This window comes from Photorhabdus aegyptia, assembly GCF_000612035.1.
In the GTDB taxonomy this organism is placed as follows: domain Bacteria; phylum Pseudomonadota; class Gammaproteobacteria; order Enterobacterales; family Enterobacteriaceae; genus Photorhabdus; species Photorhabdus akhurstii.
Map to the genome: position 1 here is coordinate 57,672 of NZ_JFGV01000009.1, position 52,747 is coordinate 110,418.

51 protein-coding genes and 7 pseudogenes (1 of these 58 running past the window's edge) are annotated in these 52,747 nt (G+C 40.8%); 38 read left to right on the forward strand and 20 right to left on the reverse strand.

What is annotated here, in order from left to right; translation table 11 throughout:
• The 12 genes and pseudogenes from BA1DRAFT_RS04100 to BA1DRAFT_RS04135 all read right to left on the reverse strand — a co-directional run.
• Positions 1-273, reverse strand: partial view of a hypothetical protein gene (locus BA1DRAFT_RS04100; protein ID WP_152544272.1) — the 5' end (the start) only. 339 nt of this gene lie to the left of the window's left edge; the window shows 273 of its 612 coding nt (coding positions 1-273); its start codon is at positions 271-273; the stop codon falls past the left edge of the window.
• A 240-nt stretch (positions 274-513) separates the two neighbouring features.
• Positions 514-804, reverse strand: a complete 291-nt coding sequence (locus tag BA1DRAFT_RS04105) for a hypothetical protein (protein WP_036776292.1) — start codon at positions 802-804, stop codon at positions 514-516.
• An 844-nt stretch (positions 805-1,648) separates the two neighbouring features.
• Positions 1,649-1,792 carry a helicase C-terminal domain-containing protein gene (locus BA1DRAFT_RS23895; protein ID WP_082303629.1) on the reverse strand — a complete coding sequence of 48 codons (144 nt, stop codon included), beginning with the start codon at positions 1,790-1,792 and terminating at the stop codon, positions 1,649-1,651.
• Positions 1,793-1,920: 128 nt separating this feature from the next.
• Complete coding sequence (locus BA1DRAFT_RS24340) at positions 1,921-2,052, reverse strand: hypothetical protein (protein ID WP_268747223.1); 132 nt, start codon at positions 2,050-2,052, stop codon at positions 1,921-1,923.
• 285 nt (positions 2,053-2,337) lie between these two features.
• Positions 2,338-2,481: a hypothetical protein gene (locus BA1DRAFT_RS23900; RefSeq protein ID WP_235200965.1), complete on the reverse strand. Its 144-nt coding sequence runs from the start codon at positions 2,479-2,481 to the stop codon at positions 2,338-2,340.
• 416 nt (positions 2,482-2,897) lie between these two features.
• Positions 2,898-3,214, reverse strand: a pseudogene (locus tag BA1DRAFT_RS24580) (transposase); the annotation flags it as partial.
• A gap of 15 nt (positions 3,215-3,229) precedes the next feature.
• Positions 3,230-3,538 (reverse strand): hypothetical protein, encoded by a 309-nt coding sequence (locus tag BA1DRAFT_RS22950; protein ID WP_036776295.1) that lies wholly within the window; start codon positions 3,536-3,538, stop codon positions 3,230-3,232.
• A gap of 624 nt (positions 3,539-4,162) precedes the next feature.
• Positions 4,163-4,765: a hypothetical protein gene (locus BA1DRAFT_RS04120; RefSeq protein WP_036776301.1), complete on the reverse strand. Its 603-nt coding sequence runs from the start codon at positions 4,763-4,765 to the stop codon at positions 4,163-4,165.
• 16 nt (positions 4,766-4,781) lie between these two features.
• Positions 4,782-4,919, reverse strand: coding sequence for a hypothetical protein (locus BA1DRAFT_RS23455; protein ID WP_160169986.1), 138 nt, complete (start codon positions 4,917-4,919; stop codon positions 4,782-4,784).
• 1,374 nt (positions 4,920-6,293) lie between these two features.
• The gene (locus BA1DRAFT_RS04130) at positions 6,294-6,629 is read right to left on the reverse strand and encodes a hypothetical protein (RefSeq protein ID WP_036776307.1); all 336 of its coding nucleotides are present in this window, start codon (positions 6,627-6,629) and stop codon (positions 6,294-6,296) included.
• 36 nt (positions 6,630-6,665) lie between these two features.
• Positions 6,666-6,926 (reverse strand): hypothetical protein, encoded by a 261-nt coding sequence (locus BA1DRAFT_RS22955; protein WP_152544273.1) that lies wholly within the window; start codon positions 6,924-6,926, stop codon positions 6,666-6,668.
• 7 nt (positions 6,927-6,933) lie between these two features.
• On the reverse strand, positions 6,934-7,224 hold the full coding sequence (locus BA1DRAFT_RS04135) for a hypothetical protein (RefSeq protein ID WP_036776313.1): 291 nt from the start codon (positions 7,222-7,224) through the stop codon (positions 6,934-6,936).
• Positions 7,225-8,000: 776 nt separating this feature from the next.
• Here BA1DRAFT_RS04135 and BA1DRAFT_RS23460 point away from each other — a divergent pair.
• The 21 genes from BA1DRAFT_RS23460 (at position 8,001) to BA1DRAFT_RS24345 (ending at position 30,396) form a co-directional block, all read left to right on the forward strand.
• Positions 8,001-8,141: a hypothetical protein gene (locus BA1DRAFT_RS23460; protein WP_160169987.1), complete on the forward strand. Its 141-nt coding sequence runs from the start codon at positions 8,001-8,003 to the stop codon at positions 8,139-8,141.
• Between the two features lie 163 nt (positions 8,142-8,304).
• The gene (locus BA1DRAFT_RS04150; protein WP_036776317.1) at positions 8,305-8,613 is read left to right on the forward strand and encodes a hypothetical protein; all 309 of its coding nucleotides are present in this window, start codon (positions 8,305-8,307) and stop codon (positions 8,611-8,613) included.
• A 161-nt stretch (positions 8,614-8,774) separates the two neighbouring features.
• Complete coding sequence (locus BA1DRAFT_RS04155) at positions 8,775-9,002, forward strand: hypothetical protein (protein ID WP_036776318.1); 228 nt, start codon at positions 8,775-8,777, stop codon at positions 9,000-9,002.
• Positions 9,003-9,297: 295 nt separating this feature from the next.
• Complete coding sequence (gene dinG / locus BA1DRAFT_RS04160) at positions 9,298-11,361, forward strand: ATP-dependent DNA helicase DinG (protein WP_072164756.1); 2,064 nt, start codon at positions 9,298-9,300, stop codon at positions 11,359-11,361.
• Between the two features lie 841 nt (positions 11,362-12,202).
• Entirely contained in the window at positions 12,203-12,520 is a 318-nt protein-coding gene (locus BA1DRAFT_RS04165; protein ID WP_036776319.1) for a hypothetical protein, read from the forward strand.
• A gap of 83 nt (positions 12,521-12,603) precedes the next feature.
• A complete protein-coding gene (locus tag BA1DRAFT_RS04170; RefSeq protein ID WP_036776322.1) occupies positions 12,604-12,846 on the forward strand; it encodes a hypothetical protein in 243 nt (80 codons plus the stop codon).
• 2,101 nt (positions 12,847-14,947) lie between these two features.
• On the forward strand, positions 14,948-16,108 hold the full coding sequence (locus BA1DRAFT_RS04190; protein ID WP_036776333.1) for a hypothetical protein: 1,161 nt from the start codon (positions 14,948-14,950) through the stop codon (positions 16,106-16,108).
• A gap of 158 nt (positions 16,109-16,266) precedes the next feature.
• Positions 16,267-16,776, forward strand: a complete 510-nt coding sequence (locus tag BA1DRAFT_RS04195; protein ID WP_235200966.1) for a hypothetical protein — start codon at positions 16,267-16,269, stop codon at positions 16,774-16,776.
• Entirely contained in the window at positions 16,773-17,009 is a 237-nt protein-coding gene (locus BA1DRAFT_RS04200; RefSeq protein WP_036776339.1) for a hypothetical protein, read from the forward strand. Before BA1DRAFT_RS04195 ends, BA1DRAFT_RS04200 begins: the two co-directional genes overlap by 4 nt.
• A 13-nt stretch (positions 17,010-17,022) precedes the next feature.
• Positions 17,023-18,435, forward strand: a complete 1,413-nt coding sequence (gene dnaB / locus BA1DRAFT_RS04205) for a replicative DNA helicase (RefSeq protein ID WP_051560653.1) — start codon at positions 17,023-17,025, stop codon at positions 18,433-18,435.
• A 175-nt stretch (positions 18,436-18,610) separates the two neighbouring features.
• Positions 18,611-18,799: a hypothetical protein gene (locus tag BA1DRAFT_RS04210; protein ID WP_152544274.1), complete on the forward strand. Its 189-nt coding sequence runs from the start codon at positions 18,611-18,613 to the stop codon at positions 18,797-18,799.
• Between the two features lie 545 nt (positions 18,800-19,344).
• Complete coding sequence (locus BA1DRAFT_RS04215; protein WP_036776342.1) at positions 19,345-21,783, forward strand: phosphoadenosine phosphosulfate reductase domain-containing protein; 2,439 nt, start codon at positions 19,345-19,347, stop codon at positions 21,781-21,783.
• A gap of 245 nt (positions 21,784-22,028) precedes the next feature.
• Complete coding sequence (locus BA1DRAFT_RS04220) at positions 22,029-22,376, forward strand: hypothetical protein (RefSeq protein WP_036776345.1); 348 nt, start codon at positions 22,029-22,031, stop codon at positions 22,374-22,376.
• A gap of 221 nt (positions 22,377-22,597) precedes the next feature.
• Positions 22,598-23,125, forward strand: a complete 528-nt coding sequence (locus tag BA1DRAFT_RS23710) for a hypothetical protein (protein ID WP_036776347.1) — start codon at positions 22,598-22,600, stop codon at positions 23,123-23,125.
• Positions 23,126-24,956: 1,831 nt separating this feature from the next.
• Positions 24,957-25,202 carry a hypothetical protein gene (locus tag BA1DRAFT_RS04235; RefSeq protein WP_036776352.1) on the forward strand — a complete coding sequence of 82 codons (246 nt, stop codon included), beginning with the start codon at positions 24,957-24,959 and terminating at the stop codon, positions 25,200-25,202.
• A gap of 138 nt (positions 25,203-25,340) precedes the next feature.
• Positions 25,341-26,177, forward strand: a complete 837-nt coding sequence (locus tag BA1DRAFT_RS04240) for a DUF4942 domain-containing protein (protein ID WP_051560654.1) — start codon at positions 25,341-25,343, stop codon at positions 26,175-26,177.
• Positions 26,178-26,284: 107 nt separating this feature from the next.
• Complete coding sequence (locus BA1DRAFT_RS04245) at positions 26,285-26,665, forward strand: hypothetical protein (RefSeq protein ID WP_036776354.1); 381 nt, start codon at positions 26,285-26,287, stop codon at positions 26,663-26,665.
• A gap of 148 nt (positions 26,666-26,813) precedes the next feature.
• Positions 26,814-27,299, forward strand: coding sequence for a RadC family protein (gene radC, locus BA1DRAFT_RS04250; RefSeq protein WP_036776356.1), 486 nt, complete (start codon positions 26,814-26,816; stop codon positions 27,297-27,299).
• Positions 27,300-27,384: 85 nt separating this feature from the next.
• Positions 27,385-27,585 (forward strand): hypothetical protein, encoded by a 201-nt coding sequence (locus tag BA1DRAFT_RS22960; RefSeq protein WP_152544275.1) that lies wholly within the window; start codon positions 27,385-27,387, stop codon positions 27,583-27,585.
• Between the two features lie 60 nt (positions 27,586-27,645).
• Positions 27,646-29,634: a ParB/RepB/Spo0J family partition protein gene (locus BA1DRAFT_RS04255; RefSeq protein WP_036776357.1), complete on the forward strand. Its 1,989-nt coding sequence runs from the start codon at positions 27,646-27,648 to the stop codon at positions 29,632-29,634.
• Positions 29,635-30,273: 639 nt separating this feature from the next.
• Complete coding sequence (locus BA1DRAFT_RS24345; RefSeq protein ID WP_268747224.1) at positions 30,274-30,396, forward strand: hypothetical protein; 123 nt, start codon at positions 30,274-30,276, stop codon at positions 30,394-30,396.
• A gap of 386 nt (positions 30,397-30,782) precedes the next feature.
• On the opposite strand, the gene BA1DRAFT_RS24350 is transcribed toward BA1DRAFT_RS24345, so the two are convergent.
• The 3 genes from BA1DRAFT_RS24350 to BA1DRAFT_RS04265 form a co-directional block, all read right to left on the reverse strand.
• Positions 30,783-30,905: a hypothetical protein gene (locus tag BA1DRAFT_RS24350; protein ID WP_268747225.1), complete on the reverse strand. Its 123-nt coding sequence runs from the start codon at positions 30,903-30,905 to the stop codon at positions 30,783-30,785.
• A gap of 514 nt (positions 30,906-31,419) precedes the next feature.
• Positions 31,420-32,907 (reverse strand): FGGY-family carbohydrate kinase, encoded by a 1,488-nt coding sequence (locus BA1DRAFT_RS04260; RefSeq protein WP_036776358.1) that lies wholly within the window; start codon positions 32,905-32,907, stop codon positions 31,420-31,422.
• A gap of 4 nt (positions 32,908-32,911) precedes the next feature.
• Entirely contained in the window at positions 32,912-33,964 is a 1,053-nt protein-coding gene (locus tag BA1DRAFT_RS04265; protein ID WP_036776361.1) for a LacI family DNA-binding transcriptional regulator, read from the reverse strand.
• Positions 33,965-34,319: 355 nt separating this feature from the next.
• Between BA1DRAFT_RS04265 and BA1DRAFT_RS23715 the strand changes: the two genes are divergently transcribed.
• The gene (locus tag BA1DRAFT_RS23715; RefSeq protein ID WP_036776362.1) at positions 34,320-34,517 is read left to right on the forward strand and encodes a hypothetical protein; all 198 of its coding nucleotides are present in this window, start codon (positions 34,320-34,322) and stop codon (positions 34,515-34,517) included.
• Positions 34,518-34,569: 52 nt separating this feature from the next.
• Here the strand turns inward: BA1DRAFT_RS23715 and BA1DRAFT_RS04275 are convergent.
• Positions 34,570-35,598 (reverse strand): annotated as a pseudogene (locus BA1DRAFT_RS04275) (IS110 family RNA-guided transposase).
• Positions 35,599-36,178: 580 nt separating this feature from the next.
• On the opposite strand from BA1DRAFT_RS04275, the gene BA1DRAFT_RS21190 reads away from it, so the two are divergent.
• From BA1DRAFT_RS21190 to BA1DRAFT_RS04310, 6 genes are all read left to right on the forward strand, one after another.
• A complete protein-coding gene (locus tag BA1DRAFT_RS21190) occupies positions 36,179-36,985 on the forward strand; it encodes a sugar phosphate isomerase/epimerase family protein (protein WP_082303630.1) in 807 nt (268 codons plus the stop codon).
• An 8-nt stretch (positions 36,986-36,993) separates the two neighbouring features.
• A complete protein-coding gene (locus BA1DRAFT_RS04290) occupies positions 36,994-37,707 on the forward strand; it encodes a triose-phosphate isomerase (protein ID WP_036776365.1) in 714 nt (237 codons plus the stop codon).
• Positions 37,708-37,709: 2 nt separating this feature from the next.
• Positions 37,710-38,207 carry a secondary thiamine-phosphate synthase enzyme YjbQ gene (locus BA1DRAFT_RS04295; protein WP_036776367.1) on the forward strand — a complete coding sequence of 166 codons (498 nt, stop codon included), beginning with the start codon at positions 37,710-37,712 and terminating at the stop codon, positions 38,205-38,207.
• 31 nt (positions 38,208-38,238) lie between these two features.
• Positions 38,239-39,015 carry an SDR family oxidoreductase gene (locus tag BA1DRAFT_RS04300; protein ID WP_036776370.1) on the forward strand — a complete coding sequence of 259 codons (777 nt, stop codon included), beginning with the start codon at positions 38,239-38,241 and terminating at the stop codon, positions 39,013-39,015.
• A 244-nt stretch (positions 39,016-39,259) separates the two neighbouring features.
• Positions 39,260-40,546 carry an MFS transporter gene (locus BA1DRAFT_RS04305; RefSeq protein WP_036776372.1) on the forward strand — a complete coding sequence of 429 codons (1,287 nt, stop codon included), beginning with the start codon at positions 39,260-39,262 and terminating at the stop codon, positions 40,544-40,546.
• A 200-nt stretch (positions 40,547-40,746) separates the two neighbouring features.
• Positions 40,747-41,007 (forward strand): helix-turn-helix domain-containing protein, encoded by a 261-nt coding sequence (locus BA1DRAFT_RS04310; RefSeq protein ID WP_036776373.1) that lies wholly within the window; start codon positions 40,747-40,749, stop codon positions 41,005-41,007.
• A 508-nt stretch (positions 41,008-41,515) separates the two neighbouring features.
• Here BA1DRAFT_RS04310 and BA1DRAFT_RS23905 read toward each other — a convergent pair.
• A pseudogene (locus tag BA1DRAFT_RS23905) lies at positions 41,516-41,844 on the reverse strand (transposase); the annotation flags it as partial.
• 231 nt (positions 41,845-42,075) lie between these two features.
• On the opposite strand from BA1DRAFT_RS23905, the gene BA1DRAFT_RS04315 reads away from it, so the two are divergent.
• Complete coding sequence (locus tag BA1DRAFT_RS04315) at positions 42,076-42,255, forward strand: hypothetical protein (protein WP_036776376.1); 180 nt, start codon at positions 42,076-42,078, stop codon at positions 42,253-42,255.
• Positions 42,256-43,021: 766 nt separating this feature from the next.
• Here BA1DRAFT_RS04315 and BA1DRAFT_RS24780 read toward each other — a convergent pair.
• Positions 43,022-43,126, reverse strand: a pseudogene (locus BA1DRAFT_RS24780) (transposase); the annotation flags it as partial.
• A gap of 1,390 nt (positions 43,127-44,516) precedes the next feature.
• Here BA1DRAFT_RS24780 and BA1DRAFT_RS04330 point away from each other — a divergent pair.
• The 9 genes and pseudogenes from BA1DRAFT_RS04330 to BA1DRAFT_RS24790 all read left to right on the forward strand — a co-directional run bounded on the left by BA1DRAFT_RS04330 (position 44,517) and on the right by BA1DRAFT_RS24790 (position 51,953).
• Complete coding sequence (locus tag BA1DRAFT_RS04330) at positions 44,517-45,440, forward strand: RepB family plasmid replication initiator protein (RefSeq protein ID WP_235200967.1); 924 nt, start codon at positions 44,517-44,519, stop codon at positions 45,438-45,440.
• 825 nt (positions 45,441-46,265) lie between these two features.
• Positions 46,266-46,424: a hypothetical protein gene (locus BA1DRAFT_RS23910; RefSeq protein ID WP_235200968.1), complete on the forward strand. Its 159-nt coding sequence runs from the start codon at positions 46,266-46,268 to the stop codon at positions 46,422-46,424.
• A 1,444-nt stretch (positions 46,425-47,868) separates the two neighbouring features.
• Positions 47,869-48,240 (forward strand): LPD25 domain-containing protein, encoded by a 372-nt coding sequence (locus BA1DRAFT_RS04340; RefSeq protein WP_051560656.1) that lies wholly within the window; start codon positions 47,869-47,871, stop codon positions 48,238-48,240.
• A 653-nt stretch (positions 48,241-48,893) separates the two neighbouring features.
• Positions 48,894-49,784 carry a tyrosine-type recombinase/integrase gene (locus BA1DRAFT_RS04345; RefSeq protein ID WP_051560657.1) on the forward strand — a complete coding sequence of 297 codons (891 nt, stop codon included), beginning with the start codon at positions 48,894-48,896 and terminating at the stop codon, positions 49,782-49,784.
• Positions 49,785-50,317: 533 nt separating this feature from the next.
• Positions 50,318-50,482, forward strand: a pseudogene (locus tag BA1DRAFT_RS24585) (ParB N-terminal domain-containing protein); the annotation flags it as partial.
• A gap of 87 nt (positions 50,483-50,569) precedes the next feature.
• On the forward strand, positions 50,570-50,791 hold the full coding sequence (locus tag BA1DRAFT_RS04350) for a hypothetical protein (protein ID WP_036776386.1): 222 nt from the start codon (positions 50,570-50,572) through the stop codon (positions 50,789-50,791).
• 146 nt (positions 50,792-50,937) lie between these two features.
• Positions 50,938-51,456, forward strand: coding sequence for a hypothetical protein (locus BA1DRAFT_RS04355; protein WP_036776387.1), 519 nt, complete (start codon positions 50,938-50,940; stop codon positions 51,454-51,456).
• 129 nt (positions 51,457-51,585) lie between these two features.
• A complete protein-coding gene (locus BA1DRAFT_RS24785) occupies positions 51,586-51,720 on the forward strand; it encodes a Tn3 family transposase (RefSeq protein ID WP_477707059.1) in 135 nt (44 codons plus the stop codon).
• A gap of 26 nt (positions 51,721-51,746) precedes the next feature.
• Positions 51,747-51,953: a Tn3 family transposase gene (locus BA1DRAFT_RS24790; RefSeq protein WP_036776390.1), complete on the forward strand. Its 207-nt coding sequence runs from the start codon at positions 51,747-51,749 to the stop codon at positions 51,951-51,953.
• Between the two features lie 264 nt (positions 51,954-52,217).
• Here BA1DRAFT_RS24790 and BA1DRAFT_RS22970 read toward each other — a convergent pair.
• Positions 52,218-52,375, reverse strand: a pseudogene (locus BA1DRAFT_RS22970) (ISKra4 family transposase); the annotation flags it as partial.
• A gap of 227 nt (positions 52,376-52,602) precedes the next feature.
• A pseudogene (locus BA1DRAFT_RS24590) lies at positions 52,603-52,747 on the reverse strand (IS982 family transposase); the annotation flags it as partial.

Genomic DNA, 52,747 nt, shown 5'->3' on the forward strand with positions numbered 1-52,747 from the left:
GGGAACCTTTTCCACATTTAATATACCTTTAAGATGCAGGTTATCCGGCAGAGCTGTGATCTTGCTTCCGGCCAGAATCATGGAGTGCTCAACTTTCAGGTTGGAGGGCAGTTTAGTGATATCAGTATTGGAGATATTCAGTCCGTCTTTAACGGTCAGGTTTTCTGGCAGCGCTTTCAGCTTGACTGAGATAGCTAGAAGGCTTCCGTTAATGGTCAGATTGTCCGGCAGAGTCTCAATGTCGGAATAGCTGATATACAGGTTTTTACCCACTACGAGCGCAGCTGGTAGTGCTCGGATCCCCCGACCTACGTGCAGGGAGCCTTTAACGGTCAAAATCATCAACTGATAGGTAATTTTCTAACAAACCATCGTGACGGCCTCAGACCTTTAGGTCACTGTGAACAATGACGCGATTACCAGAAAGAGAAAAATTAGCGTTCGTTGCGGTTAGTTGTTCTATTAAGGTTTTCATATCGTAGCCCTGTGAGTGTGAATGTCCGATTTGTATACTTATTCTCTTACAGGTTGTTCAAGTGACAAACAGAATGGAACAACATTATTTTCTGAAGGAGTAGCACCCTTCTCATCTACTACATTGAACCCAACCAGTAGCAGGTAATTCAGCGTCTTGTGATAGGCTATCAGCTTGCGGCTATTCAGGTCCTTCAATATGCTAAAAGGGAACTCTGGGGCTTCATGCCTAGCGCAAAGAAAAGCTTTTTCGAGATTGCGTAGGTAAATCACTTTTTCGTCCGCCAGACTGGCAAATCCCAGAAATGCGGGTATCACGATTTTTATCACTGAGGGTATCGTTTTAAATATTCACTGTGGTGAGTGCTTGAATGTCACCCTCCTGACGAACATAGTTCCATGTTGAAGTTTGTCCCATAAAGATCGTAACAGAACGTCTCGTCATAGTTATTTTTGAGCAATATCTTTCGCATCAATATTATTCAGAGTGTAATGGCTTCTTACTTTGTGCTGAGTTCTGATTATCATCCACCTGAATTTTCTGAACGGTTACTTTGATTTCTGTAACCGGGTATCGGGCATTTTACAATGTGGTTCAGCGCTTCAGAAATATAGAATTTTTTATCATGCGCCAAAAACTCTAGCGCAGGGAATTCATAGACGATAGCAAAACAGTAATGAACAAGGACTTTACCATTTCTAACCTGATAGCTGTATCAGATTAGGGAGCATGTGAGCTGCATACATTTGTAAGTTTGGCAGATAACGCAGATTCAGTCTGGTCTTGCCCGTAGGGTAGTCACTTTTTCCAAAACATACGTTGATAACACGTGTACCACAATAATTGGTAAGATCGCCGCTACCAGCGATGTCATTAAAAAACGCGCTGGCTGAAATAAATGTATTACGAAAGGCAGTCCGAGATTAATCTTTTTGTACCTTCAGCAATGAACGTTTCATCCCGCATTGTATACAAATTGCTTGCATAGAACAGGATCGCACCTGTTTGAGCTTGTCACCGCACATCGTATGTTTCTATGATGCGGATATTAGATCTTTTTACCCGGATATACATACGTTCGTCATCAATGAATTTAATGTTGTCTAGATGGCTTTTTTGTCGCGTTTTGACATTGATCTTTTCCTACTGTGCTGGTGGTTGAATGTCAACGGATCACGCGACGAAAAAATTGAGAATGTTCTGTCCGTATTTCTTGAATTTAATCCGTATGTCGAGAATCGTCACTGCGCCGGTATCCTGTTCAGTACGGATAAGTCGCCCTACGGCCTGAATCAGCATTCGGCACGGTAATTTCATAGAAAGTATCCCCTCCTGCTTTGTTCATCCACTCGGTCAGAGTCTGGCTGACCAGATCTGTCGGTACACTGAAGGGCAGTTTCGCGATAATCACGTTATCTCAGTAATCACCTGGTAAATCCATGCCTTCACTGAAAGAAGCCATACCGAAAATTACGCTCGGTAAACCGCGATCCACATTCAGCTTTATGGCGGGCAATTATTTCGCGTTTTGGCAGTGTTCTTTGCATCAAGATGTGCTGTTTCACTTCTTCCGACATTCCATGCACCTCAGTCATCTGCTTACGAGAAAAAATAGTACCAGACAACCTTTGCGTCGGAGCATCAGTTTTGGCAGGACGTCTCGAACTTCTGCGGTATACGCTTCCTGATCGGTTGGCGTGCTATCTTGGGAACAAACAATACCCCGTTTTTCTCGTAGTCAAACGGACTTGTGCTATCAGCGTTGGTGTGTCTTGAGACAGACCGGCCTTATTCAGAAAGCTGTCAAAGCTTCCCATTGAGCGGATCGTCGCTGAGATCACGATAACGTTAAAGGCTTTACTTCACAGATCTTTATCCAGTTGCTCAATAGCATATACTGGGCTGCTGTGAATAACGACTTCTCTTTTATTGTCACGCTTCACATTAACCCAACGAGTAATAGGCATCGCATCTAAGTTGCTGCGTTCGGTGACAAAATTACGCACATGGATTCAAGGCGGTTGCTGAGCTCACCTACGGTCATCTGATGCTGCGCCACGTCTTCCGAATAACCTTATTGCCGGTCTCGTCCATTTTACTGACGATAGATAGCATTGTGTTTAAGACCTTGTGAATCGGGATAAACAATTCTGGGACACATATTCACATTCTCACGGAGGGGGTTATTTTGTTGTTCATGTGCGCCTCACAGCGCATACGGCAGAAGTATAGACCACTGCCTTTTGCCATGCATAGGTAAAGTTTAGCCGGGCTTTGATCTGAATCTCTGGCAGGTCTTTATTAATAATGGGTATCCGGATTGTAGGATTGAAACAGGACTATAGACGTCCTGCCTTAATCTCTCGTACTAGTGTTGATATATCCGTGTTGTAATTGGTTGCTGGCCCTGCCTCAGCTAGGTGTAATATGCATCTTTCAGTTCGTAGGCTTGACCGATATCTGGGTAGTTCAAAGTCCAGCCGGAAAATCGCATGTATTCGGCGTCTGTCAGCTCGTGACGACGTTTAAGCAACACAAAGCGATTCTCAGGCGTCAGGGATCATCGTAGCCACGGCATCACGGTATGGCCGTCACATATCCATCGCCACATAGCGTACCTGTTTGCGGTCTTTACACCTACTCAGGTAGCTGGTGACGATGGCTTTATTGCGGTTTGTCCAGCATGTCAACGATTGCCTGTTACTTGATGTTGGTAATTACACATCGAGTGTTGATAATCCCACTTACTAATCGTTAATTGAATTCGTGTATTTTTGGAAGCCATCTTTTAAGCCACGTTTCCAGCTCAGTTTTATCCACATTGGATATTCTGGATATCTCGCATTGATAACGAGTAAATTCAGCATGATACATATTTGAATCATCAATCCATGCTGTTACAACGCCCTCGTATCCAGAAAAAGTCACCACCTTATATTTCTCAAGTGCATCCAGACCTTTATCTGGTTCAGAGAATTCTTGCCTGTCAGAGTTATAATCTCTTCCATGTCGGCAACCATCCAACATGACAGTCACAAAGCTTTGCATTGAATTTTCACTCATAATTATCTCCATACATCTAGTATCATGTACATTCAAAATCGGTGGTTGGTGCCTAACATTGGAACACTCAGTGCACCTGATCAACCATAAAGTCTGATTTGTTTATTAAATTATATTAAAACTGATCAACCGTTAAATCCGGCTCCCCTTAATAATCTGCTCTTGCAGTGCAACGATAACGGTGGAAGGAATCAGCGTCTTTTGCAGGTAGGATCAGGGGTAGGCAATAACCTAGCGTTTTACCTGTTCCAGTTCTGGCGTCAACAACACCAACATACGGCGTGTTGTTCTCTTCATCCGGCAAAGTTCATCATTTCTTTCTGACCTTCACGCGTAATCAGGCCAAAAAGCACTGTAGGCCTTAGTGATCTGTTCTGCTGAGGCAAATTTGGGTTTCTTTGTACTCATAGATTTGCCTTGTTATTCTTTAGTTCTTATCTTTATCTATCATAACTCGGCCTAACAAATGACAAAGACTGTCCGGTAGAAAACAGGGAGAATAAACGACATTTCCCCGCAACAAAAAATCACCCGATAGCCCTTGTCAGATCTGGGTTTCATGAAAAAATTTCAGCCTGAAATTCCCAGAAAAACGGGCCAGTTTGTACCGACCCGCCCTGCCTTTTATTCTTCGCTTAGTAAGACCAGATCTGTAACCTCAGCCTCGTAACGTATGTTCGTATACTTTTCGAAGAATCCTGAATAAGCTTTGGAATGGAAAATCCGTAGGTAAGTTTTGTCGTAACAAAAGTCAATTTTCTCAAAGTTGATATCGCATTCCAGATCTATAAAATTAATTAAAGGATTTACTGCCAATATTTCGCGGGCCTTATGCACGCTTTCTGCGTTCCATTCCAATTGCGCCCCTGAGTATTCCCCTGTGGAGTAATCATCATGGCAGTAGTTGAAACTTTCGATATCAGCAACTTTGTCAAAGCGGGTGTCGTAATACGTATCTACCAGTTTAATGGTATTCATTAGTTGAGTGCCTACACTGGTCGGAAGTTCTGCTATCAGTTTTGCAGGAATCAAGCATATCAGTTCGTAGTGATCAACTGTAGTGATGTTGATAGTTTTACATTTCGATGAGGCAGCAAATTGCCAGTTCACATGTATCTGCTCGTTGTTATTTACGAAGAATGATATTCCCTTAACAATATCTCCAGATTTATTCAGCCACCACATGTTTCGTTTATGAGTCCAGTTTTTCACACAGAAGTTATTCATCACATTTCCTTAGTTATTATTCAGAGAGAAGACTCTGAGGAGAATATCCAGCAGAATCAGGCAAAAAGATGATATCGCGACTCATCGGAACGCACTTACTGTACAGAACGGTATTGGGAGTTAGGAAACTACTGTGATCCACGACATTATTCATGTTAACTCCTTTTTTGTTCGTTTTGCTTACCTCATATTTAAGCATGACTTCCACAGTTGACGAAGAGAATATATGACATTTCCCCGCAAGAAATTTCATCACTAACCTTTTGATTTTATTTTATTTATTAAAAAAATTTCAGGGTGAAATTCCCACGGTTTTATGTTCCAAAAACAACAAAACTGCCCGGACTCGGATAATACAGTCTCTATTGTGAATGATATGGTTGAAGTCTACAGATACCAAAAACGCCCTACCACATAACATAGCTTATGATGGTGGAGAAAATGCCTTTATCCCAACAATTCTTGTCAGGGAGAAGATCGCTTCTCGTTCAGTAGCATCGCCACTAATGGCTGAGAGCAGTATTTCATAAAGTGCATAATCATAAATTGATTAAATAGAACCTCACACTGTTAGGCAGGTGAATATGAGAAATAGCTGATAACAAAGCCAGTACATAATTGTGGCAAACATCGACAGTAATGCAACAGTGGTAAAACGGACGCCGGAGTTAGATGATTCTTGGTTCATTGCAATGTTGATGTTCATGTGGATCTCAAGTTATGAGATGTGAGCAGAGACTTTATTATTGGCGCCATTCTAATGCCGGAAAAAAAGCAGTAAATTGCCGTGATAAATGCTGTCATATAGTTATTAATCTGCACGGTAGGAAGAATTCTGATTTCCTGATAATCATTCATTGCCGGTAATGCAATGCAGAATTCGGTAGCTTCCTTCGAAGAGTATCAAGAATGTGCGTCCCATTTCTTGCCATTAAGGTGACATTCCCGCAGACGATTGTGGTTACAGAGCTACCACCTGGTAGTGTGATCATAAACCCTCTTTTTTGCTTTTTTCCTGAATAATGGCTGTATGTCGTAGCCAGTGTCAGCATTAACATTGTAAAGTTTCTAGAACGGATTCACCGGCCTTGTCATCCTAAGCTCTGTGGCAACGTCACAGATATCTTTGATGCTTAGCGTATCCATAACAATAACCCCTGTCTCAGGCAAGTTTGCCTGCGGGAGGGTAATCAGTTATTCACGTGTCCCGATAATCATCATGACATCATTTACTTTATTATTTACTTTATTCGCGACGGATACCTTTTGTCTCACCTTAGTAGGTAGGGAGGCAAATAGCATCATGTACCGTCCAATCAGCCATTGAGGGAAGCTACCATTCTTTCTACTAGCGGTCTTTTGTAATACGCAATTGTTTTCTTCCTCTAGTCTCTATATTGCACACATGGCTTGCTCCAGCGTGGCTAATTGCTAATTCAGTTTGGAAATCACGACTGCTGATGTTCTGGTAGTTGCCTTAATCTGATCTTGGTGGGTGATAATCTGATTCAGAGCGATCATCACTGCCTTACAGCTTGGCAGGCAAGGGCAAGGTAATTGGCAAGGGGCCACGGGTAATTAACCACCCTGCTTCCCGCAGAATTTGACTGGCCTCCACAAACCAATGCTCATTTGCCTTGTCGTCACTCTCATGGGATGACAGTGTGTTTTGTATGGTAATGAGCAGTGCATCGTTGATTGTGTTACTTTTTGTTACAGAGAGTAGTGCGTAGGCTGTGGTCATCGTATCAATCTCATGTTCCCGGCTCATCAGCGACAAACCAGAGGACAAGGAGACAGCTAGATCTGCTTTAAGGACTTCGATGAAGCTCATTATCAGTTCGACAGTGGCAATTTTAAACATAGTCTTTCTCTCTCGTTTTATCCGACAGCGTATAGATTAAAAACATGCCTTGTAGGGAGGTATATTTGAAGTGACTTCACAGGGTTGCAGTTGCTGACTATGATTTGTCATGCTCAGTGAAGCGATATCAGTGATTGTGCTGGTATAGAGCAAGCCAAATGCAGCTGGATTACTGTTTTGTTCTGAATGGTTATCTTTCCTAAATAGTAAATGGATAAGGCAGGGTGTCCTTCTACCCTTTTGCTTAGCTGCTATGCAGTATTGAGCGCCAGAGAGTGACAGACGGCTGTCATTCATCATGCTTTCAGTGACAGCAGTGACTACTTTTCAGATAGCTTTCGATCACATTATCACTTGCTATGCCGTCAATATGACCGGAGTACTCAGAGTGACTGACATTGTAGGTGCTCTTTACGACGATACGGTCGTTGTTATCTAACCTGTTCAGCCAGATCAGGTGTTCAAAGGTACGGCGAACACTGTGGTCGGTTTTATCCCATGAAGTGACGTCTATGTAGATACAAAAGATTGATACCTTGTGCTGGCTGGTTTTGCCTGCTAATTCGAAGATTTCCTGAAGAATTGAGACGTTCATTCTATGCTCCATGCATTTGTTTTTTTGTTCTATTTACTTTTCAATGATTACACGGAGCTGTCAGGTGATGAAGGGCAAAAAGGTAAATAACATGCTGATATATAAAATAAATGAGGGCGAGAATATCGCCCTCAAAAGAGTGTTATTGCTGATAGTCACTTTTCTAACACGGCAACTGCATCAGCAATGCGTTTTTCTGTACCTGCGTTCGGCTCCAGCTCCTGTCTTCTGCGGGCATCTTCCAGCAACTAGGCAATAATGAGTTTTAAATCTGCTACTGTCTACATGCTTCCCTCTTGGCTTACAGAATACGACGAATATCGGGCAAATCTTCAGGTGGTACCAGCATATCGATTCAATAAAAAGTACTTCCCTGTCGGGTGTGCCTCAGTCACCGCCGTCATCACCCAGCTCGTAGCTTTCACTGGCTCTGGCTTCAAGACATTAATGCATGGCAATGACTTCAGTGGTACGGGATTGAATGATTCTCTTCAACGTGTGCTGGTTTTTCTTGTTCTCGTTAGGCAATTCAAAAATCTCTTTAACTGTTTATTCGTCAGATGTGACGAGGTAACAGCGTCATATTGCTCCATAGCGTAACGCTGGAGAATCTAGGTGATCGTTTGTTTTTTATTATTCCCCAGCAGGTAGAGATAAAACTTCAAAGTAGAGATCACGAGTTTCTGAGTTGACTGATTCATCACTAATACTTTCTTTCAGTGAATCAAGTAGTAATTAATGGCATGCTCCGCGAATGAAACAGGTTGACCACGATCATGTGCCAGCTTAGCGGCATGGTTGTAGTAGATGTCACGGTTGTAGCCAAAGGTTTTGGTGTAGTGGTACCAAAAGAAGCGGTCCTAGGAGAAAAGTTGTTTCTCTGCCAATCCGTGAGTATGGTTCGGGAGATCCATTGAATAAATATCCTGACAGAAATATACCAATTTTGATAACGATAGTTTCTTTCTCGTTTATTTTTATATTTCAATGAATTATCAGCCCTAAAATCCTTCGTCACCCACTAGCCTCATGCTTAAATATCGGTAAATAAAACGAACAAAAATTATTAAGGGGACAATTATGAACACCATCGGTATTGCACTCGGTGCAAATGCTGAAACAGCTTTTAACTCGATTTTCGCTGACTTGTTTTCAGCCAGAAAACCTGAAGGGTTAGAACTTCAAATCCGTGAAAGTAACGGAAACATCACCCGCATGATCGTACCTAGCGGCACGCCTGTTTTTCTGTTTGGCTCTGAAGAATTGGAAGATTTCCACCGAGACAATGCCAGTCACGGCCAGTTCTACATTGTGGATTATGGTGGTTTTCGCACCCTGAATAATTACATCTACGATCCCTGCAATCCAATTATCCGTGACATTGTATAAGGCATTTCCATACGGCCCTATCAGTCAGGGCTATCCAGAACAATAACGACACTGAGGAAATCGCAATGTAAAAGTTTGATACTTCTGAATGACTATATATCGAGACTCGCTGGCGGAAGGACCTGAAAAATACCGAAAAGCTGTCCGGCTATGTCCATTTCATGGAAGCTGGCGAGAAGATTTCTGTTCGGTGGATTGCCCTGATGGACAGCATCAACCTGCCGGAAATCTTTTACGATACATACTACGATTGCGAAGTCGAAATAAAGGGATTTTACGCTAATTCTGACTATGTGAAGGCCAACTTTGAAAGTGGTTTGTTTCAATGGAATATTGAAAGTATTGCTCAGACGAGTCTGCTGCTAGCAAAAAATCCCTTGATAGTCTGAATGCCCTTATCTACCAGATTGATTTCGAAGAAATTGATATCGCTTTTGACAAGGATTATCTGTGTATTTTCAAAGAACAGACTTGTACTGGGTTTTATAAGAAGCACGGTATCTACCGTTTTGAGACTGATATTATCTAAATTATTTCAAGGAACATCACTTGAGTTAATCATTCCTACTGGTGTCAAGACTATCGGAATTTCGTTTGGAAAGTTCTTTTGCCGGAATCAGCTTTGTCGTTTATTAGACAGTGATAAAATAAACATAGAAAAACAAAAAATAATAAGGTAAGGCCATGAATACGAAGAAAACAAAAATGACAGCCGCAGAACAGACACAGCTTGCCTACACATCCTTTCTGACTGCCAAAGGCCTCACCGCTCGTAGCGGACAACAGGATATGATGGCTTTTTGTTCTTCGTTCATCAGCAACTCACCGGCTCAATCGGACGCCCTGCGCATCGGAGTAGTTGAAGCAGGGACTGGTACCGGTAAAACCCTCGGTTATTGTCTTCCTCTCATCCCACTGGCGAAGGAAAAGGGCAACACCCTTATCCTCTCCACCGCAACTGTCGCGCTTCAGGAACAGATTGTGAATAAAGACCTGCCGGAGATCCAGACGAAAGCAGGTCTGAACTTCACCTATGCAATGGCAAAAGGCCGTGGCCGCTATTTCTGCCTGCTTCGCTGCAAGGTGCACATGGATAACGAAATTAACGCCTACGGTTACGCTCGCAAAGACGTGAATGACCTGCATCATGCATTCACGGCCAAGTCATGGAATGGTGAAAGAGATAGTTACCTTGAAGAGATTGGCGAAAAAACTTGGTCGAAAGTGAATGCCGTAGCAAGCCAGTGCCCGAAAAAGAACTGCCCACACTATGATAAGTGTCCGTTTTTCACTGCCCGCCGTGAAATGGAAAGCGTTGATGTGGTGGTCGCGAATCATGACATTATTCTGAGTGATCTAAGTCTAGGCGGTGGTGTTATCATGCCTTTTCCTAAAGATGTGATTTATGTGTTTGACGAAGGCCACCACATAGCGGACAAGGCTATCGATCACTTCGCGGCCAGTGCATCACTCGATCATAACGCCCGCTTTATGGGGGACGTGGTGGACATGGTGATGAACCTGCCGGAATTTTACGGACAGAAAATGCAAGATCACGTTTACTCTTTGTCTGAGAACGCTAGCATTTCCAGCAATGAGCTGAAAGAAGTACGCAATACGCTATTGCGTTCACTCAGCTGGCGAAATGAAACTAATAACATCGATATTTACCGGTTCCCTGAAGGTTATGTGCCCCATGATGTATGTGATCTGTTTATCCCGATTCGCAAGACCTTAAACACAATGCTATCTATCGTCAGGAAAATGACGGTTATTGTTGACGAGAGCGGTAATAAGGTTACTCAGGAAGACATGGCGCAGCATAAAATTGTTGTGGGTGAATTGTCCAACCGGTTTGAATCGCTGTTGGACGCAATCAACAGCTTTGCCAATCACAAAAAAGGCGATCATGTGATACCAATAGCCCGTTGGGTGAATGTGCGCCGAGAAGCCAACAAAAGCGAAGTTATCCTGCACAGTAGCCCGATACATGCCGGTGATCAACTGTATAGTAAACTCTGGAGCAAAGCCTATGGCGCGCTTATCACTTCTGCAACAATTCGTTCTTTGGGAAAATTTGACAGCTTTCTGAATAAAGCCGGTCTGCCTCAGGACACACCAACGCTGATAGCACAAAGTCCATTTGACTACGAGAAAAACGGGGTATTGTTTGTTCCCAAGATGCGCAGCACGCCAACCGATCAGGAAGCGCATACCGCAGAAGTCCGAGACATCCTGCCAAAGCTAGTGTTCCGACTCAAAGGTTGTCTGGTGCTGTTTTCTTCCCGTAAGCAGATGACTGAGGTGCATGACGGAATGCTGGAAGAGGTGAAACAGCACATCTTGATGCAAGGAACACTGCCAAAACGCGAAATAATTGCTCGCCATAAGCTGAATGTAGATCGCGATTTACCGAGCGTAATTTTCGGTATGGCTTCTTTCAGTGAAGGAGTGGATTTACCAGGTGATTACTGCGATAACGTGATTATCGCGAAGCTGCCCTTCAGTGTACCGACAGATCCGGTCAGCCAGACTCTGACCGAGTGGATGAACAAAGCAGGACGGGATACTTTCTATGAAATTACCGTTCCGAATGCTTGTATCAAACTGATTCAAGCCGTAGGACGTCTTATCCGAACTGAACAGGATACCGGCGCAGTGACAATTCTCGACACGCGGATTAAATTCAAAAAATACGGCCAGGACATTCTCAATTCTCTGCCTCCGTTCCGTCGTGTTATTCGATAGTGAATGCTTATTATCACTAAAACATGATCAAACAAACATGCTTGAAGTTGTCATATTTTGGCATATATTTTTTACAATGACTTTTTCATATTTATTCCCTTGCAGGAAGAACATTGAGATGAAACCATCTGATATCAGAAAAGCACAATATAAAGCCTACATTCAGCGTGTAAAAATACAAATGAATAGTTGTCAGCCTGTTATGCAAAGACTAAGCCAATGGGTACTGTTGCTAGTATGACTCTGAGCTTCTGATTCTTTTCCTTATTTGAATACGACAATTTGACAGACGATAAGCTATACCTGACCATTAAAATAGCTAGTATCTAAGATTAAGCGCGAATCTACAGTTCAACCAATAGCTTCTAGCTTTAAAAGAACATCAAAAAGGGCATTTTGTTTTTAAATATCGCCTTCTCTAACGTTTTCGTAGCACTACTTTGAAATCAAGAAAATAAGCGGGAGTTAATCACTTCTTTTGCTGTTAGATAGCACCCTAGAATTAATCCCCAATATCCGGTCAGAATGGAGGCCATCAATACCCGAATGGTCGAATGTGCGAAAGAAGTAGCCTGCATGCATTGCAGTAGTGAGCTGAAACAAAGCGTCCGTTTGCAGCCGGTATAGGACAAAAGCACACACTGCTGAAAGTGTGAATCTATCTGACTAGTTATCATTCCTGAGTGCTGTGAGCAGCGTTCGAGGGATAGCCCTTTCATTCTAACCTTATCCAACCCGTGAAAAATCTTTTTCTACAACCCTTCGTCACCAGACCAACCGGACTGATAATTGGCAAACAAGCCGAAAAATAACTTTTACGGAAAGCCTAGTGGGGAGCCAGATGTTGAATCTTGTGACATACGACAATTTAAGCCCGCAGACGCAAAAAGTCGCACGTAAATCAGTCACAGCTGGGCAGAAATATCTAGCCCGCAAAGCTGTGAGAGTACAGAAAGTAAAATCCAAACGTAACATACACGCGGCAATCAATGACCGTTACCGCAACCGCCGTTTGATGAATAGTATTGAGCTCGGCCGAAAGATGGAAGCAGCACCAACGACTTATGTTGAACTGCTAATAATGGAAAATCTCTGCATGTTTTCCCCCGAAGGCGATCACTTTCTCTTCTCAGAACATAAATATATAAGTCAACTGTAAGACGAACGCCACCAGCTTCAGCTCTTGATTACCATAACTGATACTTACTGGACAGTACGAACAATCAACTCATAGGTATCTATATGAACTCGTTAATTCAGCAACTCATCAACACCAAAGCCGATTTCACTGTGACCGGTAACCGCGTTATAGTACATAGTGATCTTGCCGTTTGTCGTTATCGTCTTAACTTGCAGGAAAATTACCTGAAAGTTGACGAGCTGCCTGACGAACTAATTGTTGAAGGATCTCTGTACATAGGTTCGGGGATCCGAACTTTACCAGCTACGCTCGTAGTGGGTAAAAACCTGTATAAGGAAAGATAACCATGACAAACCGCAGTCAGCAACTGCAACCTTGTGAAGCCACTTCAAACATACCTCCCTGCAAGGTATGTTTTTAATCTATGCGCTAGCGGGTAAAACGAGAGAGAAAGACTATGTTTAAAATTGCCACTGTCGAACTGATAATGAACTTTATCGAAGTCCTTATTACTAAAGTACGACAAAACGTATCTGTCGCAAAAGAGTAAACGATGTCATGATGATTATTGGGACACGTGAATAGCTGATTACCCCCTTGCAGGCAAACTTGCCTGAGGCAGAGGTTTTGTTATGCATACGCTAAGTATCAAAAATATTGGTGACGTTGCCACAGAGCTTAGGATGACAAGGCCAGTGAATCCGTTCTAGAAACTGTTGTGGAAAATTACAATGTTAATGCTGATACTGGCTACGACACACAGCAAACCATTATTTAGGAAAAAGCAAAAAGGGGGTTTTATGATCACACTGCCAAGTGATAGCTCTGTAACCATAATCGTCTGCGGGAATGTCACCTTAATGATAAGAAATGGGACACATATTCTTGATACTCTTCGAAGGAAGCTACCGAATGCTGCATTGCATTACCGGCAATGAATGATTATCAGGAAATCAGAATTCTTCCTACCGTTCAAATTAATAACTATATGACAGCCTTTATCACGGTAATTTTCCGGCATTAGAATGGTGCCAATAATAAAGCCTCTGCTCACATCTCATAGCTTGAGGTCCACATGAACACCCAACATTGCAATGAACCAAGAATCATCTAACTCCGGCGTCCATCTTACCACTGTTGCATTACTGTCGATGTTTACCACAATTTATGTACTGGCTTTGTTATCAGCTATTTCTCATCTTCACCTGCCTAACAGTGTGAGGTTCTATTTAATCAATTTATGATTATGCCCTTTATGAAATACTGCTCTCAGCCATTAGCGGCGATGCTGCTGAACGAGAAGCGATCTTCTCCCTGACAAGAATTGTTGGGATAAAGGCATTTTCTCCACCATCATAAGCTATGTTATGTGGTAGGGCGTTTTTGGTATCTGTAGACTTCAACCATATCATTCACAATAGAGACTGTATTATCCGAGTCCGGGCATTTTGTTGTTTTTGGAACATAAAACCGTGGGAATTTCACCTTGAAATTTTTTTAACAAATAAAATAAAATCAAAAGGTTAGTGATGAAATTTCTTGCGGGGAAATGTCATATATTCTCTTCGTCAACTGTGGAAGTCATGCTTAAATATGAGGTAAGCAAAACGAACAAAAAAGGAGTTAGCATGAATAATGTCATGGATAACAGTAGTTTCCTAACTCTCAATACTATTCTGTACAGTAAGTGCATTCCGATGAGTCGCGATATCGTCTTTTTGCCTGATTCTGCTGGACATCCTCCGCAGAATCTTCTCTCTAAATAATAACTAAGGAAATGTGATGAATAACTTCTGTATGAAAAACTGAACTCATAAACGGAACATGTGGTGGCTGAATAAACCTGAAGATATTGTGAAGGGAACATCATTCTTCGTAAATAATAACGAGCAGAGACATGTGAACTGGCAATATGCTTCCGCATTGAAATATAAAACTATCAACATCACTACAGTTGATCTAAAGGGGTATTACTACCCTGTGAAAAAGCCAGTTGAGAAGTTTGAAATCCGTGCAATCGCATCGGGCCTTTTCCATGTACTTACTCCGACAGACATACGGATACAGTTGCTTGATTCAAAAGTCAGAATTAACTGGCACATATCATACTACGAAAAGTAATTTTCTCGGATTCAGGTTTTACGAATATCCCCACATCAATGAGCATCAGACTATTGGAGATTTTCTGTTGATAAACCGCTTTGATAATCTGAAAGGGATAGTGGCCCATGAGCTGGTTCGCTTTCTGCAACGCCATGTCAGCCCTGAAGAATATCAACCAGTATGCTAGCACATTGCCAGTATTGGACTATGACAAGGTACACGGAGAAGGTTAGTAATATCTGTATGCCTTATTTGTCACCTGCGCACCTCATGTTTTACTGAATTCACAGAAAGCAATTTTCCCCATAATGCAATCACAATCAGTTAAAGAGAGGAAATATCATGAGTATCAACGTGCAGTCTATTTTCGAACAGTCCCGTAAAGGAGTAATACTGGACTGTGTGGCTGAGAAAATGCGCACTATGGATAAGGTACCAGCCACTTTGCGCGGTCTGAGCGATTTCGTTGCAAAAGAGCGTAAAGCAGGCAATACCGTGATGTTCGAAGACAACGATGTTGGCCGCAATAACGTATACGCCGTCAGTCCTTCATGGTTGTATGTTGAAGAAGGATTTAACCTGCGCCCGATCAACTTAGAACGAGCTGAAATGTTCAAAAATGCCTATCTAGAACGCCCGCAGAGTATTCCGCCTATTCGTGTCAAAGTGGTGGTAGTTGAAGGGGTAACCCGTCTGAAAATCATCGATGGACATCATCGCTTCGTTGGTTTGATATCTGCTATCGCTGAAGGGGCTGTATTCAACAAGATCATCATTGAAGAATTTGAAGGCGGTAAAGACGAAGAAATCTACAACATGATTGAAAGTGCTAATTCTCTTCAACTGAAGATGGTTGAGCGTGCTGAAGGCTTCCTACGTCTGACTGGTTGGGGCCACACAATGGAAAGTATCGCAAAACGTTTGGCAATCTCTGTGGTTACCATTCGTCGCAGTTTAGTGTTGGCTAAAGCCGAGAACAATATCAAACAGTTAGTGCGTAATGGGAAAGTCGCTGGTGATGTTGCAATCGACATCCTGATCGATTGTCAGGGAACCGACCGCAACCCATACACCGTTCTTATTGCTTCTCTGGAAAAAGCAGAAGCGGCCGGGAAAAACAAAGTGACGGCGAAGTTTGTTGCTTCTCGTAAGAAGACGACCCTTAAACCAAAAGTGGTTCGTAAAACCTTCGATTCTCTTCTGCCAACACTTAACCAGCTGCGTGATCAGCTCCCTCCAATACCAGAAGGAGAGCACGAAAATCGGACCGAAATTGGTGGAATCGTTCTGGATGAAGTGATTCTTCGTCTGACCCCGGACATGGCTCGCCAGTTAATGGCTGCATTGAGTGACGTAGAAGCTACAAAATTGGCTGAAGTTGAAGAATTGAAGCAGCAAGATACTGATGTGACGGATGAAAATGGTCCTGCTGATACCAATTCTCTGAACAACAGGGCGAAATCACTGCTTAACCCCCATAGAGGCTGGCACTCTCCAGCCTGATTCCCCACTCAACACCAAAGAATGCTCTTAATGGTCTGTGGCTTTCTATCGCCAGAAATGACCGTGTTTTGATGACATTCTCAGTTAGCCGGACTATGCCTACGGCATAAAATTGTCAGGAAAATATCTATTTTGGTGGGTAAGCAATGGGGGTTGCTTTGAAAAACGAAAATAACACTATCGAACTCAAAATGTGGCTGAAACATGCGCAGTTTACATTCTCACGTACTGGCTGCCCGTATGATCGCGTTAATGACACTCTTCTGACGTCTGCAATGCTAGTAGCCAGGCAGAGTGAAATGCATCCCGAACGATTAGAAACGTTATTGGAGAGTATTGCTACTGACTTTCCCGGATACGATTTTATGCGTTGTCGCTTCAATCAAAGCCTGTTTCCCCATTTTGTCATGAAACACGAGATGTTGGTGATGATAGGAGGCCTAACTGAATACCTGATCGACGGAATTATGCTGGCTGCACTTTGTCATATGCGCCAACTTAGGACACTGAGCGAGCTGTTGACATTAATCCCGAACGGGATGCCTGAACGTAATGTGCTGAAGGAGTTATGGCAATCCCAGAAAACGGATGCTGGCTGTAATTTACTGGACAACTTCGATCTGATAGATGCCATAGCTAGTGAGCAGCATGCGAGAGGTCAGCAATGAATATCCACCATCTGATCAATAATACCTGCATTGTAAAACTCAGTCATGTCGAACTGTGCTATCAGGCTGTTCAGAACTATCAACAGCGTGGACGTGGGCGTTTCTATCGCGATTCCCGTTTATGGCAGGTCAATCAACATAAATTCTTGCTTGAGTTTCTGGTCCACATTAAGGCCAATTTCATTCGTAACAAGCTGATTAACTGTGAAAGCGGTGCCATGAATTTTAATTAGCGAGGGGCCGGGTATGTTATCCAAAAAAATGAATAAGGCGAACAGGTCAAACACAAACGATGAGCAGATTAGCGGTTTGAAAATACCACCTCATTCCATTGAGGCCGAACAGGCCGTACTGGGTGGATTAATGCTGGACAATGAACGCTGGGATGAAGTTTCTGAAAAAGTCGTCGTTCAGGACTTCTTTCTACGGGCTCACGGAAATATCTTCGAACAAATGAAGACGCTAGTGGAACGGGGATCACCCATTGACCTGATTACCGTTTCTGAAGCACTGGAGAACAACGGACAGCTGAAGTATGTCGGTGGATTTGCATATCTTGCTGAGCTATCCAAAAACACTCCTAGCGCGGCGAATATTCTGGCCTATTCTAATATTGTGCGCGAACGAGCTATTATCAGAGAGATAATATCAGTTGCAAATGAAATCGCTGATGCCGGATACGACCCGCTGGGGAGAACCAGCACAGAATTACTGGATTTTGCAGAGAGCCGGGTATTTCAGATCGCTGAACAGCGTGATGATAAGAACGCCGGGCCGATGAACATCAATTCTATTCTGGAAAAAACCATTGCAGCTATTGAGGACCTGTACCAGCGGCCATACGACGGAGTTACTGGGCTTGATACAGGTTATACCAACATTAACAAGAAGACGGCAGGACTCCAGCCTTCCGATCTGGTTATCATCGCAGCAAGGCCATCGATGGGTAAAACCACGTTTGCAATGAACATCTGTGAGAACACAGCTCTGACAGCTGATAAGCCTGTCATGATATTCAGCCTTGAAATGCCCGCTGAGCAGATCATGATGCGTATGCTGGCTTCTCTGTCCCGTGTTGATCAGACGAAAATAAGGACTGGGCAACTGGACGATACTGACTGGGCACGCATATCCAGCACGATGGGCATCCTACTGGAGAGAAAAAATATTTATATCGACGATAGTTCCGGCTTGACACCTACCGAACTTCGTTCCCGGGCACGCCGTATATACCGCGAACATGGTGGGCTTAGTCTCATCATGGTTGACTACCTTCAATTAATGCGAGTACCGACTTTATCTGATAATAGGACGCTGGAAATTGCGGAGATTTCCCGCTTATTAAAAGCACTCGCAAAAGAACTCAAGGTGCCGGTTGTGGCGCTTTCGCAACTAAACCGCTCACTGGAGCAGCGAGCAGACAAGCGGCCGGTTAACTCTGACCTGCGTGAATCCGGCTCAATCGAGCAGGATGCAGACCTGATCATGTTTATCTATCGTGATGAGGTCTATAACGAAAACAGTGATGCGAAAGGGATTGCGGAAATTATCATTGGTAAGCAACGCAACGGCCCAATCGGTACGGTTCGCTTGACATTTAATGGTCAATGGTCACGGTTTGATAATTATGCTGGTCCAATATACGATGATGAATATTGAGCCCACAGGCTCCAATTAGGTGCCTTTTAGATTATTGACAAAATGAATATGTGACTTAGCGACCATATTCAGCAAAAAATAGAAGATGAACATGAACAAAGAACAAATATATGACGAACAGATCGCTCATCTGATGAGACGGATAATTGTACTTTGCAAGGCGCACGAAATCCCTATGGTAGCATCGTTTCATATCCCAAGTAACGTTGATCCAAATCTCAGCTGTACTACAGCGCTGGCATTGCAAGAGTGGGGGACTCCTGACCGATTTAGTAGAGCTGTGCAGGTGCTCAGAGGCGAGCCACTAATGGTCACTATGCAAAAAGATGATGGCACAGCAACATGCATCGCTGTCTGTGATTGATTGTTTGTCAGCGGTCTGAGGCTCCAATTAGGAGCCTTTTTTCTTCATCGTGCCTTTTCAGTTATTTGTCACTCGTTCGTTCGGTTAGCAATTAAAGCAACTAAAACGAACAATATCTAGTAGGGAAATTATGTATCGTAATACCAAAGATTAACTTCAGACTGAACATATTCAAAAGTAGTGCATTCTGCTGAAGCGGGTAGACACATAATGTGATTAAGATTATTTATGGCAAAATCGCCATGTTACTTATTTGAGGGCCGAAAAATCTATTTCTTCCTCACTGAAAGGGCGTGCTCACTTAGGCAGAACTATTGTGGATCTATGCCACTGGCCGGAATAATCTGATGCGTAGCAGCGGCATCAAAGCCATTGCGAAACATGCAGTCAGCGCCTTGCCGTGCTCCATCAAATGCTGTGAAGCAGCGATACACAAATTTACTTAAGAATGGGCATCTAATGGTGCTTTTTTCTTGCCTGTGTTTTTCGTCACCTGACTACCTCATGGGAGAATATTGGTAAACAAAACGAATAGCAGGTGAGATATGCAACAATCGTTTGATTTCAACCCGCCAAACTCAATTTATGCTCCGATTTTAACCGGGGATAAGTGGGATACTATCTGGCAAACTCTGGCTTCTGATGAAGATCTCAACTACGTGGACGCCAGCGCTGACACAAGTCTGGCTGGCATGATCACAACTGGCGTTAGTGCAATCTATAACGCGTTGATTGATGGCTGGACGATATCACTTGCCTACAGTTCTGGTAAAGATAGTGAGGTCGTTCTGCACCTGTTTCTAATGGCACTAATGCGAGCCAAACGCAGTGGCTACAAAATCAGTCAGTACCATTTTGTTCAGCATACAGACACGAGAATTGAAAATCCGGAAGTGCGCTGGCTGGCAGATACCAAACTGGCTGAGCTGGAAAAATTCATCCAAAAGCACGATCTGCCGCTGACCATTATCATTGCCCGCCCAGGTTTAACCTCCAGTTGGACAGGGCGTATCTTGACTGGACGAGGATTGCCTACATTCTCTAATTCCAATGCCCGCCAGTGTACGAATGAACTCAAAGTCTCTTCAGCACGTCGGGCGAAAGCGAGGTACATGCACGCTCTGCCAAAAACTATCAGAGATCGCGTGTGCTTGCTGCTAGGTAGTCGTGATGCAGAAAGCACTATCCGTGCAAACAACATCGCCAAGAAAGGCGGCAGCGCTGATAAAATCCGCGTAACCAATGACGGTGGCGAACTTTATCCGATCCGTCACTGGTTACAAGGCCATATATGGGAGTTTTTGCTTTCATCAGGTTCCGAAGCAAAATACCCGTTACCAAGTTATCTGCCAAACAATAATGCGACTGCGGAGCTCTATAAGGCTGCGACGGGAGAGTGCGTTTGGTCCGGTTCTCAGAAACATGCCAGTGAAGCCTGTGGAAGCCGTTTTGGTTGCTGGGCCTGCCAAGCTGTCAGGCTTGATAAATCAATGGAAAATCTGCTGCGCTCCGATGAAGAAAAATACGCCTACATGCTGGGCCTGAACCGTATTCAGCGTTTTCTGTCCAAACGCCGTTATGCATGGGAAGACCGTCACCCAGTTGGCCGCACCATCTATGAAGGTGGTTTTATCAAAATTCAGCCTGATGTCTATTCGCCGCGTTTTCTGGATCGCTTGTTGCATATCTGTTGCAGTGTTGATTATGTCGAACAGAAACGTGCTGAAGACGTAATGGAAAAATTGCTTTCCGGCCAGCTGGAAGACAACGAGCAGAACCGCCGCATGGCTGAGCCTCAATTTCGCATCGTGAGCGAGGAAGCTATTGTACATATTGATTTTATGTGGTCTTTCCATCACTTTAATGAAAAGCCATTCCGAGCGCTAGAGATCTATCGTTGCGTCTGGGCTAAAGGTGAATTAGACCTGCTAGAAGACGAACCAGATATGCCGATCGTGCCGAAACAACCCATTCCAAAGCCGCTGTGGCTTAAGGTCGGTAAATTCGGTGATGATTCCGCATTTGATGGTCTGTCTGACCCAATTTCTGAAATGACCTATTTTGACGGGGATAACGACGAACGCGTTTGTCGTACCATCAAAACCAGTAAAGGCCTGCGTCGCGTCATGAATTTCGTTGAAGATGATGAGGTCACGATTGATGAGGATGCTGCCTCTTTCATTATTTGGGTTGAATATCCACGTCTGAAAGCTGACGTGGACGCTGGTAAGTACACTCCGGGCAGTGCAGCACAGTTTTATCTGAGATATGGCGCGGTTGCTCTGTGTAAAGGGAAAGCAGCTATTTATCACCGAATGATGCAGCGTGGCCAAACTTATCATCGCCTTGGCCTCAGTGGAGTTCAGACAATGGAAGACATTGCCCAAAGAAAGGATCTACGCATTCTGACCACTGATAAGTATCAGTATGTACTGAAACACACGCTAAAGGCTCGTATTATCCGTTTTAAGTGGTGGGTGAACTTGGCTTTCACCATTGAGTACCATCTAAGTAATATGACTTCGTTCGGCCTCTGGCTTAGTATCGTGTTGCAACAGGAAGAGCGCGAAACTTTATTAGAACAGGAAAAACTAATGACCAATCAAGTGCTGAACGCAGTAACCAGTCAGACTAGTGCATGGTGCCTGCTGGTAGTAAAGAAAGAGAGCAGCACTAGCCGAACAACCGATGCATTGCGCCGATCTTGGCGCAAGGAACGTAGTCTGGCATACACGAAAATCCAAAGGGTACCCGAGCAATTGAAGCCGCTGGTGGCGAGTGAGCTCTATAACACATATCGTCAGATGCTTTTCGAGCTGAATACTAATCGCCGGTTAAGTGTCGGCCTTCACGCGATGCAGGAATTGGCGCAGAGCAACTTTGATGCCCTGAGAGTTCATATTCGCGTCATAATGAGGATAATCCGGCAGTACCAGAATGCGCAAAATGACAATGAGCAAGGAGAGTTATTCATTGCGGCCTGATTTCGTCGCCCGCTACAGCGCGGGCATAATACACCCGAATATGTAAAAAGATGGAGAAATAAAGATATGGCAGGGGGTAACGACGCTTAAATTACTGGGTATTTCGTTAGCGATAATCTCGCTTTTGTTTTCTTATGGAAATGAGAAGAGCCAGCGAGAAAAATTTAACTCCAAGAGATGGCTTTGACCAACGCTGTTATAACGCCAGAGTGACCTGATTAGTGTAGTTACTGGAAGAAATGCCTATGGCAAAGAAAAAACAAATCAATCGCGAGGTATATGCGCGATTACAAAAACTGGCAGTGATCCCCAAAGGGATTACTCCTGAAAAACTGACTGAACCACAGACCGAGGCTGTGAAACTGGCTTCGGCTGTTGTTAATCATTGGGATAATTACCCGAGTATCCATATTCTTTTGGGGCCAGGATGGTCAGCAAGGATATCGCGCCACCTGATTTCTGCACTGCGGGAGCGTGATGCACTTCTTGCTCAGCTGGACAGTCTGGGAATCGTACCAGCTAAACCGGTCAGTAATTTCCAGCCATTGTCGTTCAGTGAGTTAATGAAGAAACTGTCTGCGGCCAAGGAATAATACCGGCTAACGAATTAGTGAGGTTACCAATGGCAGACAAATATTTTCAAACAGAAATTATTTAGGATAAATATCAGTAGGAGCTGTTCGAAGATAAAGCAGCCAAGAAATTAAAGCCACCGGTTCAACTTATCCGGAGTGCTCAGGATGAGGATAGCTATTAACACAAATATGGTAGCGCCAGCCTGATGCTTATTTGATGCTCAACAGAGAAAATAATAATGCCTATCATCAAGATGAAAATGCCAATAGAGCAGGAGATTTATGCATTTCTCAAGGTTCACTACCGCCACGCACGTTTTGAAGGACGTAATGGTGATTCGTGGGGCAAGGATTACTCATTATGTATCGTTAAATCGGCATATCAGGGGTTGGAAAAACATGGTTACTCTCTGATCTCCAACCATGAATCCAAGTCCAACGAAACGGTTTATTATCTCCGCACACTGGAAACGTTCTCTGATATGACATCTCTGCGTGAACATGTCTACGCAATACCAGAGACGGTCAGCATTGAGATAACCGTTCCCTGTGATTTGACCGGAAACATTGAAAGGCAGGAATTAGCCCAGCGGCTGGCGCACCTGCGTCGTAAGGTTCATGCAATGCATCCTTTTTGCCGGGTAGTGGTGAATGCCGGTGAAGTTGAGACTGATGTGAAGATTACGAATGCAACACTCGCCGAGGACATAGAGCTGCGCGAAGATATCGCCGCGAAAATTGAGCACTGGGTTTACCGCTTACGATAGCTATAAACCCATTAACCTTTTGTATCCGCGGTTTCCATCCCCTTTTTGGTTCCTAGGCGAACACGAGAAACTCGGCACGGTTTTACCTGAGGGCACTGTGTTAGTGGATTCAACCAAAGAGATACTTCAAATTCAAGAGGGGGAATTACCCCCTCTAGGCACCGTTGACATTAAAGCAGAGACCGAAGAATCCTGCTGCAAACGTATTGAAAGGGCAGAGCAGGAATGGCAGTCACTCCACTAAGAAGAAAAGGAACTGCGGATACTGCGCGACCTGCGTTTGAAACCGTACTCGTTGGTTAACGCCGACCATCAACAAAACAAGTTTTGTTTCTGTCCGACGTTATTGTTTGGATTGCCGTCATTTTCTACATCCAGCCTTTGGAACACTGATACTGGCTCTAAGCACACTAGTTTGCGTATAGCGATCAAATAGTTGTTGTCCCATCTTTATTGGTAACCTTTCCCATTCCTTAGCAATAATGTCTGCTACCAGCGTGTGATTGGTAATCTCGACCACAGTAATATTTTCAAACCTACAATCAAAAAGGAAAATCAGTCCAGAAATCATAACGTTTTGCTGCCATTTAAAGTGAGGGCCGTGTGGTCGGTGGATTTGAATAAATTCAGTTTTTTCTGATTGGTTAGGTAAAATGAAAAAAATTATCCTGTTTTTTTGCTTTAATGTCTCCTGTAGTGGCAGCTAAGACTTTGTTCATTAGTGACAGCCTAATATGCACACAGAGCAAAGAAATACTTTTCAGTCGATGGGCTGTATCAAGAACACACGGGCCTCAGTGATCACAGCCCGCTGATTTGGCTTGAATGTGTACAAACAATACCTGTTCAGCAATATAGCTCTATCGTCATTTCCTCAGGCGCAAATGACGCGGTTGAGTTAAACCAGATATAGACCTACCAGCACAAAGCCGAACAATTTATCCAGTACATCAAGCAACATAGCCAGCAGGTACCCATTACATGGATTCTTCCACCAGTGATGAAGGAGCCGCGCATAGAAAGGTATACTTAAAAATACAAGGAAGGCTATCAAAAGAGAGGTCAACTTGTCTGGGATATATTTCTTCTATCCGCAAGACTTTCTAGGAAATACCTTCACCTACTCGATCAACGGGGTTCAGATAAGAACGCAGGATGGGATTCATTATACAGAATACAGACAAAGATAGCGACTTGATAATTAATGAGCTGATTAAGTCTAATTAACTTTGTCAGCTAACAGCTCATAGTATTGAGAAAAAGTTGGTTTCATTGGGAAATAAATAATAACGATAGATTATCCTAATAAGTCCAACATTGTTTTGCTGATACCATGTACAAATAAATATACCAGTTCAGTCTTAAATAACTTTCCAAAATAGTGCTCCACTTCATACAACGCTTTGTGTAGTAAGGGTTGTTCACTATGCATAGCAGAGCAATGAATTAATGTAGTCTATCAGGCATCAGATCTTTACTGCTTGGATATTAATTAAAATAGACCAACTGTATCAGTATTATGAAAATCTATTTAGACAATGTATGATGCCTTTTTGTTTCCTTTTACCACCATCACTTCATAGTCGTACTTTTCTATATCACATTCCGACGAAGGATAAGGATTGACGCTTATATTTAAGCGCATAAAAGCCAATAAATCATGTGCTGGAGTTACTATTCATTAGAACACATGCGAACCTGATAATGGACAGATTATTACAAATCAAATGAATAGATTATATTTGATAATACTTGCTATTCTCATATTTGTCCCCTGTGGGGGGCATGTTTAAATGATGAAGTAAACATTGAGTGATAGGAGATAATTTTTATGGCTGAGTACAACACTTTGTCACGCTACTCCCTGACGATCAACAGCTTCTTCCCCACTCAATTAGCAGAAACCGTAAAAAGTAGTGATATATCCTGCATTGTTGCAGACAACAAATTTCATTACCTGTTGACTAACAAGGCCATCTCTTATTACTACAAGCGAAATGCCAGACTCAAAGGAGTTACACATGGAAATAAGTATCAGCATGCAAATTCAGAAACCATGTTTTTTCTACCTTATTAAGTTTTTGTTAAAAATATATGGATTAGTTCACGATTTGTGAAATATATTCTGTTAATCCTATGTTTTAGTATTGATCTTAAATAATACATCTACGCTTCTGGTAAATAATTAATAGATAAAATGGAAAAGGTATTTATTATGAAAGATTCTATTAAATTTCCGTCTGAACAGGTGAGCTATATTAATTCTAAAGAAGAAATTATATTGTCTGTTTCTATTGAGAAAATTGTTTCTTATCGTAATCATATATTAGAGTTAATTGAAAAAGCTATTGATATATTAGATCAATCTCAGTCTTTATCACTTGAAATAGGTGGAGGAGCATTATTTGATTGGGAAATAAAACTTGGCAGATACGATAAAGAGGATATTTTAAAAAAAATTACGAAAATAAATGATCGTAGTATTTGGAATAGCTTAATGAGTAAGTCGGGCATGTTTAGCTTGATGGATGATCAAGCTAGAGATGAATGGGAAAGAAATTTGGAGAAAGGAGAGTTTCCTGAAATAAAAAGAGAAAATATTGAATCATCATTTGAACAATTGAGTAGAGAAAAAAATGATATTTTTGAGCGGGGAGTTATAAATATTTTTAAAAATTTATCATGGGACTATAAAACTAATGTTCCGTATAAATTTGGGAAAAAGATCATTATGAATAACTTGGTTAACCATGATAGTTTGCGGGGTTTTAGAGTGAGTTCGTTTGGTAGTAATAAATTAGATGATCTTGAGAGAATATTAAATATTTTTGACGGTATAAATGTTAAAGATTATCGAAATAGCATTGGAAGATTATTTGACGATCACGTAATAAGCTCTAAAGAAGCAACTGAATACGAAGACGATTATTTTATTATTCGTTATTTTAAAAAAGGGACTGGTCATATATTATTTAAACGATTGGATTTACTAGAAAAATTAAATTATATTGTTATTCTCCATTATCCAAACACATTACCTGAACGAGTTTAGATAGAGGAAGATTTGTTGTATTATGTATTTAATTTTAAATGTTACTAATTAATCCACAGCGACAGGAATAATATTGCATGCCTGTCAGATATGAGAGTAGGTAGAAAATGGACGAAGAAATTACATTAACAGCGATGTATTTAGCAGTAGCTGCAAAAGAAAATTGGGAAAATTTTATTAATACTATACGAACAAAACAAATACAAGGAGAGATAGGTTTAATGTCTATGTTAATCAATCATGCGAAATCCGTTGATGCAGTAGCGAATATGCTTAATAAAAAAGGCTATGATTTCCCCGGATGCTGGCTCTATGAAATTGTTGAAAAATTTGGGGGAATATTAGTGACTAAAGATATATTGTTTTTAAAAGAGAAAGCTGCCAATATATTGGCAAATATACTGGTAAAGTGGTTTTCTATAACAAGAACCGAGTATGATTATTTTACTGAGGAAGTGAAAAAATCTTATCTTACAGCATATGAATGATTATAAATTTCAGAGGTTAATAACTTACTAAATATATTATATTCCTATATTGATATATTTTTTAGGTGATGTGATAATTAATATAGAAATATGGAATGACGTTTTTAAATTTCTTTTGGCGCAAAGCCCGTCTTATAGGATAATATCAATGCTAAATTCAGAATTAATATTAGCAAAAGAAAACCAAGAACTATTGAATGATAAAATCATTCAGCAGACAATAGCTATACTAGATTCCCGTTTAAAAGTTAAAGGTATTGAAATAACTGGAGTTGAAGATGCTATTAATTATCTGCGGTTGCAATTGGAGTTAGAAGAAATAGAGGTTTTTTGTGTTTTGTTTCTTGATAACAAAAATCGTGTTATTGAATTTCAAAAGATGTTTTATGGTTCTATCCGTTCTGTAGAGATTCATCTTCGTGAAATTATTAAGGTTGTTTTAGCATTAAATGCTAGTGCTATCATTATTGCTCATAATCATCCTTCTGGTAAGGCCGAACCCGGTAATATGGATTGTATCTTAACAAATAAGATATCTAATCTTCTAAATCTTATGGATATTCGTTTTATTGACCATATTATTATCGGTCACAATGAATATATTTCATTTGCTGAACATGGCCTTCTTATTTAGTTGCTTTTGATTGTTTAATTATCCGGGCAGATTGGGTTTTGAATAACTGGGTTTCTTTGTTTTTGAGACTAAAGAGTGGGTAGCGTTGTGGAAGAAAAAAGGATATTTGGGGGCACCTCAAGGCTCTCCGTCGGAACAGCAACAGGCTCCCGCAACGCCGGAAACAAAAAAGAAAGGTAAAGGTCGGAAAGCGAAAAGACTACTGCGCCACAACAGTTTCAAACGGGTATGGAATACCCACCGATGGATTTTGACAACCAGCTTGATTGACATAAGAGAATTTTAGAAGTGCCGGACGTAGAAACCGTCCGGCAGAGATTAATCAAAACGCAATGAGGTATTAATAATGTCAGAGACTAATGTTAAAGTAACCATCAAAGAGAGTAAAACAGCTAAAAAATATTCCCATAAATCGCATAATGCAGCTCGGAAGCTGGTTACGGTACTGGAACAGGTAGCAATTGAGATTGTTTCTTATTCCTGCCTGTCTGATACCAATCAGAATGTGCGTTTTATCCCCTATTCACAGGAGAGTGTTGAAGATCTGGCTACCAGCATCGCAGCTGTTGGTATCCTGCAAAATCTGATTGTTGTTGAAATGCCAGATGGTTCACTGGGTGTCGCCGCTGGCGGCCGCCGTAAGGCAGCGCTGGCATTACTTATTGAACGGGGTGTTATTCAACCCGATCAGCTTATTGTACCTGTCAAAAAAATTCCTGCCGAACTTGCTGTTGCAGCTTCTATGACAGAGAACGGACAGCGTAAGGATATGCACTCATCTGAGCAAATCGTCGGTTTCCGTTCAATGGCGAGCGAAGGGAAAACGCCCACACAGATTGGTGATTTATTGGGCTACAGCCCCCGTCACGTACAGCGGATGTTGAAACTTGCTAACCTCGCGCCCGCCATTTTAGATATGTTGGCAAAAGATGAAATCACAACTGAACACTGTCATGTATTGGCATTGGAAAACGATCAAGAACGTCAGTTACAAGTATTAGATGCTGCGCGTCAGCAAGGCCACAACGGTAGAATTTCTGCTTGTGACATCCGTTGCCTTATTACTGCTAGTGAAGTGCTGATCAGTGATAGCGGCAAATTTAAGTTTGTTGGTGCAGGTGTTTTTACTGACGGAGAGATCCGCCGTGATTTGTTTAGCGAAAGTGAAAATGATGGTTATGTCGATGCAGTTCTGCTTGACAGCCGTGTCATGAGTAAACTTGAGCAATTAGCGATAGAAATAGAACAGGCAGAGGGTTGGTCATGGAGTTTAGCACGTATGGAGCGTATCAAAAGGTGGGGGGAAGATGGTCAGAAATATGTGTTCCTAGATGAGCCAGCACCGGAATACACACCGGATGAGCAGATCCGCCGTGATAAATTGATGGCATCACTCGATGCACTGGATTCATTCTGTGATGAAGCAGAAGTGTTGAAAATGCAAATCAACGACATCGAGCAGATTGTCATTAATCGTGCATGGACAGATGAACAAAAAAAACATGCTGGCATTGTTGTGTCATATCACAATGGCTGTCTTTGTGTTCAGCGTGGAGTGTTACTGAAAGAGGATGAAGTTCAGGACAAGGACAACTCCGACGAGCAAGGCAACGTTCCGGCCAATGTTATTACATCCCCGAAAAATGCGGTTGATGATATTAACCTGCCGCTACTCAAAGCCATGTCTTCTGAGCGTACACTTGCACTACAAGCCGCGCTTGCACAGCAAACGCAGACTGCGGTGGCTTTACTTGCATGGACACTTTGTACGGAGGTGTTTGGTGGGAGTTCAATGTTCAAAAATCCTTTGCAAGTGCGTTTGAATACGTCACATATGGGGCTTTGTGATAGTGCACCTACCGGAGAAAATGGACAAGCGTACACCATTTTGATGGAACAGAAAGAGTACATTAAAGCCCTGCTACCCGAAGATTGGAAGAAAGATTTTACATGGTTGCTGGCATGGCCTGTTGAACACATTCATAACCTGATGGGTTTTTGTGTAGCTTGTGGTATCGATGGCGTTCAGAACCGTGAGTGCGGCCGAACACAACTAAGCCCACTTGATGGGTTGGAAACAATAATGGGCTTCCATCTACGAGACTGGTGGCAACCGACCAAAGATAACTTTTTTGGCAGACTCAGCAAAGCGCAGATCTGTGAAGCGTTAACCCAAGCTGGATTAACGGGTGCTGCTAGTGATGCAGAAAAAATGAAGAAATGCGACGCAGCCGAATTGGCGGAAAAATATATGGCAAACAACCGTTGGGTACCTAGATGGATGAAAGCTGAAACAACAGAAGCACCATTAGCTAGTAATGATATTGCAGCTTAACATGGAGACACCGCCTGAAATGGCGGTGCCCGAAAAAAAGACAAGGAGGGTTGTTATGAGTTTAGCAGACCAACAAAGAGGCTCAGATTAAGATAGACGAAGCTATCTGCGTCATCATCGAACAGCATGATTAAACCACATACTCACGACTTGGAATATCTGGGCTTTTTTATGCTTGTTCCTTCTAAAATCGCTTCATTTTTCCCGTAGCAAATTCACTATTAACTGAATAATTGTAAAGATTAATTTATGGTAAATTCGGGGCGAAATCCCGCAAATTCCATTTGCCTGTATGATTATTTTTTCACAACCTTGTTCGTGGTGCCTGTTTGTGATGGGATAATATCATCAACCAATGAATCTATCTCCACACTCTTGTAACGCTTACGAGCTGTTTGTTCAATAGAATAAGGAAACGTATATGCCAAATAATAACTTTGTATCAGTCATATTCACTTTCAATGGCAAAGTTCCGGCTTCGTGGCGCACGGCTCCGGGTGGTACAGATAAAAAAATTATGTATCGACCAGAATTCAAACGGTAGTAAGGCGTTGTAGGGTATTCTCGCAAACACACCTGTTTCACCGGGGGATTTTTCCGGCACAGAAAGCGTGACGGTTAATCTTTCAGAACAGGCTTGTGTGTTTATTGGTCGGCATGTACGCTGTAGCTGATGCTCAGTTGCTGCTGGTGGCTGCCCTTCCAAAAGGTGGCGAAGGCTGGCGTGCTCAGGCTGCTGTCATGATGGGCGCAAAGTGCTGATGAGTGGCTTTGGGAACATGATAGAACTAGGTGATGACCCGGAGGAAAGAATTAACTCCCTCAGTAACTGATAACGGAATCATGAGCCTCAAATGAACCGGATGAAAGCATTATCGCTATACGGTTTACCCATCTGCGCAAACTTGATGACGGGAGCTGGGGCGACTGATGTTTACATGATCTGACTGCATGGGGCTACGCCACTGATGCCATTTGCCTATCGCTGGTGTTTTGGGGAGCTGAAAGAGGTTGTGTACTTTGTTTCAGCGGCCATCGATTTCGACGATGTACCGCAAAGAAAAAAACACTTACAAGGGTACTGTTATCAAGACCGGTCTCTGTATATGGAATAAGACGAAATGGGGTTAAAGTAATTGGTGAGCTTTTCACACAAAATAAACTGGCGTAATTTTCTGCTCATCATTATCAACGTTTGTGGCAGTACTGTTTTTCTGGCGTGAACTGACTTGGTATTTATCCGCCTGTTCCTCTGGAGTTGGTTTTCTCATGTTCGCTGCTGCTCTCTACGCTGTTTGAATTTTGTTACGTTTTAACCACTTCGTTATGGTTCAGGTTACAGCCACGGTACTTGCTTTGAGGCCGGGGTTTCTATCGCCAGACTTTACGTTTGGAAAACGGTGAGGGGAATTGTAGCCCGAGTTTTTATTCCCAGCGATCAGAAGAAAACCTGTTCGTACTATGGCCGTCTTATATAACCCCATTAGTTTGAGATGAAAACTCTTAATAAAATAGTTATTGCGTCACGGTTATTTCATTTGGTATCCGCATACCTCGCTGTCTGTGGTGCTTAAAGAGAATAAACTTCCTCCTTATTTTAGAACGATTACTACTGAAGCTTCATTAGCACTCTGAAACAACAAAATTGTTTTCTTCCATTAGGCCCCTAGTAGATTGCTTAAAATACCGTGTTATCTTCGTATCTGGCCCCCATATCGGGTCAGACAGACCTTCGAAGGGTGTACACCGATTTGTTCTGCAATACGATTATAACTATTCTCATAGTTATAATCTGTTTGCATTCAAATGATACACATTTTCCAGGGAATGATATAATGCCGTGAAAACGTCGTAGGTTTTACTATACTCCATACATTCCACAGGGTTATATTTTTTCGCTATTGTTACACAATTATCGATGGCATCTTTAAATGTTGGGAAAAAACTTTCTGAAACAGCACCAATAATGGCAGCGCCATAACAGGAGGCTTCTTCATATTCTGGAATTTCAATTATCTGATTTGTAAAATCCGATTTCAGTTGTGTCCATATTGATGATTTTGCGCCACCACCAACGGAAATGATTTTATTAATTTTGACACCTGAATCACGCATGTAGTCCAGATTTTTTTTCAGCAGGCAGGCCACGCCTTGCATAATTGCCAGGGCGAAATCATATTTGTCATGTGAAGCGTTGATACCGAAGAAGACACCGGAAGCATTCTCATTGAAATCAGGGGCATTTACGCCTATCAAGTAAGGTAGAAATACAGGAGGAATACAGTCTTGCCGCTGAATAATCATCTCATTGATATCTGTAAACGAAATATCGTCCAAAAACTGGTTCTTATACCACTCCAAACTGAATCCACCGCTCTCGCATACCGGTAATAGGACGTAGGTACCCGGGAATGGCCCGCAATTTACTGGAATCCTGGCATCATTAAAAAAGGGGGTGTTTACCAGAGTAGCGATAGACAAGACAGTTCCCGCTGATTCGCTGATAACACCTTCTTTGATATTTCCAGTTCCAATCATACCCGCAAAATGATCTAATGTTCCAATATTTATCTTCGTGTGGTGGGTTAATCCGATGTCGGGATTAATCCAATTTGATAAAAGATTTCCCGCTATACTACAGGGAGGTAATACTTCGGGTAGTTGCTCTATTTTTACGCCACAATAATTGAGAATGTCGTGCCAGTAACATTTTTCTGTGATGTTGAAATAATGAGAAAAACTGTATATAGAGTAATCTCCGACTATACGACCACAAAGCCGATATATAATATAATCTTTCAGCAATAGATAATACGCGGTTTGATTAAATATGTCGGGTTTATTGCGGTTAATCCACAACATTTTGGTGATAGGCCATGTCGGAATTAATTTAGGTTGCCCTGTAATGTGATAACACAACTTGGAATCGTATGCTGAAGATAACTCGTCACATTCTTTGCGGGATCGCATATCCAACCAGGAAATGGCCGGGTGTATAGGCGTTTTGTTTTTATCCAGTAAAATAAGTGTTTCAGCCTGTCCGGTCAGGACAATCTGGATGATATTTTCGTTATTTACTCTTTTTCCAATTTCTGCCGTTTTATTGATCATCTCTTTGATGCATATGAAGTACGGCTCAACATCAAATTCAACAAGTTCACCGTTGCGGTTGTAGTTGACAGTTTCTGATAGTGTATTAAGTAGGGTCAGACTTTTATCATATACAGAAACTTTGATATTAGTCGTCCCTAAATCAATAGCTATGATATTCATCAGGTTAACATCTCTTCTTTTCTAATAAACTGCGTACAGAATCCCTGGTAACCAAAGTCGGCGCGGTAGAAAAAAAACGTGTTTCAGTGCGCCCATTTAATAATGTTGATTGCAAGATATTAATATGGTATTCCGCCATTTTGTCCTTAGGCAGGTGTATGGTCGTCAGAGGCGGCATGGAAAAAGTAGAAATTGGGTTATCATCGAATCCAATCACACTGATATCATCTGGTATTCTAAAATTATACTGCATAGCTGCTTTGTATACTCCGTAGGCCAGGATATCGTCAAAAGTTAACACCCCGGTTATAGGGATACTGAAGGTATTTTTGTCGTGATCCCATAATTCTTGAATAACCTGAAATCCTTTTGTAATAGATGAATGTGTTGTTTTTACCATATCTTTGTTGAACGGAACGCCATATTCGTTGTAAGCCCGTTCTATCCCTAATACAAACTCTCTGCTCGTAGGAAATGATAATGACTCTGTGATAACCAGACAGTTTCTATGTCCGTTTGATAGCATTTCCCTCGCGGCAAGGTAACCACCATGCGCATAATCAACATGGACATGGTGACAATTCATTGTTTCATAATGAGCACCCTGAAGGGTGAGGCGGTTGGACATCTTTGATAACAGACGCAAATTATCGAGGTTCATGGATGTCGGTTCGAGAATAATAAAATCCACTTGTCTGGACAGGACGGTCAATATATTGGCACGCTCTGTATTTTCATTGAACTGTGAATCAAAAATCATCGTGGTATATCCATGCTCTGCCATTTGGGTCAGGATCTTACAGAAAATGTAGGTCAGTACAGGGTTTTCGATATCGCTGAAAATAACAGCAATAGTTTTGGTAGAACGGCTGCGAAGCCCCTTTGCGAGTGAATTGGGCATATAGCCCATCTCGTTTGCTTTGTTTAAAACCAACTGTCGGGTCTCTTCTTTAATAGCAGGATCGTTGTTCAGTGCTTTCGAAACTGTTGAAAACGATATACTTAATTCTTTGGCAATAGATTTAATCGTAACAGGCTTGTTAGCTTTATATGTCATTACTGGTATATCCTTTTCCTCCAATCAAGGAGGAATAACACAGGTGTGTATGTTGATTGATTCGAGAGTAGAATACATTTACAACGTTGTCAATTTCATCACTCTAATGCCGAGTTAACGTTCGTTAAATGCTCCAAATGGTCAATACTTTTCTTTTTTGGTGAACAGCTGTGCGTAGTTTTAACAATATTAGTATCTTTGTTGATTAAAAGTGAGAACAATTAGGTAGCTGCTTGCCATCGTTTTATGTGCTGGCAATAAAACAGGAGGTAAATGAAACACGGTCCTACAAGGAAATGATCCGACAAGCTGATTTTGAGTACCGCCGCCATTTGGACAATTTGGAGAAATAATTATGCCTAATTACAGAGAATTGTTAGCGCAAGAAAGCCCGGAAATGCTGAAAAGCGAATTGAACAAGCGCGAGAGCATAAAATCTATGGTCGCCCTCGTTTTTGCAACACTCATTTTTGATGAATTTTTGGCTTGCTTAAATCTATCCGGCGTCACTATAGGCAAGGAGCCTGCGCTCGATGAGTTCCGCGCCTGGTGAGCCTTAAAACTGTGTCGGCTTCAAAGAGCCATTTTTTATGTTAGGTTTCTCATCAGGCCGGTAGGCCGTTCATGTCATCAATTATCAGTCTTCGCAAAACCAGTGGAGTAACATTTAAATAAATACCGTGTGTTGTAATGGCCCACGCTATCCGGGCGAGTTTATTAGCCAGTGAACAGGCCACAATATTAGAGTGCTTTCGTTCAAGCTGCTGCTTAACCCAGTCAGCCAGTTTTCCCTGCCGGCGCTCAATCTGTTGGTGCAGAGTACCAACAGTTGCCGGAGCGTCTTGTTACCCCGTTTACTGATACCCAATAAGGTCGTCTTTCCCCCAGTGCTGTACTGGCGGGGAACCAAACCCGTCGAGGCCGCAAAATCCCGGCTGCATGCATATTGTTTTCCATCACCCAGTTGTGAGGAAAGCACACTTGCCGTGATGGGACCAATGCCGGGGATTGTCATCAGCCGTTGTCCGGTATCATCCTGAGTAATTTCCTGTGACAGTGCGGTTTCAATCTCGGTGATTTGCCTGACCGGATAGTGATAATGCGCCTGTAACCGCAGTAATATTTGCACCAAATAAAGCGGAAGATGATGTTCGGCCAGAATAGTGGAGAGCCGTTTTATCACGGCAATCCCCTTGGGCATACTGATGCCAAACTCAAGCAGGAAAGCTTGCATCTGATTGGAGGTTTTGACTTTATCCCGGACCAGTGATTCCCGGACACGATGCAGCGCTCGCATGGCTTGTTGGGCTTCCGTTCTGGGCAGAACAAAACGCATTGAGGGTCATAGGCGGCTTCACAGATGGCTTCTGCATCAATAAAATCATTCTTGTTACTTTTGACAAAAGGACGGACAAACTGCGGTGAAATCAGCGATCCGCCTTGCCATGAAATGCACGCCAGCACAGGCTTCCATCACAACCGTTGCCGGAGAGCAGTCAGCTAAGAATTCCATTAATTTAGTTCGGGTGAATTTTTTACGCAGCAGAGCTTTTCCCGATTGATCCTGGCAATGGACATTGGACATGAAAGGAATGTTTGCCGAGATCAATGCCAATAAGTGAGGTGATGTCCATGATAGTAGCCTCTTATCAAAGATAATTACCTTGTTAATATACTGCCGCTAGGGTGAGGGCGGCCATCTCATTACGGTGGAGCATTTATGTTGCAGCAGCTTCTGTCAGATAGTGACCTAAGGTTCACCAGGCGAGAAACTCATCAAGGAACGGGCATCCTTGCCCATATTGATGCCGGATAGATTCAAGCAAGGCCCAACATTTGTCAAAATGAGTGTTGCAGAAACGAGGGTGACCATAGATTTTTATGCTTTCCAATTAAAGAATTTAGTTAAATCACTCTGTTTATTACTAACATTAATGCTGCCAAAAAACGGAACGCTATCACAAAAAGCAGATTTTGTTATCAGACTGTAAACTTCCTGCTTGACTAATGATGACCTTTATTTAAAGCTTGGAGTTATAACGTTTGAATTTCTGGAAATTGACGCTCATCATATAGAATATTTCCGATACAACGATTAACTAACCGGATCGAAATCTGGAAATTACACGTGAAAAGTCAGGTAACTGGCATTTTTTTAAAAACAGCAGTACCTATTTTTTTAACTTAAAAATTACAACGTTTGAAATTGCTTTTATGATGAAAATATCGTGTTCAAACCTAATGTTGCCGGGGAATAATTTAACTGAACAGGCCAACCTGTTGTACAAATGGGGTTTCGATGGCATTGCGCTATTTATGAATTATTGCCAATGGAACGAAGAGTTATATGAAGAAGTTCTGAATTTAAGGGAAAACACGGGCATTATTCCGTGTGAATTTGTCTTTACCGATGAGATTTACGGGCATTTAATGAGTGACAATATTGATCTCAGAAAAAAGAGCAGGGAAATGTATAAGCGAGCGGCCGAAATCAGTGGTGAAATTGGCGCGGCCACTGAGCTGGAATTTGCATACGGTACACAGAATCCGCTACCGTTGTTTCATCCCTATAAGAAAATGACAGAAACTGAAAAACAGGAGTTTCTTGAAATGTACAAAGAGGTTACCGAGCCTCTCATGGGATCAACAGGAAAAATGCTGTTAGAGGGGATTAATCGGTATGAAAGCCCTTATTTGAATAGCATCAAAGAATGCACAGATATTATTGATACGTTAGATAGGGAAAACACAGGGGTTTTAGCTGATTTTTTCCATATGTCAATAGAAGAATCAAACATCGCAGAAAGCATTAAATATGCTGGAGACGCTATTAAACATGTCCATTTAGGCGACAATAACCGTCTGCTTCCTGGCTATGGAACCATTGACTGGCAGGCGGGTTTTAATGCGTTAAAAGAGGTTGGATATAATGGTTTTCTCAATTTGGAATGTAGTACTTGTGGAGAGCCATCTAAGACATTGCCTGAGACCGCAATATTTTTAAAGAAAATGTTGAATTAGGGGATTTTGTGAAGCGTGTTTTTGAAATCAGTAAACCATTTTTTGAAATAGGTCCTAAAGCTTATTTGTTCGGAAAAGACGCAATAACATTGGCAGTAGAGGCTGACAAACTCTGTGAAAAATATGGGGTTGATATTATTTTCTCTGCTCAATACACAGATATAGCCCCAATTTCCAGTGCAACTAAGAATATAAAAGTGTTTGCGCAGCATATTGATCCTCTCTATCCGGGAAGGGGGGTCGGCGCGGTTTTGCCCGAAGCGGTAAAAACAGCTGGTGCCGTTGGCGTTCTGTTAAATCATACAGAAAAACCATTAACACTAGAAACGCTGACACAAACTATAAAAAGAGCAGATGAAGTGGGTCTGGCAACATTAGTCTGTGCCGGAAATTGTGAGGAAGCTGCCGCAATAGCATGTCTAAACCCGAATATGATTTTAGCTGAATCACCGGCATTAATCGGAAAGGGAAGACGTAACCAGCAAGATATGAGAGAGATTGAAAAAATTAATCGGGCCATACACCAGGTAAATCCTGATGTACTGATTTTACACGGGGCAGGTATAACCGATGAAAACGATGTTTATCGGATAATTAAAGCGGGAGCTGATGCCACAGGGTCTACCAGCGGTATTATAAAGGCAAAAGATCCGATTAAGATGATGGAAAAAATGATTGCTGCGGTTGCAGCAGCCTGGGAAGTCAGAGAGAGGGAGTGTTGATTATGGCTGTTTTTCATGACGAATTGAATATTGAAACGGGTAATACTGTGAGTTTTGACGATATTACTGAACAGGTACAGGAATGCGTAAAAAAATCAGGCATTAAAAATGGGCTTGTCAATGTTTTTTCACAGCACACCAGTTGTGGTGTGTTCATTCAGGAGGATTCAGAGGATGTAACGTATAGGAACATACCACTGTTACTCCAGGACATGCTAAACGTATTCGAAAAAATCATTCCGACATGTCAGCATGAGGGGCAATACCTGCATCCGGGGCCTATTCACACAAAAAATGCAGCGGAATTAAGAGGCGAAAAATCAGCGTGGATGTTGAATACAGACGGACATTTACGTTCAGTTTTACTGGGTCGCTCTGAGACAATTCCGCTTCTTGAAGGTGAAATGACATTAGGTGAATTCGGCCGGATTTATTTTTCAGATATGGATCAGACGAGAGAACGTAACCGTAGGGTACGTATACAGGTTATTGGTGAATAGGTTGATATTTTAATAAGAGCAGGAAAATAGCATGGGTATTTTAGAAAAAATGCGCCTAGATGAGAAAAAAATAGTTGTCACAGGCGGTGCCAGAGGGATCGGAGAACAATTAGCTATGTCTCTCTCTGAAGCAGGCGCAGAGGTTGCAATCGTTGATGTTGATATAAAAGCGGCACAAAAAACGGCAAAAGAGATTTTTCAGGCAACGAATAAGAAGGCGATTGCCATTAAAACAGATATTACCCAGCCTGATGAGATCAATGCAATGATTGACACGATTCTGAAGGAATTTGGTCGGCTGGATGTTGCGTTCTGTAATGCAGGAATTGGACACGTAGTCGCGGTAGAGGATGATACATTGAAAAATTGGAGTAACGTTGTCAATGTGAATTTAAATGGTGCCTTCTTAACTGCACAAGCGGCCGGAAAAGTGATGATAAAACAGGGTGGAGGTTCAATTATCAATATCGCTTCTATGTCAGCTCATATTACAAATATGCCTCAGAAAGAATGTTCATATGCGGCATCGAAAGCCGGTGTAATAGCCATGTCAAGAAATATGGCCGTTGAATGGGCGGATAGAAATGTGCGTGTCAATACCATTAGTCCGGGATATATAGCGACAGATATGACGTTGAATGATCCAACATTAGCACCATTAATCAGTCAGTGGGAAAAATTAATTCCGGTACGTAGGCTGGGAAAAACGGAAGACCTTGCGGCTATTGCTGTTTATCTTGCTGGTGACATGAGTTCTTATACAACAGGCGCGGATTTCCGCATTGATGGAGGCTACACATGCCTTTAACGTAAACAAATTGAGTAGGGATCTATTCGCTGATACAGAATAAAAATGAAAAATATAAAAAACCATTTTTGCCAGATCTTAAGAGATCGAGAAAATAACCTTAAACTGTTTCCCATAATACACAATAGATTATAAAAATTGAAAAGACGCTTGAAATATAACGTCTGTCTGATAGTGAAGTAAAACTAAGCTAAGTATTTAAAATTTTTGAATACTAAAAAAATATTTAATTGTAGGGTTTGAAATGAAACAGAATACGAGTGGTTTTTTAGAACGAATGGGTATACCCAGCACATTATCATGGGGATATTTGGGTATTTTGGCATTTATGATTGGTAATGGAATAGAAATAGGCTGGCTAAGCTCCTATCTGGTAGATAATGGATTAAGTATCCAGGACATTTCCACACTATTTAGTATTTATGGTATAAGTGTAGCTATATCTTCTTGGTTTGCTGGAGTATTTTTTGAGGCATTTGGGGCTAAACGAACCATGCTATTAGGCACAATTTTTTGTGTTGTTGGTACCACAGGTTTCGTCAGCCTGGGCTTAAAAGAAATGTCGTATCCACTTTTGTTGATAGCGCAAGCCATTAAAGGTTTCGGATATCCGCTATTTGCCTACTCATTTTCAGTGTGGATTGCCTATAGAAGTCCTGTTGTTAAACTCAGTACAGCATATGGATGGTTTTACTTTGTTTTTTCAGGCGGAATGCAAGTATTAGCCACTTTTTATGCGAGTTGGGCAGTAGAAGAATTAGGTCATATTAATACGTTATGGACAACACTGATATTTATTATTGTTGGAGCTTTTTTTGCTCTGGTTCTCAATCGCGATAACATTAAACCTCAAAGTAACAATAATACTCTTGGAAATATAAATGAAGTTTTGAAGGGAATAACTATTCTTAAGGAACATCCAAAACTATTTATTTCTTGTATCCTTCGAATCATAAATTCACTTTCTCAATACGCTTTTCCTGTTTATTTACCGGTATATATGATTTCTCAGGGTTTTACTACAACTCAGTGGCTAAGCATTTGGGGAAGCGCTTTTACGAGTAATATTCTATTTAATTTGGTCTGGGGGATAGCAGGAGACAAAATAGGTTATAAAAGGACGATTATTTGGTGTGGCGGGGTCCTAACTGGCGTTGCTTCATTGCTTCTGTTTTTTGCACCACAATTTGTTGGAGCAAATTACGCCATAGTACTCATATGTGGGATTTGCTGGGGAGCGGGTGTTGCAGGTTATATCCCGTTGGATGCGATGTCCGCTAATATGGTAGAAAAAGACAAAGGGGCTGTCATGTCAGTATTGAATTTAGGGACGGGTTTATCTGTGGTGATTGGCCCTGCCATTGTTGGTTTATTTATAAATAGCCTGGGATCAAGTGGCGTCACTTGCATCGTTGCTACGCTTTATTTTTTCGGTGCTTTGATTACTAATTTTCTGGATGAACCTGAGAGGAATTCTAAAACTATTATTCAGTCCGACGCCATTACAATGAATAAATTTCCAAACTCATAAATGAGTGTTCAATTGATTACGCATTAAAATTGTATATGGTTCTGTGTTCATAGACATTGGTAAGAAATTTTTTGTCCGTGTGTCTGTGATCACCCTCATTAATAATGGTTCCGGTGGAAAAGGTTTTGTTCACCGGAAATGAACACTGGTTCATGGAGCCAGTTTGAATCACTATCATAAACCAACGGAAGAAGTAAGATATGATAATAACTCAAAACGACTGGCACTCAGCAGATATTATTGCTGAATTGCGTAAACGTGGCACAACACTTGCCGCATTATCACGGGAATCGGGACTGAATTCATCGACATTATCAAATGCATTAGTTCGCCCATGGGCTAAAGGAGAAAAAATTATTGCTGACAGGCTCGGAATAGATCCTTCAGTTATTTGGCCCAGTCGATATTTTGATAAAAATGGAAATCCCATTAAGAGAAATGTCCGAAATTGTTATAAATAATTTGGTTAATTATAATGATAAAAATTCTATCTACTCTTGATTCAAATTCAATATGATTATTCCAAGGTGTAAATATAAAAAAATATGTTTCATTAGAGCAATCTATGTATAACTCAGATCTTATATGAGGCTTTCTTTGAAAAAGCTAAGGATATTCAGAATCATTGTTGAACTTTATTTCATTGGTCTGTGATATAAATGAAGACGTTTATAGTGCTTTTGCCACACATGATGAGAAAAAGAACATTGATGTTGTGAATAACCCATAATTGATTAGAAAAACTTTCAAATATTTATTCGAGAGAATAGTAAGTGTAATTCAAGCGTTACCTTTGTACTTTATTTATATGTTCTAATTAAGTCAGGTAGCGCTTTTCTAAGCTGTTTTTCGTACATATAAGTTTAGGGTCTGTCCTAAGTAACTGCTCCTAATTATGCTACATTTTGGCTCTAGGATAGAGGGAGATAAATGCTTCACTTGCCTGAGAAGTTACCACCTGTACCGGCAGCTCTTGTGAATAATGGAGTTGCCCAGTATTAGCGTGATGTTTTTCACTCTTCGGTAATGGTGTTTCAGCTTTTCCAGCGTGAATTCTGAAACATAAAGCACCTTATCAGTTCCCGTATGGATAGATAATACTTACAATTGTTTCCCGGAGTCACCTGTTGCCCCTCCTATGTTCAATCTGCCCCGATTTTCGGATTGAGATAGATATCGACTTTATCCTCATAGAAAACAGTGTGCTCGTAGCTGCATGTTGCTAGGGTTTCATAGAGTTGAGCTATCTTTTCCTCACGGTGGGAATCTCGGATATTAAGTGTGGGTGCTGTTCTGCGTTAGACAAGACTAATTTTAGGCAACCAGAGCCTGACGCAAATACTGTTGTAGGTGCTCTCCAGCACGTAATACGTGATGTTGCTCGTACGCACCATCGTATGATGGCGGTCAGCATCAGTTATATCACTGAACGGCAATCTGTTCATAGAAACGCTATTCCTATGCTTTTAGGCTATTGACTACGGATTTATGCTAGGCCAGTTTCTGTGTTTCCACAAGAAGTTTATGACATGTATGCTGATAAAGGATTACATGTTTCTTTTACAGAATATGGATCTATTGCTGCGGATGTAAATAAAAGTGCTGCTGAAAATCTTGATGGTAAAAATAGCGATAAAGATTTGGTTGAATCTTGGATTAATAAATATCTTCATTATCAGCGTCAATTTGAAATAATTACGAAAGGTTAGGTTTTTACACCATAGGTTATTCAGAGTTGTTCGTTTATAATTTAGAAAAAATTAAAAAGATAGAAGAACTTCAATATAAAACGGGAAAAGACTATCCGGTTTGAGTTGAAAGGGCCGGTACTGATTTTAACTATTCTTTGATTTTTAAAATAAGAGTTGATGGTGTAGCCGGTTAATAAATTAAATCATTGTGAAACCAAACTGTGAAAACTGAAATAAAATTAATCCAAGGGGAATTCAATGAAGTTATCAGATGGTTAAATGGCCGTAGAGAGTTTATTTTCGATATGCATCAGGCAACTTATGGAGATGATGGAATAGTCCTCCATTACTTTTTTGAATATATTCTTTGTGACTATAGATTCGATTTGGCAGAAATTTATATTAACATTTAAATATAAGGAAAATAATATGGGACTCAATAAATCTATTTCAGCCGAAAGATATGCGTGCTACAAAATCCAACAATTGTATGCAATGGAAGTGCTTAAAAATTTTGAAAACTGTCATTTCCAACGTAAATTGTGGATAGAAAAAGCTTTGTGAAGTCGTAATTCTGCGGCTAGTTGGAAGGAAAATATTGATTCAAAAAATGATGTTTATTAGTCAAAAGTTGTTACAAACAATGATTTCTTGGATCAACGTTTTGGTAGTCAATTTATGTTGATGGTTATGAGATGGTTTATAAGTGATAACATAAAAGTAATTTCAATTAATTAAATTAATAGTTCAATATCAGTTGAATATAAAAACACTGGGAATACTAATAGTCCAGTAACATTATCTTGAGTAATATGACAGGATCGATAGCCGGTCGGTTATTGTTGTGACAGTACAACGGGGCAACTTATTCGCGGATAAATTCGAAGTTTTTGATGAGGTTAATTATTCTTAGAATGTTTATCAGCAAGCTACTTCGGTAAAAGGTACCGTATGAAGTATGTCGTTAAAAATATCTGAGTAGGATAGATGGAGAGTTAATGAAACGAACGATAAAGGGGAATTTAAGATGTGCTCAATTGTAAATGGATTTAATACAGGTCCATGAAATCGGGTTAATTGGTTTATGCCAGATAGGCATCAAATCGTTTCTCAAAAGGACATAGAGGCGATTTGGCGCTTTTTTTATCTTGTAGTTATATTCTTATGGAAATTGCCACAGGATGGATTACAGAGCGAATATGGTAAAAGTGACATGGATCTTCAAAGGATCCAGAATATTTTACCAGTATCCAATATGTTCAATATTGTGTTATCAACATATCCACTGGATAGATCCAATAGAAGATCCTTTAATAGATCAAAAAAATCCCAAATAGATCCCTGTAGCTGGAAAGCCTTGTGAGAGAAGGTCTACGGAGAATTTCAGTGTTTTTGAAAGGGGAAGATTGTGTGATCAAATAGGGAAAAAGTGTGTTTGAGAGGGAAAATGGTGAGTTTGAAAAGGGGATTTGGTGAGTTCTAGTGGGAAAAATTGGGATTTATTCACATTAGCCAATGTGGCTGTCAAAAATTGTAAAAACTCCTTTTATAACAATGTGATAAAAAAATACCTGCTTGATAAGTCACTCAATAAGTATACATTTTATTCACAACCATTGTTTTCGGACTATTTCATATTGCGTATTCTTTATGCTTATTTTTTGTGCCTCGCCTATTCCTAATTATAGTCGCGGAAAAAATTTATCCACATATCCAAAGGTAAGATCCAATAGTAAACCTACAAGATCAAAAAAGAACCATTAATAGATCCCCGATCTTTTAAGCCCTTGTTACATCAGGCTTTCAAGAACAATAGGTGAGTTTGAGAGGGGAAGAAATGTGTTTGGAAGGGGAAAAAGTGAGTTTAATAGGGAAAATGGTGAGTTTGAAACGGTGTTTTGGTGCGTTTGAGTGGGAAAAATGAATTTTTATCCATACAGAAGAAAAATACGGTGGATCTTGCCTAAAAAGATTTTTGTTATTAGTAAGATAGACGGGAATTTTCGTAGAATCATTGATCTAGACCTGTCACAGTTTATACACAGCACAATCTTGAGAACTAAGTTACCTTTGCTTGTCAATAAAAAAATTAAATGGTATTTGTAAGATAACATACTGATAAAAAACAATAAAAAATAAATAGCGACAAAATGGGTGCGTTTGAGCGGGATTTTCCAATGCGTTTATTTTATTCTCATGTTACATTTTTGCTAACGATCTGGGTGGGGCTCTGATCGTGAGTAAAAACAGTAGATTTATATTAGGGGGAGTCATCTCTGATGGAAAATTACGTCGATACAAATGGGGATGTAGGCGTTGACACAAGTGGAGCAGGAAACAGAGGAACAATCCGTCTCTTCAAGGACGCAATCCCAGACTCAGCAAAGTCTTCTCTGGGTAAGCTCACTGTTACCAAGGCCACAACGATACAGCCGGTTTCATTGCTAAGACTGGGAGTTTTCACGCCGAGTTCACGGGCAAATGGTGCGGATGGCCCGGAGCTTGATGTGAGTAGCAGTTTTTCTAATCTGGAAATTGCTCGAAGCGAAGGCTACACAGATGTGAAAATCACGGGTCCTCAACTCAATTATTTCCAAGACTTCCGTTGTTGGATGGCAATTATACATTCGTTCAGTACCAACCCGGATGCTCTGAAAGGAAACAGGATCCGATTAAAATTTACAGAGTTTGGGGAAAAATGTGGTTATCCGTCTAAACGCTTTGATTCCCGACTACGCCAGGATATCGGGAATTCTTTAACTCGTATACGTTCTAAAACAATTACTTTCACAAAAAATCCTGATGCAAAAAAATTCATGGTAACTGGTCTCTTGAATAAAGCAGAGTTCGATGCCGAAGCAGATATAATCATACTTGAGGCGGATGAGCGTCTGTGGGATTTATACACTTCCGATCACTTAACATTGTTACGGCGTAAGCCGTTAGATGCCCTCGTTCGGAATGAAACAGCGCAAGCGATTTATACCTACTTTGAAGCTTTACCCAAACCACCGGCTCCAGTTGCTTTCGAAAGATTACGTAATCGTTTGTTAATGCATGGTCGTATTGCAGATCAGAACAGAAAGATCCGGATTGCGTTAAAGGCTTTAGAGGACATTGGTTATCTGAAATACCGGCTTAGCAAGAAAGGTTCAAAAGAGTCATCAATCGTGATTATTGATCGTAATCCGAAACTTTATTAAAAGGGATTTTTCCCACTCAAACGCACCGGCCTTTTGAGGTTGGTGTTTCCCATTCAAACACACCACTAGTTCTCTACGAGTGGTGCGATGGTACTTTAGTTTGTCCTTCCAATTTTCCCACTCAAACGCACTGTTAAAAGCGTTTTTTCTCTATAAATATATTAAAAACAATATGTTATATATTAATTTTTCCTAAATGAATAAGAGTAATACTATTTTTGGTGAGTTTAAGTGGGAGAATTACGGCCTGAAAATGGTGAGTTTGAACGGGAAAGCGTTAGATGGGTTTATGTGGGAAAGAAAGTAATCCTACTCTAAAAGCCGCTAAGAACGAGGCTTCAGCGATCATTGGTGAGTTTGAAAGGGAAGTGTGTGATAGCGTAGCTGAGTGGGAAAAGCCGAAAGTATCATGGTGTATTTGGGTGGAAAGAAATGCTATTGTTCAGAAGTGAGTTTGAGAGGGAAATATTTCCGAGTGATCGTATTAATATTTTGTTAGAAAATAAGGGGATGGGATAGTTACATTGTCATGATAGAAGGTTTCTATGTCACAACCATCATTTGGAAAATAAATAAAGTTTTATATAGACAGGTAGCGGAGAACTGCTCTTGATATACAGTTTGTTAAAAGTGCTGGTAATGATTCGTTTTTGACTGTGAATTTCACTATCATTCCTCTTAATGAACAGAATAGCTTAGCCGTTTGGGATGAGAAAATGACCACCCAATTGCTGCGGTATGAGTTGACACTATGCTGTCCTGTTCGGATTAGCAAAAGAGCTGCGAACAAATTTTCATGGTGAAGGAAAAAATAAGGGACTTACCATGATTCACAATAGATCTTCTGGCTGTGGGATTTATATCTCTGATGGTGGAAGAATGATGAAGCATATGATTAATCACCCTCAGCGGATAGAGTTCGGTGATTTTATACTCAACTGGCAGTTCCAAGCATGGGATATGAGTGTCAGTGATGTACTTTAGACGGTATCAAAAAATCTTGATTTATCAATTTGTTACTTTATGATCAATGGGATTGACTCCGTTTTCCAAGCGGTTCCTGTGTATGGCTATCACTCATTAGTTAACTATAGGGGTTGGTTTGCCATTTTATCCAGACAAGAGATTGAGTACCAACGCGAGTTTTATCTTCTGAGAAAAGGAAGATAATCCTGATCGTATTCCATATTCAACGCTAACAGCTGACCTTTCTTACCAGCATGGTTTTGTGAGAGAAAATTCCATAATCACCTAATGTACAGAGAATTATCGTTATCACCAGATTACTAGTCCAACATACAAAAATAGAAGGTAAACGGATAGAGTCGTACCTGAAATTCCGTGCAGTTGATCAAGTTTTGATTAGTGTCCACTTCACTATTGGTAGCTGGAATTCATCTTTGGTAAGTCAAAGAGAATTGACCCTATTTTGACTTTAGTTTTTGGTTGGAAGAAGTGGGGAATTACAGCGATATTAGAGGTAAAGGAGGTCAAATAGAGTTTTAGCGATGATTTTTTTTGAACTACATTGTATGTTGGACTAATTGTGTATTTTTTTACCACCAATTTTTAATCTATTGATGTTTTGAAAAAAACGCCTTCATTTGGCTCCAGCTTTTAATGAAGTGATGGAGCACTATCTGGAATTCAACACGTTTGATATAGGGCCGTTCGATTTTGCTAGACACCGCAAATAGGCTTTAAGACTCTGGCACGTCGTACAGACATGCTGGTTGCGTTGTGAAATGGTCACATTAGATGATGCACTAGACGTTCTTAATGGGCGAAGCTGATATCGAAAAAAATGAGACAAAAAACGGCTACGTACGCCGAAAGACCTGGATAAGTCTGTTTTAACGCTGGCAACAGTTTGTTTCCTGCTCCTAAATGAAAATATGGGTGGGAAATTTCTATATTTTCAAAGGTTCCCCGCAAACTGACTGAAACCATCGCTCTCATCAAATGAAATTACCCGATCTTCCGATAACAACTTTCATGATGAAATAGTGGAACGAGAGCATAAAATCCGAGAGGCATCAGAATTAATGGGCTAGTCGGAGTACGGTTGGTGGTTCTATATTAGCTATAGCAACATAAACACCAATGTAGTGCCCCACACATTTCATGCTCTCGTATAACATCTGAACGCACTGGAAGAATCATCCGGTTTAAAATTATTTTCCTGGTAAGTGACTGAGTTACTTTCTATTACCGAATTACTTTTAGAAATGAATTCACATACAGGATTTGCTGACGGATTTACTCACGTCAGTGACGAGCTGAAGCCTGCATATAGGTCCAGAATCCTTCATCAGACCGAGTGTGCAAAAAATGTACTTCTGTGCGTTTCGGCTTCAGACCTCTCTTATATATAATTAACGCTATGAACTGAGCTGAATACCTAACGAAAACCCGCCGGAGTAGAAAAATGAGTACATTATCTTCCTTCAAGGATACCACCAGTGTTTCAACACCTGTTGAGGTTCTGGTTCATTGGTCTGAATCAAAAGTTTTTCCGGTTAAAGAAGCTACATTCCCGTTTGCCATTTTTGAAAGAATGGCAAATAAAGCAGCCTCATTAGTAAATGAGGGTTACGATAAAACAAAAGTCACTGTTAAGTTTGATGATGGTAATGAATATATCTGCCGTATTGATTTAGCTGTTAATGATGAAAAAGGATTTCGTGATCATTGTATGAAAATGATTACTTTTGCTGATTCTCCTAAAGGCGAACTGTATTGCGATACAATCGGTGTCACCCTTTTAAATTATATACGTTGCATCAAGTGGCCAGAATAAATAAGAATTAGTATTATAAACACCCAGACTATTTATATATCCACGTTAAAGAGCGCGTCATAATAAGACTACATCAACTCATAGAGCCTTGTTATGTATAATTACAACCCATTACTACACAGGGAGTTGTGCAAAGTGTATCACTATTTTGGAAAGTTATTTAGCGCCAAAGAATCGCCCCCGCAACATAGCCGTGAGAGCAGCGTAATGACTGAACAAAAATACGCTTGATAGCTAAAAATAGAAGGAGAGACTGCTTTCTACTTGGATGAAAAAAATTTTGACCCTTTCTTAACGGTAAATTTTAATTTATGGATTTTTAAGTAAATATTATTTACTCCGTGAAAGGGTTTTTATTTTTATAATAATTACTCTTTAATATTCAATTTATTATTGTTAACATGTAACAGTGCACTGCCGTACAGTCAGGAAGGTAAATGAATCTGAATTATAGTAATCCAAGCTTTATTAGTTCTTGTTAGTTGTAGTAAGAAAATCTGTATTTAGCAGATGGATTGGCAACCAATGCTTAAACATCTTCGTAGTCAAGGGACAGAATAAGTAAAGAAGATGAGTCTGAAGAACATCCATAGTATTACTATGGTTAGGTTTATTTAGTTACAAAATTGAATTTAATTAATCGGAGCAGAATTATGAACATTATTCAGCATATTGGAGCAATTTGTTTTGGCTGGATTCGACCATCAATGCGCCCACTTTCTGACTGGCTGGTAATTTACAAAGAACAATTAAATTTACGTGGCTTGAAGACGAAAACTTTAAAAGATAAGTATTCTATTCTGGAACGAATAGATTCAGTGCTGGGTGACATTCCAATTGGCTCAATTGTCCCACATGATGCTGCGAAATTTATTCATATATATGTTTTAGCGGGAAAAAACAGTGCAGCAAGAAATGCTTATATTTTATTACGTGATATTTTCAGGACGGCACAGGAAAATCGCTGGATAACAATAAATCCTACTGAACCATTGAAATCCCCGAAAACACCTATAAAGCGTGTGCGTTTGATATTACCAGAGTGGCAACGTATTTATAATGCCGCACAAATTTTTTGTCCCGAATATGCACATCACGCCATGTTACTTGCCATGATCACGGCTCAGCGGCGTGGTGATATTTCAGCAATGCGCCGTGATCACATTTTTGATGATCATTTGCATATCACTCAGGAAAAGACGGGACAAAAAGTCGCTCTGCCTCTTGATTTATACTCTGCGGAACTCAATCTGAATTTGAGGACAGTGATTGATATGTGTCCGGGAAAAGATTATCTATTAGGCAACCGCCGAGTTAGTCCCTGGTCACTAAGTTTCTGGTTTGCTCATGCGCGAGATATTGCTTATTCCCTTGATTCCTGGGAAGGTGATCCCCCATCATTTCATGAGCAAAGGTCTTTATCTGAACGTTTATACAGAGGACAGCATGTAAACACTCAACGACTACTCGGGCATAAATCTTCCACTACGACTGCTCTGTACGACTGTGATAGAGGACGAGAATATCTGAGACTGGTGTTATAAGCACTATATTCAATGACATAAAATACTAACTAATTAGAAAATAGAGCGCTTACCTGCCGAGCGCTCTAAGATAGCTTGACTGATAATTATTTTTTTATCAATACAGTTAAACTCTGCTTACTTATTATGTGAATCCAAGAATTAAAAAAATATAACCGAATTATATCGGACAAAATTATCCTAACTATGACAAAATAGGTAAATAATTTTTCTTTTATGTAAATAAACCAAATTTAGTTTAGATTATGTGTTTTTTATAGGGAAATTTTTATAGAGACTGTAATTAAATTTGTGCAAAATTTTTAATATAAACCAATTAAGTAATTAGAGAGTATTTTGATGGAAAATATCGATTTAGCTAAATATAGAATACACAACTTTGTTTCTATGTATGGTTATTTCAAAGTAAGTTTAAACGACAATAATTATGCATGACTGAAAGAGCGGTTGTCAGCAATATATAGTGTTTGTTGAGTCTGAACGTTTTCTTGTCAGCTTAGGCTAGAGCTGATTAGGAAAAACATTTAGCTTTAGGCGATGAAGCAATATGGAGGGATGATGATAAATTTCACCATTCAGAGAAGGATTTTTCTTATGGAAAAGAGAATCCTGTTACGCTTGTTGATTGCAATGGTGATTATGGACTGGAAGATGGATTACCAGTACTTAGATTAGCTTTTATAAACAGTATAACCTGAACTATGTGGCTATTAGCAATATGGTTCCATATGCTTTCCGGTCCTTGTTTCGTCCGAAAAGTCCGCTCAATTAATACATCGAGGTGCATGTGTCCACCTTTACCTATTACAGACCTCTATGTGCTGGCAAATATAAAAGAACTGGGCACTTTTAATGGGCCTGTATTTTTAATGATTCTTTCACTTATTCTTTGCTATGGAACAACACCACGCTGGCGTTATCTCCAGAATCTCAAATTGGCAGCAGTGATAACGGTAGTTGTACAACAGACCTGTGTCATTGAAGCCGCTGTGCAATTTACAGGGTAACTCTGTGTGGTTGTGCCCTAATTGTATCCTCTGACAGGTTCAGTACTTACTACCATTCTCAGCTTTCAGTATGTTCCTGACTGCATTTCGTCACCAGAGTACCCTAACATAGAATGTGAAAACTAATTTCACTCGGGAGACTCTATATGAATTTTGAAAAGGAATTGGCTGCACATAATCTTGTTCACTTTGGCTGGCAGCTGGAAGAATTTAATCACACGTTACTAAACGAAAGTCATGTTGTCTACTTTCGTGATTTCAAAAATGTCTCTGAGCGTGTAGTAACGCTGAATAAGGCGTCTTTTAGTGACAGTGCCATACGCACTACAACTAAAATGGATCACTTAGTGAGTGTAATTACCAATAGCATCAAAATCTGGAAAGCCAGAGTGTTACACCCGCGTGAAAATGCTGTTTTCACAGATGCATTGACGCAGTACATCAAAAACATAATTACCTACCGGCTGTTTGTTCAAGCAGCAGAACCTGATGAACGTTTTCATATGATCATTAACATTTACGGTACCAAAAAACGTCACGAGGTGAACATTCGCCCGGTGATAGCACGGTCAGAATCTCTGATCCTGACTCACAGAGAATTTCGGAATTTTTCAGAAAACGTATTTATTCACGACCGAACCCATAATCCCCGTTGGTTTAAGTAAATTTATTCTGTCGAAACAGATACAAAAAGTGATGTGATAAATAGTTCATTACCTAACTGGCCCAATAGGAGCGAAATCACAGCTTCGTTCCCATTGAGCCAACTGGGACGTCTGAACGTTATGTCCATCATGAAAACCTTACAGACGGGCGACAAGCCAGCCAGCTTGGCCCAGGCGATAACGGAAATCGGTCGCGCAGATAAAACTATTCACATGCAGACCTACCTCGACGATAAAAACAAACGGCGTAAAACGTTGCAGTAGCTTAATCGTGGAGAAGGACGGCTGCTGTGGCCAGAAATGTATTTCATAGAAAACGAGGTGAACTGAGACAGGCATATCGTGAAGGGCAGGAAGACTATCCGGTTCAAGACGAAGATATGAAAAAGTTATCTCCGCTACAATATGGACATATCAACATGCAGGGACGTTACTTTTTCGCAGTTCCGGAAGCCGTCAGCAGTGGGGAACTAAGGCCATTCAATAAAGATGGTTAACGCAATTGACCGATTAACAGCGTTTACTCCCCAAACCCCAGTTGACACACTACCGCCCCTAGACAGTTACCCAGTATTTATAGAATCTAAGTAACTGATTAATGGAACACTCTCATCAATCCAGAAATTGGTGGTTGACCACGAAGAATTAAGACTTACCCTTAATTGTTAAGATTAATTTACAATTTTTAAAATACAAATATGATAGAAAATAAATTCATGTATTTGAATAAATTGTATATAATTCAACAGAAAAGCTAGGGGTTTTGATAACCATTTAACATATTGTTTGAGTATAGTCAGACGCATCGCGATATGAAACCAATCAAACACATGCTGGGATTCGGATATAAGTTAAATTGAAGCTCTCTAAGATTATTTGCACCATCAAATAGACATGTAATTTGCTGATTAGCCTGCACTGAGAGCATAAAAAGCTGTAGGGCACTTGTAGTAAAATGATTTTGCTCAGGTGAATTTTTTATACAGAAGGGCTTTTCTTGATTTATCCAAGCAATGGACATGGAAGGAGTTTTTCATTGCTGAGTCACATTATGTGAATCTACCAATCATTACAATTGGAAAATAAATGTAGATTCAAATACAGCCATATTTAAATTGCAAAAGATGTAAAGTTGTTATTTTAACCTCAGTTTCGTTTAAAAATAGCGATATCACAATCCCGTAAATTCAAGCTCAGTTTTTTAGGTTGGAATGTATAAGCAATTAAGCCAGCGACGATTTCCAATAAAAAACCGAGCTGACTGTGGTGTCTTGAATGCGCTATCTGCGAA

What these genes read in the sequence shown, in the direction of transcription:
- BA1DRAFT_RS23895 (WP_082303629.1), bottom strand. Translation starts at nt 1,792, where the DNA reads ATGAAATTACCGTGCCGAATGCTGATTCAGGCCGTAGGGCGACTTATC.
- BA1DRAFT_RS24340 (WP_268747223.1), bottom strand. Translation starts at nt 2,052, where the DNA reads ATGTCGGAAGAAGTGAAACAGCACATCTTGATGCAAAGAACACTGCCA.
- BA1DRAFT_RS22950 (WP_036776295.1), bottom strand. Translation starts at nt 3,538, where the DNA reads ATGAGTGAAAATTCAATGCAAAGCTTTGTGACTGTCATGTTGGATGGT.
- BA1DRAFT_RS04120 (WP_036776301.1), bottom strand. Translation starts at nt 4,765, where the DNA reads ATGAATAACTTCTGTGTGAAAAACTGGACTCATAAACGAAACATGTGG.
- BA1DRAFT_RS23455 (WP_160169986.1), bottom strand. Translation starts at nt 4,919, where the DNA reads ATGAATAATGTCGTGGATCACAGTAGTTTCCTAACTCCCAATACCGTT.
- BA1DRAFT_RS04130 (WP_036776307.1), bottom strand. Translation starts at nt 6,629, where the DNA reads ATGTTTAAAATTGCCACTGTCGAACTGATAATGAGCTTCATCGAAGTC.
- BA1DRAFT_RS22955 (WP_152544273.1), bottom strand. Translation starts at nt 6,926, where the DNA reads ATGAATGACAGCCGTCTGTCACTCTCTGGCGCTCAATACTGCATAGCA.
- BA1DRAFT_RS04135 (WP_036776313.1), bottom strand. Translation starts at nt 7,224, where the DNA reads ATGAACGTCTCAATTCTTCAGGAAATCTTCGAATTAGCAGGCAAAACC.
- BA1DRAFT_RS23460 (WP_160169987.1), top strand. Translation starts at nt 8,001, where the DNA reads ATGTGCCAGCTTAGCGGCATGGTTGTAGTAGATGTCACGGTTGTAGCC.
- BA1DRAFT_RS04150 (WP_036776317.1), top strand. Translation starts at nt 8,305, where the DNA reads ATGAACACCATCGGTATTGCACTCGGTGCAAATGCTGAAACAGCTTTT.
- BA1DRAFT_RS04155 (WP_036776318.1), top strand. Translation starts at nt 8,775, where the DNA reads ATGGAAGCTGGCGAGAAGATTTCTGTTCGGTGGATTGCCCTGATGGAC.
- dinG (WP_072164756.1), top strand. Translation starts at nt 9,298, where the DNA reads ATGAATACGAAGAAAACAAAAATGACAGCCGCAGAACAGACACAGCTT.
- BA1DRAFT_RS04165 (WP_036776319.1), top strand. Translation starts at nt 12,203, where the DNA reads ATGTTGAATCTTGTGACATACGACAATTTAAGCCCGCAGACGCAAAAA.
- BA1DRAFT_RS04170 (WP_036776322.1), top strand. Translation starts at nt 12,604, where the DNA reads ATGAACTCGTTAATTCAGCAACTCATCAACACCAAAGCCGATTTCACT.
- BA1DRAFT_RS04190 (WP_036776333.1), top strand. Translation starts at nt 14,948, where the DNA reads ATGAGTATCAACGTGCAGTCTATTTTCGAACAGTCCCGTAAAGGAGTA.
- BA1DRAFT_RS04200 (WP_036776339.1), top strand. Translation starts at nt 16,773, where the DNA reads ATGAATATCCACCATCTGATCAATAATACCTGCATTGTAAAACTCAGT.
- dnaB (WP_051560653.1), top strand. Translation starts at nt 17,023, where the DNA reads ATGTTATCCAAAAAAATGAATAAGGCGAACAGGTCAAACACAAACGAT.
- BA1DRAFT_RS04210 (WP_152544274.1), top strand. Translation starts at nt 18,611, where the DNA reads ATGGTAGCATCGTTTCATATCCCAAGTAACGTTGATCCAAATCTCAGC.
- BA1DRAFT_RS04215 (WP_036776342.1), top strand. Translation starts at nt 19,345, where the DNA reads ATGCAACAATCGTTTGATTTCAACCCGCCAAACTCAATTTATGCTCCG.
- BA1DRAFT_RS04220 (WP_036776345.1), top strand. Translation starts at nt 22,029, where the DNA reads ATGGCAAAGAAAAAACAAATCAATCGCGAGGTATATGCGCGATTACAA.
- BA1DRAFT_RS23710 (WP_036776347.1), top strand. Translation starts at nt 22,598, where the DNA reads ATGCCTATCATCAAGATGAAAATGCCAATAGAGCAGGAGATTTATGCA.
- BA1DRAFT_RS04235 (WP_036776352.1), top strand. Translation starts at nt 24,957, where the DNA reads ATGGCTGAGTACAACACTTTGTCACGCTACTCCCTGACGATCAACAGC.
- BA1DRAFT_RS04240 (WP_051560654.1), top strand. Translation starts at nt 25,341, where the DNA reads ATGAAAGATTCTATTAAATTTCCGTCTGAACAGGTGAGCTATATTAAT.
- BA1DRAFT_RS04245 (WP_036776354.1), top strand. Translation starts at nt 26,285, where the DNA reads ATGGACGAAGAAATTACATTAACAGCGATGTATTTAGCAGTAGCTGCA.
- radC (WP_036776356.1), top strand. Translation starts at nt 26,814, where the DNA reads ATGCTAAATTCAGAATTAATATTAGCAAAAGAAAACCAAGAACTATTG.
- BA1DRAFT_RS04255 (WP_036776357.1), top strand. Translation starts at nt 27,646, where the DNA reads ATGTCAGAGACTAATGTTAAAGTAACCATCAAAGAGAGTAAAACAGCT.
- BA1DRAFT_RS24350 (WP_268747225.1), bottom strand. Translation starts at nt 30,905, where the DNA reads ATGAGAAAACCAACTCCAGAGGAACAGGCGGATAAATACCAAGTCAGT.
- BA1DRAFT_RS04260 (WP_036776358.1), bottom strand. Translation starts at nt 32,907, where the DNA reads ATGAATATCATAGCTATTGATTTAGGGACGACTAATATCAAAGTTTCT.
- BA1DRAFT_RS04265 (WP_036776361.1), bottom strand. Translation starts at nt 33,964, where the DNA reads ATGACATATAAAGCTAACAAGCCTGTTACGATTAAATCTATTGCCAAA.
- BA1DRAFT_RS23715 (WP_036776362.1), top strand. Translation starts at nt 34,320, where the DNA reads ATGCCTAATTACAGAGAATTGTTAGCGCAAGAAAGCCCGGAAATGCTG.
- BA1DRAFT_RS21190 (WP_082303630.1), top strand. Translation starts at nt 36,179, where the DNA reads ATGATGAAAATATCGTGTTCAAACCTAATGTTGCCGGGGAATAATTTA.
- BA1DRAFT_RS04295 (WP_036776367.1), top strand. Translation starts at nt 37,710, where the DNA reads ATGGCTGTTTTTCATGACGAATTGAATATTGAAACGGGTAATACTGTG.
- BA1DRAFT_RS04300 (WP_036776370.1), top strand. Translation starts at nt 38,239, where the DNA reads ATGGGTATTTTAGAAAAAATGCGCCTAGATGAGAAAAAAATAGTTGTC.
- BA1DRAFT_RS04305 (WP_036776372.1), top strand. Translation starts at nt 39,260, where the DNA reads ATGAAACAGAATACGAGTGGTTTTTTAGAACGAATGGGTATACCCAGC.
- BA1DRAFT_RS04310 (WP_036776373.1), top strand. Translation starts at nt 40,747, where the DNA reads ATGATAATAACTCAAAACGACTGGCACTCAGCAGATATTATTGCTGAA.
- BA1DRAFT_RS04315 (WP_036776376.1), top strand. Translation starts at nt 42,076, where the DNA reads ATGTATGCTGATAAAGGATTACATGTTTCTTTTACAGAATATGGATCT.
- BA1DRAFT_RS04330 (WP_235200967.1), top strand. Translation starts at nt 44,517, where the DNA reads ATGGAAAATTACGTCGATACAAATGGGGATGTAGGCGTTGACACAAGT.
- BA1DRAFT_RS23910 (WP_235200968.1), top strand. Translation starts at nt 46,266, where the DNA reads ATGATTCACAATAGATCTTCTGGCTGTGGGATTTATATCTCTGATGGT.
- BA1DRAFT_RS04340 (WP_051560656.1), top strand. Translation starts at nt 47,869, where the DNA reads ATGAGTACATTATCTTCCTTCAAGGATACCACCAGTGTTTCAACACCT.
- BA1DRAFT_RS04345 (WP_051560657.1), top strand. Translation starts at nt 48,894, where the DNA reads ATGAACATTATTCAGCATATTGGAGCAATTTGTTTTGGCTGGATTCGA.
- BA1DRAFT_RS04350 (WP_036776386.1), top strand. Translation starts at nt 50,570, where the DNA reads ATGTGTCCACCTTTACCTATTACAGACCTCTATGTGCTGGCAAATATA.
- BA1DRAFT_RS04355 (WP_036776387.1), top strand. Translation starts at nt 50,938, where the DNA reads ATGAATTTTGAAAAGGAATTGGCTGCACATAATCTTGTTCACTTTGGC.
- BA1DRAFT_RS24785 (WP_477707059.1), top strand. Translation starts at nt 51,586, where the DNA reads ATGAAAACCTTACAGACGGGCGACAAGCCAGCCAGCTTGGCCCAGGCG.